49 protein-coding genes and 2 tRNA genes (1 of these 51 running past the window's edge) are annotated in these 57,671 nt (G+C 64.3%); 24 read left to right on the top strand and 27 right to left on the bottom strand.

The annotated features are described in order from the left end of the window. Positions 1–505, bottom strand: partial view of a heavy metal translocating P-type ATPase gene (locus QM672_RS25890; RefSeq protein ID WP_415086053.1) — the 5' end (the start) only. 1,832 nt of this gene lie to the left of the window's left edge; 505 of the gene's 2,337 nt are visible here — the first part of the coding sequence; it begins with the start codon at positions 503–505; its stop codon lies off the left edge, out of view. 80 nt (positions 506–585) lie between these two features. Between QM672_RS25890 and QM672_RS25885 the strand changes: the two genes are divergently transcribed. Beyond that, complete coding sequence (locus QM672_RS25885) at positions 586–1,014, top strand: MerR family transcriptional regulator (protein ID WP_311933495.1); 429 nt, start codon at positions 586–588, stop codon at positions 1,012–1,014. Positions 1,015–1,044: 30 nt separating this feature from the next. Here QM672_RS25885 and QM672_RS25880 read toward each other — a convergent pair whose 3' ends face one another. The 5 genes from QM672_RS25880 to QM672_RS25860 are packed head-to-tail and all read right to left on the bottom strand — an operon-like array spanning position 1,045 to position 7,412. Further along, the gene (locus tag QM672_RS25880; protein ID WP_415086050.1) at positions 1,045–2,121 is read right to left on the bottom strand and encodes a DUF2218 domain-containing protein; all 1,077 of its coding nucleotides are present in this window, start codon (positions 2,119–2,121) and stop codon (positions 1,045–1,047) included. Beyond that, positions 2,118–2,960, bottom strand: a complete 843-nt coding sequence (locus tag QM672_RS25875) for an ABC transporter ATP-binding protein (RefSeq protein ID WP_415086048.1) — start codon at positions 2,958–2,960, stop codon at positions 2,118–2,120. Before QM672_RS25875 ends, QM672_RS25880 begins: the two co-directional genes overlap by 4 nt. Continuing rightward, complete coding sequence (locus QM672_RS25870) at positions 2,957–4,027, bottom strand: FecCD family ABC transporter permease (protein WP_415086046.1); 1,071 nt, start codon at positions 4,025–4,027, stop codon at positions 2,957–2,959. Before QM672_RS25870 ends, QM672_RS25875 begins: the two co-directional genes overlap by 4 nt. Further along, positions 4,024–5,232, bottom strand: a complete 1,209-nt coding sequence (locus QM672_RS25865; protein ID WP_415086044.1) for an ABC transporter substrate-binding protein — start codon at positions 5,230–5,232, stop codon at positions 4,024–4,026. The genes QM672_RS25870 and QM672_RS25865 overlap by 4 nt, the downstream gene beginning before the upstream one ends. Then, entirely contained in the window at positions 5,226–7,412 is a 2,187-nt protein-coding gene (locus tag QM672_RS25860) for a TonB-dependent siderophore receptor (RefSeq protein ID WP_415086042.1), read from the bottom strand. Before QM672_RS25860 ends, QM672_RS25865 begins: the two co-directional genes overlap by 7 nt. 315 nt (positions 7,413–7,727) lie before the next feature. On the opposite strand from QM672_RS25860, the gene QM672_RS25855 reads away from it, so the two are divergent. Beyond that, a complete protein-coding gene (locus QM672_RS25855; RefSeq protein ID WP_415086040.1) occupies positions 7,728–8,750 on the top strand; it encodes a helix-turn-helix transcriptional regulator in 1,023 nt (340 codons plus the stop codon). Between the two features lie 33 nt (positions 8,751–8,783). On the opposite strand, the gene QM672_RS25850 is transcribed toward QM672_RS25855, so the two are convergent. Further along, positions 8,784–9,635 (bottom strand): LysR family transcriptional regulator, encoded by an 852-nt coding sequence (locus QM672_RS25850; protein WP_415086038.1) that lies wholly within the window; start codon positions 9,633–9,635, stop codon positions 8,784–8,786. 98 nt (positions 9,636–9,733) lie between these two features. Between QM672_RS25850 and QM672_RS25845 the strand changes: the two genes are divergently transcribed. Further along, positions 9,734–10,192 carry a RidA family protein gene (locus tag QM672_RS25845; RefSeq protein WP_415086036.1) on the top strand — a complete coding sequence of 153 codons (459 nt, stop codon included), beginning with the start codon at positions 9,734–9,736 and terminating at the stop codon, positions 10,190–10,192. 32 nt (positions 10,193–10,224) lie between these two features. Continuing rightward, a complete protein-coding gene (locus QM672_RS25840) occupies positions 10,225–11,013 on the top strand; it encodes an SDR family oxidoreductase (protein WP_311933491.1) in 789 nt (262 codons plus the stop codon). On the opposite strand, the gene QM672_RS25835 is transcribed toward QM672_RS25840, so the two are convergent. Both QM672_RS25835 and QM672_RS25830 read right to left on the bottom strand, forming a co-directional pair. Further along, complete coding sequence (locus tag QM672_RS25835; protein WP_311933489.1) at positions 11,010–11,552, bottom strand: hypothetical protein; 543 nt, start codon at positions 11,550–11,552, stop codon at positions 11,010–11,012. The two genes, QM672_RS25840 and QM672_RS25835, sit on opposite strands and share 4 nt — an antisense overlap. A 132-nt stretch (positions 11,553–11,684) precedes the next feature. Then, complete coding sequence (locus QM672_RS25830) at positions 11,685–12,899, bottom strand: alanine racemase (RefSeq protein ID WP_311933487.1); 1,215 nt, start codon at positions 12,897–12,899, stop codon at positions 11,685–11,687. A gap of 251 nt (positions 12,900–13,150) precedes the next feature. On the opposite strand from QM672_RS25830, the gene QM672_RS25825 reads away from it, so the two are divergent. From QM672_RS25825 to QM672_RS25805, 5 genes are all read left to right on the top strand, one after another. Beyond that, positions 13,151–13,591 carry a hypothetical protein gene (locus QM672_RS25825; protein WP_149254242.1) on the top strand — a complete coding sequence of 147 codons (441 nt, stop codon included), beginning with the start codon at positions 13,151–13,153 and terminating at the stop codon, positions 13,589–13,591. Then, complete coding sequence (locus QM672_RS25820; protein ID WP_415086033.1) at positions 13,588–14,253, top strand: ribonuclease T2 family protein; 666 nt, start codon at positions 13,588–13,590, stop codon at positions 14,251–14,253. The genes QM672_RS25825 and QM672_RS25820 overlap by 4 nt, the downstream gene beginning before the upstream one ends. A gap of 21 nt (positions 14,254–14,274) precedes the next feature. Beyond that, positions 14,275–14,625 (top strand): cupin domain-containing protein, encoded by a 351-nt coding sequence (locus QM672_RS25815; RefSeq protein ID WP_311933483.1) that lies wholly within the window; start codon positions 14,275–14,277, stop codon positions 14,623–14,625. Between the two features lie 276 nt (positions 14,626–14,901). Continuing rightward, the gene (locus QM672_RS25810) at positions 14,902–16,101 is read left to right on the top strand and encodes a low temperature requirement protein A (RefSeq protein ID WP_415086031.1); all 1,200 of its coding nucleotides are present in this window, start codon (positions 14,902–14,904) and stop codon (positions 16,099–16,101) included. Continuing rightward, positions 16,098–16,952, top strand: coding sequence for a 23S rRNA (adenine(2030)-N(6))-methyltransferase RlmJ (locus tag QM672_RS25805; protein ID WP_415086029.1), 855 nt, complete (start codon positions 16,098–16,100; stop codon positions 16,950–16,952). Before QM672_RS25810 ends, QM672_RS25805 begins: the two co-directional genes overlap by 4 nt. Before the next feature lie 18 nt (positions 16,953–16,970). On the opposite strand, the gene QM672_RS25800 is transcribed toward QM672_RS25805, so the two are convergent. Continuing rightward, entirely contained in the window at positions 16,971–18,224 is a 1,254-nt protein-coding gene (locus QM672_RS25800; RefSeq protein WP_311933475.1) for an ROK family protein, read from the bottom strand. A 296-nt stretch (positions 18,225–18,520) separates the two neighbouring features. Here QM672_RS25800 and QM672_RS25795 point away from each other — a divergent pair, with 296 nt between their 5' ends. Both QM672_RS25795 and QM672_RS25790 read left to right on the top strand, forming a co-directional pair. Continuing rightward, on the top strand, positions 18,521–19,228 hold the full coding sequence (locus QM672_RS25795) for an SDR family oxidoreductase (RefSeq protein ID WP_367624124.1): 708 nt from the start codon (positions 18,521–18,523) through the stop codon (positions 19,226–19,228). 4 nt (positions 19,229–19,232) lie between these two features. Then, a complete protein-coding gene (locus QM672_RS25790; RefSeq protein WP_415086026.1) occupies positions 19,233–19,766 on the top strand; it encodes a 2,4'-dihydroxyacetophenone dioxygenase family protein in 534 nt (177 codons plus the stop codon). 5 nt (positions 19,767–19,771) lie between these two features. On the opposite strand, the gene QM672_RS25785 is transcribed toward QM672_RS25790, so the two are convergent. Both QM672_RS25785 and QM672_RS25780 read right to left on the bottom strand, forming a co-directional pair. After that, entirely contained in the window at positions 19,772–20,251 is a 480-nt protein-coding gene (locus tag QM672_RS25785) for a hypothetical protein (RefSeq protein ID WP_415086024.1), read from the bottom strand. 157 nt (positions 20,252–20,408) lie between these two features. After that, positions 20,409–20,483: transfer RNA gene (locus QM672_RS25780), tRNA-Gln, on the bottom strand. Positions 20,484–20,627: 144 nt separating this feature from the next. Here QM672_RS25780 and QM672_RS25775 point away from each other — a divergent pair. Further along, a tRNA-Pro gene (locus QM672_RS25775) sits at positions 20,628–20,704 on the top strand. Between the two features lie 390 nt (positions 20,705–21,094). After that, complete coding sequence (locus tag QM672_RS25770; protein WP_311933468.1) at positions 21,095–22,336, top strand: polysaccharide biosynthesis/export family protein; 1,242 nt, start codon at positions 21,095–21,097, stop codon at positions 22,334–22,336. A 12-nt stretch (positions 22,337–22,348) separates the two neighbouring features. Here QM672_RS25770 and QM672_RS25765 read toward each other — a convergent pair whose 3' ends face one another. From QM672_RS25765 to tssA, 14 genes are all read right to left on the bottom strand, one after another. Next, entirely contained in the window at positions 22,349–23,272 is a 924-nt protein-coding gene (locus tag QM672_RS25765; protein WP_415086022.1) for a protein kinase domain-containing protein, read from the bottom strand. After that, complete coding sequence (gene tagF, locus QM672_RS25760) at positions 23,269–24,654, bottom strand: type VI secretion system-associated protein TagF (protein WP_415086020.1); 1,386 nt, start codon at positions 24,652–24,654, stop codon at positions 23,269–23,271. Before tagF ends, QM672_RS25765 begins: the two co-directional genes overlap by 4 nt. A 9-nt stretch (positions 24,655–24,663) precedes the next feature. Then, positions 24,664–28,134, bottom strand: a complete 3,471-nt coding sequence (tssM, locus tag QM672_RS25755) for a type VI secretion system membrane subunit TssM (RefSeq protein ID WP_415086018.1) — start codon at positions 28,132–28,134, stop codon at positions 24,664–24,666. Further along, on the bottom strand, positions 28,131–29,633 hold the full coding sequence (gene icmH, locus QM672_RS25750) for a type IVB secretion system protein IcmH/DotU (RefSeq protein WP_415086016.1): 1,503 nt from the start codon (positions 29,631–29,633) through the stop codon (positions 28,131–28,133). The genes tssM and icmH overlap by 4 nt, the downstream gene beginning before the upstream one ends. Positions 29,634–29,646: 13 nt before the next feature. Continuing rightward, positions 29,647–30,987 (bottom strand): type VI secretion system baseplate subunit TssK, encoded by a 1,341-nt coding sequence (tssK, locus tag QM672_RS25745; RefSeq protein WP_311933462.1) that lies wholly within the window; start codon positions 30,985–30,987, stop codon positions 29,647–29,649. Beyond that, positions 30,984–32,246, bottom strand: a complete 1,263-nt coding sequence (locus tag QM672_RS25740) for an FHA domain-containing protein (RefSeq protein WP_415086013.1) — start codon at positions 32,244–32,246, stop codon at positions 30,984–30,986. Before QM672_RS25740 ends, tssK begins: the two co-directional genes overlap by 4 nt. Positions 32,247–32,256: 10 nt before the next feature. Beyond that, the gene (tssG, locus tag QM672_RS25735; RefSeq protein ID WP_415086011.1) at positions 32,257–33,252 is read right to left on the bottom strand and encodes a type VI secretion system baseplate subunit TssG; all 996 of its coding nucleotides are present in this window, start codon (positions 33,250–33,252) and stop codon (positions 32,257–32,259) included. Positions 33,253–33,268: 16 nt separating this feature from the next. Next, positions 33,269–35,047, bottom strand: coding sequence for a type VI secretion system baseplate subunit TssF (gene tssF, locus QM672_RS25730; protein ID WP_367624113.1), 1,779 nt, complete (start codon positions 35,045–35,047; stop codon positions 33,269–33,271). Next, positions 35,040–35,549 (bottom strand): type VI secretion system baseplate subunit TssE, encoded by a 510-nt coding sequence (gene tssE / locus QM672_RS25725; RefSeq protein WP_311933458.1) that lies wholly within the window; start codon positions 35,547–35,549, stop codon positions 35,040–35,042. The genes tssF and tssE overlap by 8 nt, the downstream gene beginning before the upstream one ends. After that, entirely contained in the window at positions 35,542–36,363 is an 822-nt protein-coding gene (locus QM672_RS25720) for a type VI secretion system accessory protein TagJ (protein ID WP_415086007.1), read from the bottom strand. Before QM672_RS25720 ends, tssE begins: the two co-directional genes overlap by 8 nt. Beyond that, complete coding sequence (gene tssC, locus QM672_RS25715) at positions 36,360–37,748, bottom strand: type VI secretion system contractile sheath large subunit (protein ID WP_415086065.1); 1,389 nt, start codon at positions 37,746–37,748, stop codon at positions 36,360–36,362. The genes QM672_RS25720 and tssC (QM672_RS25715) overlap by 4 nt, the downstream gene beginning before the upstream one ends. Positions 37,749–37,828: 80 nt before the next feature. Next, positions 37,829–39,310: a type VI secretion system contractile sheath large subunit gene (gene tssC, locus QM672_RS25710; RefSeq protein WP_311933454.1), complete on the bottom strand. Its 1,482-nt coding sequence runs from the start codon at positions 39,308–39,310 to the stop codon at positions 37,829–37,831. 26 nt (positions 39,311–39,336) lie between these two features. After that, the gene (tssB, locus tag QM672_RS25705; protein WP_068288619.1) at positions 39,337–39,852 is read right to left on the bottom strand and encodes a type VI secretion system contractile sheath small subunit; all 516 of its coding nucleotides are present in this window, start codon (positions 39,850–39,852) and stop codon (positions 39,337–39,339) included. A 148-nt stretch (positions 39,853–40,000) separates the two neighbouring features. Continuing rightward, positions 40,001–41,065, bottom strand: coding sequence for a type VI secretion system protein TssA (gene tssA / locus QM672_RS25700; RefSeq protein WP_311933453.1), 1,065 nt, complete (start codon positions 41,063–41,065; stop codon positions 40,001–40,003). A 371-nt stretch (positions 41,066–41,436) separates the two neighbouring features. Between tssA and tssH the strand changes: the two genes are divergently transcribed. The 10 genes from tssH (at position 41,437) to QM672_RS25650 (ending at position 55,870) form a co-directional block, all read left to right on the top strand. Next, on the top strand, positions 41,437–44,208 hold the full coding sequence (tssH, locus tag QM672_RS25695; protein ID WP_415086004.1) for a type VI secretion system ATPase TssH: 2,772 nt from the start codon (positions 41,437–41,439) through the stop codon (positions 44,206–44,208). A gap of 42 nt (positions 44,209–44,250) precedes the next feature. Further along, positions 44,251–44,727, top strand: coding sequence for an Hcp family type VI secretion system effector (locus tag QM672_RS25690; protein ID WP_068288623.1), 477 nt, complete (start codon positions 44,251–44,253; stop codon positions 44,725–44,727). Between the two features lie 123 nt (positions 44,728–44,850). Then, positions 44,851–45,357 (top strand): hypothetical protein, encoded by a 507-nt coding sequence (locus tag QM672_RS25685; RefSeq protein ID WP_322431029.1) that lies wholly within the window; start codon positions 44,851–44,853, stop codon positions 45,355–45,357. 117 nt (positions 45,358–45,474) lie between these two features. After that, positions 45,475–47,757 (top strand): type VI secretion system Vgr family protein, encoded by a 2,283-nt coding sequence (locus tag QM672_RS25680; RefSeq protein ID WP_415086001.1) that lies wholly within the window; start codon positions 45,475–45,477, stop codon positions 47,755–47,757. A 12-nt stretch (positions 47,758–47,769) separates the two neighbouring features. After that, positions 47,770–48,882 (top strand): DUF2169 family type VI secretion system accessory protein, encoded by a 1,113-nt coding sequence (locus QM672_RS25675; RefSeq protein ID WP_415085999.1) that lies wholly within the window; start codon positions 47,770–47,772, stop codon positions 48,880–48,882. 107 nt (positions 48,883–48,989) lie between these two features. Further along, complete coding sequence (locus QM672_RS25670) at positions 48,990–50,432, top strand: DUF4150 domain-containing protein (protein ID WP_415085997.1); 1,443 nt, start codon at positions 48,990–48,992, stop codon at positions 50,430–50,432. A 14-nt stretch (positions 50,433–50,446) separates the two neighbouring features. Beyond that, the gene (locus QM672_RS25665) at positions 50,447–51,445 is read left to right on the top strand and encodes a type VI immunity family protein (RefSeq protein ID WP_415085995.1); all 999 of its coding nucleotides are present in this window, start codon (positions 50,447–50,449) and stop codon (positions 51,443–51,445) included. 41 nt (positions 51,446–51,486) lie between these two features. Then, positions 51,487–51,858 carry a sulfurtransferase TusA family protein gene (locus QM672_RS25660; RefSeq protein ID WP_415085993.1) on the top strand — a complete coding sequence of 124 codons (372 nt, stop codon included), beginning with the start codon at positions 51,487–51,489 and terminating at the stop codon, positions 51,856–51,858. Positions 51,859–52,097: 239 nt separating this feature from the next. Then, positions 52,098–54,029 carry a caspase family protein gene (locus QM672_RS25655; RefSeq protein WP_415085991.1) on the top strand — a complete coding sequence of 644 codons (1,932 nt, stop codon included), beginning with the start codon at positions 52,098–52,100 and terminating at the stop codon, positions 54,027–54,029. 176 nt (positions 54,030–54,205) lie between these two features. Then, positions 54,206–55,870: a flavin monoamine oxidase family protein gene (locus QM672_RS25650; protein WP_415085989.1), complete on the top strand. Its 1,665-nt coding sequence runs from the start codon at positions 54,206–54,208 to the stop codon at positions 55,868–55,870. 168 nt (positions 55,871–56,038) lie between these two features. Here QM672_RS25650 and QM672_RS25645 read toward each other — a convergent pair whose 3' ends face one another. Next, complete coding sequence (locus QM672_RS25645) at positions 56,039–56,950, bottom strand: LysR substrate-binding domain-containing protein (protein ID WP_415085987.1); 912 nt, start codon at positions 56,948–56,950, stop codon at positions 56,039–56,041. A gap of 83 nt (positions 56,951–57,033) precedes the next feature. Between QM672_RS25645 and QM672_RS25640 the strand changes: the two genes are divergently transcribed. Continuing rightward, the gene (locus QM672_RS25640; RefSeq protein WP_415085985.1) at positions 57,034–57,522 is read left to right on the top strand and encodes a DMT family transporter; all 489 of its coding nucleotides are present in this window, start codon (positions 57,034–57,036) and stop codon (positions 57,520–57,522) included. Positions 57,523–57,671: the final 149 nt, after the last annotated feature.

The following is a 57,671-nucleotide window of genomic DNA, read 5'->3' as shown; positions in this document are numbered from 1 at the left end:
GCCGGCCCTTGCCCGAGCGCCACCACGGACCAGAGGAGGGGCCGTGGTCATGGCCATGCAGACCGGCGAGGGCAGGTGCCTCGCTTTGGGCGCCATGATCATGTTTGCCATGATCGTGTTTGCCGTGATCGTGGCCGGCATGATCGTCATGGTCATCATGATCGTGATCGTGATCGTGGACGTGCCCCGCATGAGCATGGTCGTGACCGGAGCAGGCGCCGTAATCATGGTCGTGCTTATGATCGTGAGCTGGCTTCGCTCCCACGGTCGTCGGCGCTGCGCTGGCCAGGGGAGAAACCTTGTAGCCGAGGCGACGGACCCTATCCTCGACCGCGCCGAGATCCTGGCCGTCGCCATGCTTGACCGTCATCGTGCCTGCCGTCACCGACACCGAGACGTCCTCCACGCCGGTGACGCCGCGCACGGCCTTGTCGATCTTGCTGGCGCAGGAAGCACAGTCCATGCCCTCCACGCGGTAACGGGTCTGGGTCGCAGCGATAGCCATTTCGAGTCTCGCATTTCGAATGGGTTGCATCTTCTGCGAAGGCAACTACATCCTCTAGTGGCTAGAGGAGCAAGCGGAAAATGAAGCTTTCAGGCGTGGCGATCGGCGAGGCAGCCAAGCGCAGCGGCGTCAAGGTGCCGACCATCCGTTACTATGAGCAGGTGGGCCTGCTGCCGGCGCCGCCGCGCACCGACGGCAACCGGCGTCTCTATGAGGCAGCCGATGTGCGCAGGCTCGCCTTCATCCGTCATGCGCGCGAACTCGGCTTCGAGGTCGACGCGATCCGGACCCTGCTCGACCTGCAGGACAATCCCGGCCAGTCCTGCGCGGCGGCCGACGCCATTGCCCAGGCTCGCCTGGTCGAAGTGGAACAGCGCATTGCCAGCCTGCAGGCGCTGAAAATTGAATTGCAGCGCATGGCGGAAGGCTGCCGCCATGGCCGCGTCGACGAATGCCGCGTGATCGAGATCCTGGCCGATCACGACAAATGCCTGCATGGGCATCACTGAGGCGGTGTTTCCCGGCGCCGCCGAGCCCTCTCAGTGAGCGACCTCGTCGTGCCCCCTGCGCCAATAGGCGACGATGAGATGCTTGTGCTGGCGCAGACCGCGCTCGCCCAGGAGTTGGGCGCGTAAAGTGCGGAAGGCTTGGTATTCGCAGCCCACCCAGGCGTAGAGGCGGGAGCCGTCATCGGGGAAGGCCGTGCGGCTGACCGCCTCGACCAGCAGATTCGTGGTGCCGGCCGGCGCGCCGTTGCGGAACAGCCATTCGATCTCGATGGCTGCGGCAAAATCGAGCTGCTGTACCTCACTTTCGTCGGCGACCTCGATCAGGACCTTGCCGCGCGCGCTTGCGGGCAGGCGTTCCAGCATGCGCCCTATTGCCGGCAGCGCGGTCTCGTCGCCCGCGAACAGGTACCAGTCGGCCTCGGCCAAGCCGCCGCCACCCGGGCCGAGGACCCCGACCTCCTCGCCTGGCTTCATGCTCTCCGCCAGGTTTGAGCCCGGTCCGGCGTCGGCATGGCGCACAAAATCAATGTCGAGCATGCCGGCCACAACATCGAGTGAGCGCACGGTATATTTGCGCAGGCTGGGTTTGCGATCGGGATCTGGCCAATGGATCAGTCCGTCCGGACCGACGCTCGGCCATTGCGGTTCGGTCAGGTCGGGGTGCTGCGCGAGGATGTTGAGATGCAGCGCCTCCATGGACTGGTAGCGGGAGATGTCGCTGGCGGAGAACGTGATGCGGCGCATGTGAGGCGTCACATCCTTCACCCCCATCACCCGGAAGATCTGGAAGTTAGGAGGGCGTGAGATCTCCATGCCATCCCCGGTCCAGGCGATGGCGGGCCGGCTGCCCTGGGCAAATTCCACGATATGCGAGGCTACAGCCTGACGGATGAAATAGAGCTCCTCGAGACTCTCCGCCTCGGTGTCGACCAGGGTGGCCGGGCCGGTGTTCGAGAAGCGTGCCTTAGCGCCACGGAAATTGAGAATATGGGCGCCGTCGCGGTGCTCGACCTCGGCACCATGCTCGATGAAATGTTCGCAGAGTGGCACGATCACCGCTTCGGAGTCAGGCAGTTCGATGCGGGCCTGGGCGACAAAACGCTTCATGGATTTGCTTTCTGGTGGTGATGGGCCGAGGCGGAGCCCGAGCGGCCGCTGCGCTCGACCACACCGTCGACCATGATTTGCAGCCGTCCCTGCGAACAGCGTTCCACCCGTGCCTCGACGTCGTAGACATCGGCCAGCATGCGTGGGGTGAGGATGTCGTCTGGCGGCCCGGCGCCATGGAGCCTGCCCTGGCGCATGACAATGAGATCGTCAGCCCATTGCGCCGCCAAGGCGAGATCGTGCAGCACGGCCACCACGATGCGTCCGCCCGCGGCATAGTCCTTGATGCTGCGCATGATGAAATATTGCCGCGACGGGTCGAGCGCGCTCGTCGGCTCGTCGAGCAGCAGCACGGGCGGTGCGCAGGCGATGGCCTGGGCCAGGCTGGCCACCTGCTTCTGTCCACCGGATAACTGGTCGAGCGGCAGGGAGGCGAGATAAGGCACGCCGAGACGGGTCAGGACATCCAGGGCCTGCTCGGCATGCGAGCCCGGGCCTTCGCCGGCCTGGGCGACCCGTAGGGTCGCGATCACGGTTTCGAGCACGCTGAGGGAAACGTCGAGCGGCAGGGCCTGCGGCATGAAGCCGACCAGCCTCGCCCTCGCGGTGGCGCTCATGCGGGTGAGGTCGCGTTCGCCCAGCGCGATCTGGCCGCGCGTGCGAATGAGATGAGCCATGGCGCGCAGCAGGGTCGACTTTCCGGCGCTGTTGGGCCCGACCAGCGCCACCAGCCGCCCTGGCTGCAGGGGCGGCAAGGTGAGATCGGCGATGATTTCATGCCCGCCATAGCCGGCATGAAGCCCGCTCACGACGAGGGCGGGGGTATGATCCGCCTTCATAGGCCTTTCCCCAGCGTCCGTAGCACCAGGGTGAAGAACACCGGCAGGCCGATCAGCGCCGTCACTACGCCGACGGGCAGCAGCAGGCCGGGTATGATCAGCTTGGTGACGATGGAGGCGACCAGCATGACCAGTGCCCCCACAGCCATGCTGGCGGGCAGCAGGAAGCGATGATCCTCGCCGACCAGCAGCCGCGCGATATGCGGGCCGACCAAGCCGACGAAGCCGATGACACCGACGAAGGCCACCGCGGTGGCCGAGAGCAGGCCGACGCGCAGCAGCGATCCCAGGCGCAGCCTGGCAATGTCGACGCCGAGGCTGCGGGCGCGTTCTTCCCCCAGGCGCAGCAGCGTGAAGCGCGAGGAAGCCGCCAGCGAGAAGGGAATGCTGACGGCCAGCACGACCGCCAGGATCAGGGTGGTGTTGGCATCCGCCCGCACCAGGCTGCCCATGCGCCAGAAGACGAGCTGCTGCAGGGCATCGGTCGAGGCTATGAATTGCAGGAGCGACAGCAGGGCCTCGGCCGACAGGCCGATGGCGATGCCGAACAGGATCAGGGTCTGAGGGCTGGCGCCGCGCCAGCGGGCGAGGGCGTGGATCCCTCCCAGGGAGAGGGCGGCGAACAGGAAGGCGTTGGCTGAAACCATCCAGCTTGCCGGCAGCCCAGGCAGGGACAGGCCGAGCACGATCGCCACCGCCGCGCCGAGAGCGGCGCTGTAGGACACGCCGAGCGTGAACGGTTCGGCGAGGGGATTGCCGAGGACCGTCTGCATTTCCGCTCCCGCCAAGGCGAGGGCGGCACCGACCAGCAGCGCCATCACGCTCATCGGCAGGCGGACCTGCCAGACGATTACCTGGACGGGGCGGGCGACCTCGTCCGTGCCGAACAGGGCGGCCAGCGTGTTGCGCAGGCCGACGCCCGAGGGGCCGACGACAAGGTCGATCGAGAAGGCGGCGAGCCCGAGCGCGATCAGCGCGAGGACCAGGAACAGCCGGCGGCGTTGGCTCGCACGATAGTCGGTGAGGGCGGTGCGGCCGGAGTTCTTGGCGGAAGGGATGGGGCTCATGGCGTCGACGGACCCGCCACGGGCCCCGCATCGATCCAGAAGGTTCCTTCGACAGGGGCGGCCAGGAAACGTTGGTTGATCTCGGCCAGGGTCTGCTCCGGGTCGAGATCGGCGAACAGATCCGGATGCGTCCATTTCGCCAGGCATTCGACCGCCAGGATGTTCAAGGCCGAAATGGCAACCTGATGCGACAGGCCATAAGCGCGGCCTTCGCGCACGGCGTCGAGCTCGCCGAGGAGATTGCGCTGGACCACCGCGCGCAGGGAGGCGCGGGCGGCCTCCGGCGCGATGCCGGCGCCCAGAACGAGGCCGCCGCGCTTGGCCAGATGCGAGCCGCCGGTGCCGACATAGACCTGGGGATCGGCGGCCAGGACATATTCGGGGCTGAGCTGGCCGTCATAGCCGGGGACGATGTCGGCGCCGAGCACGCGGCCGCCGGCAAAGGCGAGGTCATGGGTGATGGGGTTGTCCGCGCCGGGGGTGGAGCAGCATTGCAGGCCGGCATGAGCATCGACGAGCACCTGCGGCCAGGTATTCCGGGGTTGCGTCTTCGCGCTTTCGAGCCGCTGGGCGATACGGTCGTAATGGACCTTCAGAAAGGCTGCAAAGGCCTCAGCGCGGGCTTCCTGGCCAATTGCCCTGCCGAGCAGGCGAATCGAGGCCATGGTCGCCTCGCCTGCCGTCCGTCCTTTGTTTCGAGGGGAATCGAGAAAGATCACTGGCACGCCGGCAGCCTCCAGCTTGGCGGCAATGGCGTCCCAATCGGGCTGCCAGATGCTGATGACGAACAGATCGGGCTGCGCGCCGAGGATCGCCTCGATCGAGCTGTTGGCGGGCGAAACCGCGCCGACCACGGCAATGTCGTCGATCTCGGGGAACCAGCGGTGGAAGGCATCATAAAGGCCGCGGTCGAACCGCTGCGGTGCGGCCCAGCCGGCCAGCTTGGAGATCGGCTGCGGATCGACCAGGGCCAACGACAGCAGGACGAGGCTGTCATTGGTGACGATGCGCCTGGCCGGCTGTTGCAGGCGGACTTCGCGCCCGGCGGCGTCCGTCAGCCGGATCTCGGCCCGGGCGGTGGATACCAGGCTCATCGCAGCCAGGATCAACCCGCCGAGCAGGAGGAAGGCCATGGATCTGCAGGTCATCCTGGCGGTGGCCCCGGCCTGCGGTTCGGTGCGGAGGAATTGTGCGATCATCACCATGTATATTTCAGATTCGCGGTGATCGCGCGTGCCGCACCGTAATTGCAGCTGCCGCCGGTGATGTTGAGGCAGTGCGAGACATAGGTCTTGTCGAACAGGTTGGTGACGTTGACCCGGAAGGTGGCGCCCTGCAGGTTCTTGCCCAGCGTGCCGAGATCATATTCGGCACCAAGGTCGACCAGCGCCCGGCCGGGAATGCGCAATTGCGGGAGATATTTGGCGTCGGTCTGGTAGGAGGACGTCGCGCGCACGCCTGCGCTCAAGGATAGACCGGGCACGAAGCCTGGGCGATAGAGGGCCCACAGGCTGGCCTGATGCTCGGGCAGCCGCAGCATTTCCCGGCCAAGCTCCGCCGGCGTGTTGGAACTGAGTACCTTGGAGTCGGAGTAGGCATAGGACGCCATCACCTGAAACTGAGGCGAGAAATCGTATTTGCCTTCCAGTTCAATGCCGCGAACGCGCTGCCGGCCACTCTGGACGGAAAAGCGAGTATCGCGCGAATCCGGTGTCAGGGCGTTATCGGTTGTGAGCTGAAAAGCCGAGATGGTCACCATACCGCCGCCGCCTGGCGGCTCATATTTCAAGCCAACCTCATATTGCTCCGCTGTCAGTGCCTTGAAGGGTACCTTGTCCAGACTGGACCCGAGCAGCGGCAGGAAGGAGGTTGAGTAGCTCACATAGGGCGCCAGGCCATTGTCGAACAGATAGGTGAGCCCGGCTCTGCCGCTCAACTGCCTGTCCTTGGTGGTGACAGGTGCCTTACCCCCGGGCATGCGGTCTTTCGTATCGATCTGCGAGATGTCGTAGCGCAGGCCGAACGTCGCGACCCATCGGTCATAGCGGGCCTGGTCCTGGAGGTAGACGCCGATTTGGTTCTGTGTCTGCAGGCCGGAGCGCTGAAGCGGGGCCAGTGGGAACGGGCCATTGCCGTAGACGGGATCCAGGATGTCGATCGGCCGTGTCGGGCCGCTGTTGCCGAAATTGGTCGACGAGGTGTTGTGGACGTAATCGAGGCCCGCCAGCACGGTGTGGTCGAAGCGGCCAGTGGCAAACTTAGCCTCGATCTGGGTGTCGACGGTGAAGGCCGACAGGGTGTCCTGCGACATGGCGGTGACACGGTTGAGGGTGCGTCCGTCCGGCTGCCAGGCAAAGGCCGGGTTGACAAGCACCAGCTTCATGCTCTGGTCGGAGCGGGCGAAGCGCAGATTCTGGCGCACCGTCCAGGTGTCGTTGAAGCGATGCTCGAACTCATAGCCCAGATGGAAATAGTCGCGGTGGAAGTGGCCCCAATCCGGCTCTCCCAGGAAGAGATCGCGCGGGATCTGTCCCTTGGGATTGCGTAGCAGCGTGCCGACGGCCGGATAGAAGCGCGGATTGAAGACCGGCCGATCGTTCTGATAGTAGCCATAGAGCGTCAGCGTGGTGTTCTCGTCGGGACGCCAGCTCAGGCTCGGCGCGATTAGGAATTGCCGGTCGCGCTCATGGTCGATCTGGGTGTTGAGGTTCTTGGCAAGGCCGATCAGCCGATAGGACCAGGCTCCGTCTTCGCTGAGGGGGCCGGTGAAATCGAAGGCGCCCTGGATGCCGCCGAAGGCGCTCGATTGCAGCGATACTTCCCGCCGGGCAGTGCTCAGCGGACGCTTGCTGACCTGGTTGATGAAGCCGCCCGGAACCGTGCGCCCATAGAGCACCGAGGCCGGCCCCTTGATTACCTCGACGCGATCGAGCGTATAGGGATTGATGGCGGGATTGGCGTAGCCGCTGGGGTCGCCGGGGAGGACAAGCCCATCGAGCCAAGTGGTGGCGTAGGTGTTGAAGCCGCGAATATAGAGCCAGTCATAGCGGATGTCGTTGCCGTTCGGGTCCGACATCACGCCCGGCGTGTAGCGCAGCGCCTCGGCCACCGTATTGGCGCCCTGGGCGTCCATCTGGCCGCGCGTGACGACGCTGACCGCCTGCGGCGTCTCGATCAGGGGCGTGTCGGTCTTGGATGCGCTCTTGTTGCGCTTGGCAACCACGCTCCGCTCACCGCTCGGGCCTCCTGTCGCCTGGACGACGACCGGATCGAGCTCGATCGGCGGCGGCGTCGCCGTGCTGCTTTGCTGCGCCAGGGCTGCGGGCGCAGACATGCCCTGGAAAAGGACGATAGTCAGCGCCAGCCCGGAGACGTTTGCAACCATACACAGCCGCAATGCAAATTCTGTGCAGTCTAGATTCATTCTAGATTTTGAATCTCGTAACGATCCACTGGTAACGCTGCCATTATCTTCTGGTTTTGATCTGTTCAAAAACATGCATTGTCCAGGGAATTGACTTGCTATGTGAGTTTAATTATCGGCTATGGCATTGTTTCGCACTTGGCAATGTTAAGGTCTTTGCGCAACGATCTTAGATCTTTGCGTGCCGATGAAATCTTTGGTGACGGATGATCGCGGCGTCCCAAGCCCTGACTCTGGGGTAGAGGGATGCCGAACGTAGACGGAAAGGCTTTGCCGATGAGCATAGTTTCAAGCCAGCGCGGGCAGGCTGCCGGCGGCGAGCTCAAGGCCATTCGCGTGCGCGATTTCCTCGAAAGGGACAAGGTTACCCTCGACAGCCCCGACAGCCGCCTTTCGATGGACGATATCCTGATGGAAGGTGAGTTCATGCACCGGGAATTGCGCCCGGGCCTATTCCTGCATGGCGGCAACGTCGTTGAGGAACGTGCCTTTACGGTGACCTCGCATCTGCAGCCGGGCCTGTCCTGCATCTTCTTCGTGGACGGCAAGGTGGGGCTGGGGATTGGCGACCGTCATTTCGAGTTCCGAGGCGGCCCGCGCGGGGCGATGGAAGGCGTTGCCATCATGAGCACCACGCCCGAAATCTTCCGCAGGATTTCGCGGGAACGCCAGCATGTGCGTCATCTGGTGGTGTCCGCCTCGCCGGAATGGCTGCAGATCGAGGGCCTCGAGGCCGTGCATGGCGAGGGGCTCGTCGCCGGCCTGCTCAAGGATCATCTCGGCGAGCATCGCTGGACGCTGATGCCGCGCCTGGCCGAACTGGTGCGGCAGGTCATGACGCCGACGGCGTTTGCACCGGAATTGCGCAATCTCTATCTGGAGGGGCGCGCCGTGGAGATCGTGGCCGAGACCATCGCTGCGGCGACACGGACAGATCGCAGCCGGAGCGCAGGCGGCACTTTGGCCCGCCAGGATCTCGTCCGCCTGAGGCGCGCCAAGGACCTGATCGCAACCCATCTGGCCGAGCCGCTCAGCATCGATGCGATCGCCCGGGAAGCCGGGGTCTGTGCCAGCGGGTTGCAGCGGCTGTTCCGGCTGGGCGAGGGTCATAGCGTCTTCGACTATGTCCGGCGTATTCGACTGGAACATGCCCATACCGCCCTGTTGTCGGGCGAGACGAGCGTCCAAGAGGCCAGTGAGCTGGCTGGCTATGCCAGCCCGGCGAATTTCGCCACAGCATTCCGGCGACAATTCGGTCTCACTCCTCGCGAGGTATCGGGCCAGTGCCGGGCCCATTGAGACCATCGGACGATCCTTGGACCCGCTATAGTGTCAGGCAACCAGCCGGTCCCGCAGGAACGCCGCGAGCTGCCGGGCGGGATTGCTCGGTTCTTCCCCCAGGAACAGGCCGAAATGGGCGCTGGGCGGTGCCGGCAGGCGAAAGCGGGGTGCCAAGGTTTCGCAGTCGGCAGGGAGCGTCTCCGGCAACATCAGGCTGATGCCGAGACCGGCACGCAATGCGCCGACCAGCGCCGCGAACGTGGTGACGTGGCAGGCGATGGTCCAGGCGATGCCGGCTTCGGCAAAGGCGACGGCCGTCATGTCCTGCCAGGTGCAGGATTCCTCGAAGGCGACAAAAGGTACGGGCGCAGCGTCGGACAGGTCGATGAGGCGGCTGCCGCCCCAGACCAGCCGCCGGGACCAGTGGAAATGGGGCGCCGAACCGAAACGGGCGGGATCGCCGATGACGATGTCGCAGCGGCCTTCCCGCACGGCGCCGTCGAGTTCGGGACTGTGGGCCGTCATCAGGTCGAGCTGGATCTTGGGATACTGCTGCCGAAACTCGGCGAGTGCGAGTGGTAATGGCGTCATTGCGAGGTCCTCGACCAGGCCCAGCCTGACTCTGCCGGCCAGTTGCCGGCCCTCGATCTGTCGCCGCGCATCGCTGGTCAACGCGAGCAGGCGCCTGGCATAGGCCGCCAATGTTTCGCCGGCCTGCGTCAGCGAGACGCCGCGCGGCGTCCTGTCGAGCAGTCTGGTGCCGAGATCGCCTTCGAGCCGCTGCAACTGCATGCTGACCGCCGCCTGCGTCCGGGACAGCCGCTCGGCTGCCGCGCTGATCCTCCCGGTTTCGGCCGCGGCAAGCAGAGCCCGCAGGAGATAAGGATCCAGATCTCGATCCATAAATTATCCTGATGTCTATATCATCATTATAAGGATACTTTTTAACCTCTCGATCTGGCAAGCCCATTCCGTCACATCGCCGGAAGGGAGCCTTGTCCATGCTCAGCCAGATTTTTCACGAACTCGGCCTGACACCGCCGCGGGTTGTCCGCGCCGACCTGCCATTCGAGCCCTGTGTGCGTATCGGCGACATCGTCTACATCTCCGGCCAGATTCCGGAACGCGGCAAGGAGATCACGGCCATCGGCAAGGTCGGCGACGGCGTGAGCCTCGATGAGGCCCGCAAGGCCGCCGAACTATGCGCTGCCAACGTGCTGTTCTGGCTCGACAGGGAGCTTCAGGGCGATCTCGATCGGATCGTCCGGGTCGCCAAGCTCACCGTCTATGTCAATGCCGCGGCCGGGTTCAGCCAGATCTCGCAGGTAGGCAATGGTGCCTCGGAGCTGTTTCTCAGGATCCTCGGATCCCGAGGCGAGCACGCCCGTTCCGCCTTGGGAATGGCGGGGCTCCCTTTGGGCGTCGCCGTCGAGGTCGATGCCATCGTGCATGTGCGCTGAACGGATGACGCAACAAAATATTGGATAGAAACATGAATCTCGGAATCGAAGGTAAGCGGGCCCTGGTGCTCGGTGGCAATAAGGGCCTCGGGCGCGGCGTGGCCGCCCGCCTGGCGGCGGAGGGGGCGGTCGTCGCCGCGGTTGGACGCGACGCGGCAGCACTCGAGACGACGGCCGCGGAACTCCGCGGCGTCTCGCCGTCCTCCTTCGGTATTCGTGCCGATCTCGAAAATCCCGCCGATGTCGCAGCCATGTTCGAGCGGATCGATCTCGAATGGGGCGGCGTCGATATTCTGCTGCTCAATGGCGGCGGGCCGCCGCCTTTCGGTGCCGGCGAAACGGATAGCGCACGATGGCATCGACAGTTCGATGCTCTCTTCCTGACGGGCCTGGGCATCGCCGCCCATGTCCTGCCGGGTATGAAGGCAAGGCGCTGGGGCCGCATCCTCGTGGTCTCATCCACAAGCGTGCGGGAGCCGATCAGGGGACTGACGGCCTCGAACGCCTTGCGGGCGGCGGTGGCCGGCTGGGCCAAGAGCCTTGCCAACGAGGTGGCGGCGGATGGCGTCACCGTCAACCTCCTGCTGGCCGGCCGGCTCGATACCGAACGGACCAAGGTACTCGACCGCCTCGATGCCGAGGCGCGCGGCGTGGATGCAGAGGCGATTGCGGCGGAGAGCCAGGCCGAGGTTCCGATCGGGCGCTATGGCACCGCCGATGAATTCGGTGCCGTTGCCGCCTTCCTGGCCAGTGACCTCGCCTCCTATGTCACGGGCGCAGCCATTCCGATCGACGGCGGCCTGGCTCGGGCTATCCTCTAATTGGGGAGCAGCCCCAACCGCTGCCGCGCACTGGCCATGGTGGGGCCACCGGCCACCACCACCGACATGTCGGTTCCCCTGACATCGGCGCGGGCCAGTCCGACGATGCGGCCCGTTTGGGGCGTGCTTTTGGCAAAGGAGAACGTCAGCTCGACCGAATTGGCCCGTTTACGTGCGCCGATGAGGTGGCCGTCGATTCCCGCCAGGTTCGGGGAGCCCTCGCTAAGCAGCCGGAGTGCCTGGAGGAGCTTGGCATCGGTAAGAGAACGGTTGGCCATCACGCCCCGGAAACCCAGTGCGCTGCCGTTCGGCAGGGAAGCGGTTCCGGTCATCACGAAGCCTGGCCCACCGCAGCGTGCGCTCCTGCAGATAAGCCCTTTGGTGAGACGCACGCCCGACGGCGCGTAATATGCCAGATTACGCGCTTCCTCCCAGCCTCGCGATGCCAGGCCGGCATCGGTGGCCGGTGAGAGCGATACGCGTCCCGCACAGGAGGCTAAAGCAAGGCAAACAGCAAAAATACCGAGAAGACGGATCAAGAGAACCCCCAAGGCATAGAACAAGTAGTGTATTCTACTACGTCACCAAGCTAGGGGTAGTTTCCGTCACGAGCAAATGATTTCGAAGTTCAGATCAACGCTCGGCGATAAAAGAACAGGGCAAGAAGATTTCTACTCCGCCGCAATCGGAATGCTGACGCCGGGCTCTTCCTCGAACGGGGTCTCCAGCTCGACGAACTTGTCGGGGAAGAACCCATTGAAACGGGTGCGCAGGCCGAGCGAATAGGCGCCGATATGGCCGATCTCGATCCAGTCGCCGGTGTCGATTGTCTCGGGCAGATAGAAGGGGCGGGTCAGGATGTCGACGGAATCGCAGGTCGCACCGCAGATGCGGAACGGCAACAGCTTGTCGGGCGAGCCGTTGCGGCGCTTGCGGGCGGGATCGGGAATGAAGCGGGTCGGCAGCAGGAGCTTGCCCGTCCATGAATCGGAGAGCGAGGCCCAGACACCGTCATTGATGTAGAGGCGCTGGCCCTTCTTGAGCAGCACGCGCACCATCACCGACAGGCAGCGCGCCACGATCACCCGGCCGGGCTCGGCCACCAGCGGCAGGTCGTCCAGCTTCCAGTCGGCGATGTCGGCCCGGATCTGGCGCATCAGCGCCTCGGTCGTCGGCGTGCCCTGGTTCGAGCCCTTCTTCTTGGGGTCGAGGCCATATTGCGCGGGAAAGCCGCCGCCGATGTCGAGGCTGACGATATCCTCCTTGATGCGCGAGCGCACCCAGGCGACGGAGGCCATCGCCCGTTCATAGGTCTCCGGATCCTCGACCTGGGAGCCGACATGGAAGGCGATGCCGGTCTTGAAGCCGATGCCGGCCATGCGATCGAGCAGCTCGACCGCATGGGTCGGCGTGGCGCCGAACTTCTTGGAGAGTTCGTAGGCAGCCGCGCCCTTGGTGGCGAGGCGCAGGAACAGCGTAATCTCCTCGGGCGGAATGTCGAGGGCGCGCACGATGCGCAGGATCTTGGCGACTTCGTCCTCATGGTCGAGCGAGAGTTCGCGAATGCCATAGGTCTCCAGCGCCAGGCGGATATGGGACTGCGCCTTGACCGGATGCATATAAAGGAGTTCGCAGTTCGGCGAAGCGGCCCGGGCTGCTTCGAACTCGGCCGGGCTGGCGACGTCGAAGGAGGTGATGCCGGCCTCGGCCAGCACCTTGAGGATCATCGGCTCGCCATTGGTCTTCACGGCATAGGCGGTCTTGCCGGGAAACTGGGCCATGAACTCGCGCGCATCGGCCGCCAGGACCTGCGGTCGGAAGCCATAGACCGGTTCGTCCGGGCGGAGTGCCAGCGCAGCTTCGCGGGCGGTGGTGAATTTCTGCATGGCCGAATCGACGCCCCGTTTCGTGATCCATGTTTAAGCCTGTTCATGGCTGCTGCAAAACAACCGTGTTTCCTGACAGAAATGTGACAGACGAAGGCGATCATGTCGTCTTGGGGGCAGCAGCAAGCCGAGCGATTGCCAGGCCGCCTTGCGAACGGCAGCAATTGGGGCCCGGCCCCATGGCTTGGTGCTTGACGGCTGGCCTCAGCGCGGACAGATTCGCATGAGTTGCTGATTTAAGGATTCTCATCATGCGTATTGCCGGTCTTGCCGCCGTCCTGCTGGCTGCATCCTGTGCGCCGGCGCTTGCCGCCTCGGCGCTGGAAAAGAATTTCTGGCTGTCCGGGCCTAATTACGACGCCGTCCTGCCCCATTGCGCCGACAAGGCCGTCTCCGACCAGATCGCCGCGCGCTTTGCCCGCAAGGAAGCGAATTACTGGCATTCCAACCTGGCGATCCAGCAGATCGACCGTCATCGCCAGGTCGCCTTCCGGCCCTGGGGCGCGAGCTACATTCCGCGCCGCTTCTGCGTGGCGCGCGTGCTGACCAATGACGGGCATTATCGCCGCGTCTCCTATGCGATCGCCGAGGATACCGGCTGGATCGGCGCAAGCTGGGGCGTGGAATGGTGCGTCGATGGCACCGACCACAACCTAGCCTATGCGCCCGCCTGCAAGATGGCGCGTCCGTGATCCGTCTCCTGCTCGCGGCCATTGTCATGGTGGCCGCGAGCAGCGGTCTCGCCGCGCGTGAGATCCGTGGCGGGGCACCGGGCGATTTTGACCTTTATCTGCTCGCGTTGACCTGGTCGCCGGGCTTCTGCGCCACGGGTGGCGCGGCCAAGCAGCCCGACCAGTGCGATATCGGTTCGCGCCTCGGCTTCCTTGTCCATGGCCTGTGGCCGCAGGGGGAGCGCGATTTTCCCACCGAGTGCAATCCCGGTGCCTTCGTGCAGCGGCGAGACCTCGCCGCAACCCGGGGCGTGATGCCCTCCGAAGGCCTGGCCCGCTATGAGTGGCGCAAGCATGGCACCTGTTCGGGCCTGTCCCCGACCCGCTATTTCGAAGCGATGGCGACGCTCTATCGCCGGATCGTCGTCCCCGAAGCCTATCGGGCCCCGGGGCAGGACAGCCGGGCCGCACCGATCGAGATCGGGCGGGCCTTCTCGCAAGCCAATCCCGGCCTGCGGCCCGACATGATGACCGTGGTCTGCAGCCGGGGCGAGCGTGGCAGCGTGCTCACGGAATTGCGTATCTGCCTGAGCAAGGATCTGCGCACTTTCCGGACCTGCCCGACGCAGCTGCGTTATCAGGGCTGCCGGACGCGCGACATTCTGATACCAGCGCTGAACTGACATCGCTTGGGGGAAATCGACATGGCTCTATGGCTCAAATTTGCAGGCGTGGGGGAAGGGGAGGCCGAGGCAGGCGCACCTAAGCCCGAACGGCTGGAAGCCGGCGATCCGGCCTTCCGCACCTGGAACAGCTATGAGAGCGCCGATGGCAAGACCTTCTGCGGCATCTGGGAGGCAACGCCCGGGCGCTGGCGCATCGTCTACGAGGAATGGGAGAGCTGTACCTTGCTCGAAGGCCGCTCCATCGTCACGCCGGATGGCGGGGCGCCGGTCGAACTGGGCCCTGGCGACACCATGATCCTGGAACCGGGTTTTGCCGGCAGCTGGGAAGTGGTGGAGACGACGCGCAAGAGCTACGTGATCCGGATTTGAACGCCGCTTTTAGGACGGGACATCGGTCTCGTCTTCTCTCCGCTTGCGGGTGGGGAGGATCGCCTCGTCGTGCCCAATTGCCGGGCGTGCCGTCTCGACATGACCCTGCCGGTCCAGTCATGTCGTGGCCTACCTCGATCGTCTCCGCTGCGGATGCCGACGTGCGGGCGACCTAAGCCGTGGACTTCTGCCTGCCATGCCGCCCGGCTGCGATTTCCCCTCTTGCCACTCCAGTGGCTTCCCGGCGATATGGGCTGGGCGGAGGTGACAGGTACAATGGCAGCAGAGCAGGGCGGCACCACCAGTTTTCTACGTGAGCGCGATGGTCATGAGGCTCGCGTTTCCTATGCGGAACTCTTCTTCGATCTCGTCTACGTCTTCACGGTGACGCAGCTTTCCCACTCGCTTCTGGAGCATCTTTCCTGGGGCGGGGCGCTGCAGACCCTGGTCCTGTGGTTCGCCGTCTGGCTGGCCTGGCAATATACCTGCTGGTTCACCAACTGGTTCGATCCGGAGAAGACGCCGGTCCGTATCTGCCTGTTCGCCTTGATGGCGCTCGGGCTCGTGATGGCAGCCGCCTTGCCGGAGGCCTTCGGGGAACGCGGGCTGATCTTTGCGATCTGCTTTGCGGCCATCCAGGTCGGGCGCACGGCCTTCGCCCTGTTCAGCCTGGGTGCAGGTACCCCGATCTCCCGCAATTTCCAGCGCATGATCGGCTGGAACCTGATCGCGGCCTGCATCTGGATCGCCGGCGGCCTCGCCGAGGGCGAAACCCGCATCGTCTTGTGGATCGTCGCGGTGGCCTGCGAATATTTCGCCCCCTGGTTCGGCTTCTGGCTGCCGGGGCTCGGCCGCTCCGATCCCGGCAAGGAATGGACGGTGGAAGGCGGCCATATCGTCGAGCGCTGTGCGCTCTTCGTCATCGTCGCGCTGGGCGAATCTGTCCTGGTCACCGGAGCCACCCTGGCCAAGTCGGCGGCCTGGGATGCCCCCAGCCTGATCGCCTTCTTCGTCGCCTTCCTCGGCTCGATCGCCATGTGGTGGGTTTATTTCGACATCTCCACCAAGGATGCGACCGAGGCGATCGTCGAATCCGACAGGCCCGGACAGATCGCCGCCTATACGCATTATCTGCATGTCGTCCTGATCGCCGGCGTCATCGTCACGGCCGTCGGCAACGATTTGTCGATCGCCCACCCCGCCCATCACGTCGATTTCGGTGGCATGGCGGTGATTTTCGGCGGGCCGGCGATCTATCTGCTCGGCAATGCGCTCTACAAGCGCCTGATCTATGGCGGCGTGCCGATCACCCATGTCGTCGGCCTGCTGGCGCTCGCCATCACCGCGCCTTTCGCCTTCATGACCGATCTTTTGATGATCAGCGGCATCACCACCCTGATCGTGCTCGTCGTGGCGATCTGGGAGGGTTATATCAGCAGGAAAGCGAAATCGAAGGCTCCGCAACACGCATCATGAACTATCGCCATGCCTTCCACGCCGGCAACTTTGCCGACGTCCTCAAGCATATCGTGCTGGCGCGCATCCTGACCCATCTCAAGGCCAAGGAAGCGCCGTTCCGCGTGATCGACACCCATGCCGGCACCGGGCTCTACAGTCTGGAAGCCGAAGAAGCCCGCCGCACCGGCGAATGGCGGGATGGCGTCGGCCTGATGGCGGCAAATCCGCCATCGGTGCGGGTCGCCGAACTGATCGCACCCTGGCACGATCTCTGCCAGGGGCTGATGGCCCAGTCCCCGCCGCTCTATCCCGGCTCGCCCTGGCTCGCCGCCGACCTGACGCGCGACCAGGACCGCCTGGTCTTCTGCGAAAAGCATCCCGAGGATGCCAGCCGCCTGCGTGGCAATTTCGCCCGCGGCAAGCGGACCAAGGTGACGGAGGGCGATGCCTGGGCCTTGCTGCCCGGCCTGCTGCCGCCGCCCGAGCGGCGGGGCCTCGTCTTCATCGACCCGCCTTTCGAGGAGGACAACGAGTTTCGCGCCATCGCCGAGGGTCTGGCGCAGGCGTTGCGACGCTGGGCCACCGGCATCTATGCCATCTGGTATCCGATCAAGGGCATGCGCGAGGTCGAGAGCTTCGCCCGCAAGGTGGCGGCATTGCCCGCCGGTCGCATCCTGCGCTTCGAACTCAGCCGCTACACCGTGCAGCGCATCGACCGCCTGAATGGCTGCGGCATGATCATCCTCAACCCGCCCTGGAAGCTGGACGAGGAACTGCGGGCGGTGGGCGACTATCTGGCTCCGCTCTTTGCCAAGGAAGGCAACGGCCTCATCCGCCTCGATTGGCTGAAGGAAGAAGAAAAGCGCTGATCCGCCTTTGAGGAGGAATCAGGCCAGGCGTGTCTCTCCCAGCGACGCGATGGGGCGGGCGCTGGCCGACAAGGTGGCCCGCGGCGCGAAGTCGATGAACAGCGGCAGGCTGGCGGCACCCAGGGCATGGGCGATCGAGCCGAAGGTGCCCAGCCGCAGCACCGGTGCGCTGCGTGCCTCGGGAATGGCCGCGGCCAGCGCGGTTTCTAGTCGCGAGACGATCTCCTGCATGATCGGCGCCCCGAGGTCGCCGTCAATGACCACATTGGGAACGTCGAGCAGAGCCTGTGCCGACAGGACCGGCCCGACCAGGGCGTCGACGCAATCGGCGATCCATTCTTCCAGGGCCGCCGGATTGGCGGCGATGGCTGCCGGCAGATCGTGCGGGCCGACGATCTTGCGGCCATGCCAGCCGAGATGGCGCATCAGGGCGGCAATGGAGGCCCGCGCCAGCAGAATGTCATAGGGGCCCTTGGGCGGAGGCACCGAGGCCAGGCGGGAGGGCGGCACCGGCAGCATGGCGACGTCGCCGGCATTGCCCTGGGCGCCGCGGCGATAGTCGCCGCCCAGCACCACGCCGCCGCCGATCGCCGGACCGATGAAGAAATAGACGAAATCGTCCGATTCCCGGCCAAAGCCGTAAAAGAGCTCGGCGATGGCGGCGGCGGTGCCGTCATTCTCGGCATGGACGTCGAGGCCGGTCAGGCTCTGCAGCGCGGCGGCGAAGTCATAGCCTTCCCACAGCGACAGCGTGTCGATCTCCAAATTGAGCCGATCGAGCCAGGCTCCGAGATTGTAGGGCTGCGCCAGGCCGATGCCGAGCACGCGTCCGGGGGACAGGCCGTCGGCGATGGCCTTGAGATCGGCGACGTCGGCCGCGACCACGGCCAGGGCCTCCTGCGGAGCCGGCAGGGGATAGTCATGCGAACGCTTGTCGATGAGATGACCGCCGAGATCGACCAGGGCGGTCTCGATGCGGTTGCGGTCGATCCGCACGCCGATGCCATAGGCCCCCGTCGGCTCCAGGCGCAGCAGCGTCGCCGGCTGCCCGCGCTGGCCGTGATAGCGTTTGCCGACAACGGAGATCAGCCCGAAGGCCTGCAGGTCGGAGACGATCTCGCCGATGGCGGTGTTGGTCAGGTTGGCGGCGCGGGCAAGGTCGGCCTTGGAGGCTTCGCGCAGGCGTCGCAGGCGCTGCAGCACGACACGATGGTGGTAGTGACGGATGCGCGCGGAGGTCAATCCGCGTTCCGCCATCGACGCGGGCGCCATGGCTTCCTCCCCCTTACCGCCTGGAGCAAGACACGTTCGGGTGTGAACGCTTGTTTGCTCCCACTTTCTGGGCGAGCGCATAGTCGCCACGCCGCTCTTTATTCATTGCCGTTGAGTAAATTCAAGAAGAGCGAAGGTGTCAAGCATCATGCGGGACCGTGCCGTCCGGCGCGTCAAGGAACCGACGCAGTCCTTGTCCCGTTTCCCATGGTCGCACCCGGATTGACGCCGGGCAGGGGGTATTGTCAGATCATTGACAGGTTCTGCCTGAGCCGGCGCACTATGGTGAATGGATCATGCAATTCGATTTCAAGGGCAGGCTGGTGCTGGTCAGCGGCGGCACCAGCGGCATCGGAGCCGCGATCGCGGCAGGATTTGCCGAAGCCGGCGCTTCCGTCGTGGCCGCAGGCCTGCCCGGAGCGGCCGCGCCTGCCGGCGTCGAGACGGTGGAGCTCGACGTCAGGGATGGTGCGGCCGTCGCCGCGCTGGCCGGGCGTTATCAGCGTCTCGACGTGCTGGTGAATGCCGCCGGCATCATCCGGCGCGGTGCCGAGCATGAGCCGGAGATCTTCGAAGAGGTGATCGACATCAATCTCAACGGCACGATGCGCCTTTGCGCCGCCTGTCGCAGCGCCCTGGCGGCTTCGGGCGCGGGTGCCGTGGTCAATCTCGCCTCCATGCTGTCTTTCTTTGGCGGCGGCCTGGTGCCGGCCTACAGCGCGAGCAAGGGCGGCATCGCCCAGCTCACCAAATCGCTGGCCATCGCCTGGGCGGGCGAACGCATCCGCGTCAACGCGATCGCTCCCGGTTGGATCGAGACGCCGCTCACAAGGGCGCTGGTGGAGGATCCCGCCCGCAGCGGCCCGATCCTGGCGCGTACCCCGCTTGGGCGCTGGGGCGTGCCGGCGGATCTGGTCGGGCCCGTGCTATTCCTGTGTTCCCCCGCTGCCGCTTTCGTCACGGGTACGATCCTGCCCGTCGACGGCGGCTATCTGATTGGATGAAGCCATGACCGTGCCCGACCGCAAGCTCGACCAGAGCCGGATGCCCTATCAACTGCCGATGCCCGCGGAGGCGGCCCCCGAGATCGTGGTGCCGCATGTGCTGCCCCATGACGAGCGTGTCTGGGTGCCGCAGATGGAGAATGTCTGGTTCCGCCCGCTCTGCCTGCATGCCGGGCAGGGCTATTGGGTCAACCTGCTGCGCGTGCGCAAATCCGGCGTGCTCTCGCGCCATCGCCATCCGGCGCCGGTGCACGGCCATGTCCTGAAGGGGCGCTGGCACTATCTCGAGCATGATTGGGTGGCCGAGACCGGCTCCTATGTGTTCGAGCCGCCTGGCGAGACTCATACCCTCGTGGTGCCGGAGGATTGCGAGGAGATGATCACCCTGTTCCACATCACCGGCGCCATGATCTATGTCGATCCCTGGGGCAAGGTGACGGGGTTCGAGGACGTCTTCTCCAAGATCGACATGTGTCGGGCCCACTATGCCGCCAACGGCCTGGGCGCCGACTATGTCGAGCGTTTCATCCGGGGCTGAAACGCTTATTTGGGGGCAGGGTGCTGCGGCGGCGTGGCGGGCTTGCTGTCGCCATGCGGGCGAGGCACCATGGCGAGCACGGCAGTCTCGAGCGACTTGTCGCGGTGCTTCAGGCAATAGCCGCGCAGATGGGTGCGCAGGGCGACCGGATCCGTAAGGTCGGCAAGGGAGCGTTCGCTGCCGAAGTGCCCGGGATTGGCCTTGGCATAGCCTTCGATATAACCGCCGGCCCAGGCGATGATCTGGCTGTCGAGGATATCGCGGCGGCGCACGGCGAAACCGCAGCGCATGTCGCCATAGTCGACTGCCTGGCTGACGGGCACATGCGGCTTGGCGGGTGCCGGGGGCTTGACCGCCGCAGGCGCGGCGTCCTCCGGCTTGGCCGGCGCCGTCTTGTCGGCGGGGGGCTTCTCGGTCGCCAGCGCCCGTGGAATCGGGAGGCTGCCTAGACAAAGGGCGCCTGCCAGGAATGCTGCCATCGTCACGCGCACATTTGCCTCCATCGCATTGATTTGCTGCATCATGCTGCGCAAACAAAAGGGCGGCCGCAAGGCGTTGTGCCCAGCGTAGGAGCGCAAATCTTCGACAGGGCGGGCACTGGTCCCGCGGGAGGCATGGAAGTCCGGTCGGGCATCGAGAATCTGGCTGGGGCGGGAGGGTTCGAACCTCCGAATGGCGGAATCAAAATCCGCTGCCTTACCACTTGGCTACGCCCCAATCGGTGCGGCTCATAACCGGTTCGCCGGAACGCTGCAAGGCGGGAGCGTAAAAATCACCTCCCTAAATTCATTCCGCAAAAACGTCATATCCTGCTTGCGGCTCGCCTATGATCCCGCTATAGACCCGCCCACGACTGGAATACGGAGTGTGGCTCAGCCTGGTAGAGCACTACGTTCGGGACGTAGGGGTCGCAGGTTCAAATCCTGCCACTCCGACCAGTCGATTTTCCCGAGATCCAATCCTTGATTACTAAGCCATAGACGCCGCTCATCGTGGCGTTGGCGCATGTGCAACCGCCTGTCCAAGCCGTCGTACTGGTACGCGAAGCAGCATCGCGATGTCTTTCTTGTTGAAAGTCATGATGATACCGTCTTCGACAAGCGCATAGCTATTGTCTCGTGAAGTATGGCGGAGCGGGTGCCTCAACGCTCCACGGCTGTTACATGGGTAACTGAATACAGTGTAACAACTTTATGACAATGGCTCGGTGCCGAATAGATTGCCGCTTGTTTAAGCTTTGTCGTTATTCCGTCTCCGGCGTAGAGATATTGTCTTTAATGTGGCATTTGGATATCTGTGCGATTAACGATTCGTTATGAGGATTGGGAATGCGGAAGCTGCTGGGCGTAGGCCTGCTTGTCCTGCTGGGTGGCTGCTCCAGCCCTTCCGACGGCCCGAGTGCCGGAAGTTTCCTGAATGCGCGCCAGCCTTATACGAATGAGCGCGTTCCGGTCATCGACATCACCTATGCCGCGCAGACGGCCCTGGCTCCGGGCGCCGGTGCCTCATCCTTTGCGGCAACGCCCGGTCTGTCGACGTTGCGTTCGGCCGGATTTACCGGCACGCAGATCAGTCGCGGCGACGTCCTGCAGATCACCGTGCTCGATACCGGCGAGGACGGTCTGTTCTCGCCGACGAATAGCAAGACGCTGGATCTCGGCCGCTTTACCGTCGACGACAACGGCTCGATCGACATTCCTTTCGTCGGCAAGCAGCGTGTGGCGGGCTCCTCGCCGGAATCGGTGCAGAAGCGCATCGTCGGCAGCCTCAAGGGCTCTTCCGTCAATCCCCAGGCGGTGGTGACCATCGTCGATCGTCCGAACAGTGCCGTGGCCATTTCCGGTGCGGTGCGGGCCGCCGGCCGCATGCCGATGGCTTCAGGCAAGGAACGCATCCTCGATGTGGTGGCGAGGGCCGGCGGGGCGACCGGGCCCGCCAACGCGACGACGGTGACGGTGATTCGCGGCAATCAGCGCGCCGACCAGAGCCTCGACCAGGTAATGGCCGATCCCAAGCAGAACATCTACCTGCAGCCGGGCGACCAGGTCATCCTGGGTGGCAATACGCCGAGCTTCACCGCGATGGGAGCGTTCAAAAGCGCCGGCGAGTTCAATTTCGAACCGGGCCAGTTGACCTTGGCGCAGGCCATCGCACGCAGCGGCGGTCTGCTCGATGACCGGGCCGATTCGCGCTACGTCTATCTGTTCCGCAAGCGTGCCTATTACTGGACGACCAAGGATTGCGTGCTGGTTCGGCCCTCGCCCTATGGCAGCGGCACCATGCCGCCGCGCAGCAATTGCCCGGAAGCCATGGCCTCGCCGCCACCGCCGCGTGCCGTGATCTTCCGCATCAATATGAGGGACGCTTCCAGCCTCCTGATGATGCAGCAGGTCCAGATGGAGAGCGGCGACATGCTGTTCGCCAGCAATGCCGGCATGGTCGATTTCGCCAAGCTCTTCACCGTGTTCCAGAAGAGCGTGCCGACGGCGGCGGCCCCGCAGCCGACCGGAGGAATCCCGTCCAGCCCGCCTCCCGCGCCGGGTGTGTCCCTGAACCTGCCGTCCCGCTGACGCAGGCAGGCCTCAGGAGGCTTTTTGGATTGCGTGCAGCATCGCCAGGGCGATGCCTGCCGATGACGGCCTTTCGTCCCGATCGGGACAGGCGAGTTGCCCGGCAAGTTTTCGCAAGGGCTCTTCGGCCTGGGGTGGATCGGCACGGTCTTCCAGCAGCACCCGCAGGATCCGCCCGCAGGCATAGAGGTCTGCCCGGCCGTCGAGGGGCTCGCCCGCCTGCTGTTCGGGGGCGCTGAAGCCGTCGCGGCCGGCCTTCGCCAGGTCGACATCGCCATGGCGCCGCCCCGCTTCCAGCGCGATGCCGAAATCGGCGATACGCAGCGTGGCGAGATCCTCGCCGTCATAGAGCAGGTTGTCCGGCGCAAGATCGGCATGCACCAGGCCGGCTGCATGCACTGCCTCCAACCCCGACAACAGGGCTGCGGCGATCCCGGCCACCTCGTCACGGCGGAACGAGGCTTTTCGCATCCGCTCCGAGAGGCTGGAGGGCAGCCAGTCCATCAGCAGCGCCGGCCGGCCGTCGGCGAGCCGCAAAGCGGCAGTGGCGGCGGCGACGTGGCGGTGGCGCAGTCTGGCGCCGAAGCCGGCCTCGCGCAGCAGGAGGTCGCGGGCGACGACATTGTCGGCCTGGTCGGGCCGCAGCGTCTTGAGGGCGTGGCGGGTGCCGAGATCGCGATGGCGCAGGCGATGGATCTGCGTGAGAGCGCCCTCATGGACCATTGCTTCCAGGGCGAAGCTGTTGGCGATGAAACCTGGCTCCACCGCATCCAGCCTGTCGAGGCGCCGATCAAGCGCATCGCGCACGCGATCGGCCAGCAGACGGGTTTCAGCGGGCGTGCGTGGTTCAGCGCCGCTCCGGCTGAGGGCCTGCCACAACGCGGCAAAGCGGGTGGCGATCGCCTCCAGGTCATCCGGCGGCAGTTCGCTGCTCATGTCGCCTGGACAGCCACGACGATGGCGCTGACATTCTCCCGCACATTGGCGATCAGGGCCTCCTGAACCAGGGCGGCGGCGGCCTCCTTCGCCGGCTGCTCGGCGATGTTGGCGGCGATGCTGCGCTCGTCGAGGACACGCGCGAGCGCCGCACTGCAGAGCAGAAAGCGATCGCCCGGCTGGGCCCTGTCGTGCACGATCTCGGGCACCAGTTGGCGGGGCGCGCCGATGCTGCGCGCGAGCGCGAAACGCAGACCGATCTCGACATGGTCGCGCGTCAGGCAGCGCATCATGCCCTCGCGCATCAGATAGCAGCGGGCATTGCCGGCCCAGATCACGGCGAAGTCGCCGTTCTCGAGGGCGAGGGTGACGACGCTGGCGCTTGGAGGCTCCAACGCGCCCGGGAAGCGAATCGACTGCACCAGGCTATGCGCACGCCCGAGCTTGCCCTTCACATCCTGCACAAGGGTTTCGAGCGTATCGGCCGGCGAGACATAAGCCAGCGTGTTGGTGACGATCTTGGCAGCCTCCGCTGCGCCATTGCCATCGCCGACGCCATCGGCAACCGCGAAAAGGCGCGGATTATCGGAGACCAGCAAGGCGTCGGCATTGATCGACAGGCGCGTGCCGGCATGCGTGGCATAGCCGCGCTCCATCACCAGTGCCGGCAACGGAGTTGCAGCCATGGGCGGGGCCGTCGTTTCGGTTCTCTCGGCCGGCGGAGGCGGTGAGGGCGGACGAGAGGGCGGCTTGACGGTGGGGGTGCCGCCTTTCAGCAGGCGTACGAAATCGCCGGCGCGTGGTGCCCCTTGAGTCTTGAAGCCGCTGGCCCGTCCGGTGCCGCTTTCAACGGTCCACCACAGCGAGACGCGGCTATCGGCAGAGCCGGGTGGTGGTGGCGGCACCGGCCGGGCCTGGGGGAGGCGCAGGCGCTTCAGCCCGCCCAGAAAGGCCGTGATGTTGAAATCGCGCAGTGTCGAGGTCTCGGCAATCGCTTCGGCGGCGGTGAACCAGCTCTCGTCGAAGCAGAAAAGGCGTGCCGGACCGTCATAATTGCCAAGCCGGGCTGCGATCACCAGCGGGAAACTGCGGCCGACCCTGTCCTTGCTCGGCAGCAGGATGCCCACCATGGTGGCGTGCCCCCACAAGGATCGCTCGATCACGAAACGCCAGGGCGGGGAGGCATGAAACAGGTTTTCCCATTGGGCGCCGAGCGTCTGCTCGCTTTCCTGCAGGCCCGATTGCAGCCAGTTGACGAGTTCGGTCTCGGCCTGGCGACCGAGACCGGTCGAGACGAAATCGCCATGGCTCGGCACCTTGCCGAAAAAGCCGATGCCGTCATTCTCGGACGAGGGAGGGTGAGAAGCGCCGCGCTGACTCATCACCCGCCCTCAGAATTGCGAAGGGCAGCGGAAATCCGCCAGCGCCTTTAGGCGGTAGGGATTGAGCGTACCGCCGAACTGCACCCTGAACTCGGCGCTCCTGCCGTCCTGACTGAAGCGGGCCTTGAACAGGTCGGTTCCTTCAGCGGTGATCACGGCCTTGTCGAGCAGCCGGAAGGTCGCCCATTCGCCGGTTACCTGGATCTTCCGGTTGAAGTCACCGGGAGGCATGTACACCCAGGATTCGGCCTTGGTGTCCTTCGACGGCCATTCGAATGTCTTGGCCTGGGCGTTGCTCTTGAACAGACGGACGCCCTCGCCGGCCGTCGTGAGGACGGCCATGTCGGTCGCATCGTTGAGAGACAGGCCGGTCATGGTAATGCGGATCGAGGGCATCTCGCCGTCATTCGGGAAGAAGGCCTTGCGGATCTCGTCGGCATTTTCGAACTGGGCCAGTGCCTCGCTTGCCATCCCCTCCGCCCCGGGAGCACCCTTCCAGCGCCAGGGACTGGCCGAGGTGTCGACGAAGGCCTGCAGTTCGTTCTGGAAGAAGCTCGGGAAAAGCCCCTTGGGACCGAACAGTCGGGCAAAATCCGTCAGTGCCATGTCTTCCCTGGCAGACCGATCGAAGGGATAGCGTCCAGCCATGATGGTGGAGCAAAGCCTGGCGCCATCACCAGCCCATTTGTCGGCTGCCTCGTTGCGGGCGGTCTTGGACGCCAATGCGCCGACATCCCCGACAAGGCCTGCCACCAGATCGTCGATCGGGGGCGGCAAGCGTCGGCTCTCTTCCGCCAGGGATTGCACGGCGGCGGCAAGCTGGCTGTCGGTGTTGAAGATCTTGTTCACCGGCTGTGTCGATCCTGCAGCCCGCGAGAGCTGGGTATACATGGCTCCGAGCAGGGGTTTCAGGGCCTGGATCTGCGAACGTGGCTTCTCCGAGCTGCTGGTTTCGCTCTGCTTGGGGGTTTCCAGTGCTTCGCGCAGGCGGCCATAGGGATCGGGGACGCTGATCGTGCTGCTGTTCAAGGCAGTGCTCTGGCTACCCTGCTGGGCCAGCGCCACGGAGGCGCTCGCCTGGGGCCTGAGGTCGGCGGCATTGGCGATGGAACGGGCCAGGGATTCGATCGGGCCTGGCTCGCTGGAGAGGACGCGAAGCGTATCGGCGGCATCGGCCAGTGACTGGAACGGTTTGATGTTCAGATCGGCCAGGAGGCTCGCCCAGCGTTTCTCATACTGGTCGAAATAGAGCTGCAGCGCAGCCAGGGACAGGCTGTCCACCGTCATGCCGCCGCTGGGCGGCTCGCCGCGAACCCAGTGTTCGTCCAGCGCCTGGCGCGCGGCTTCGGCGACCTCCGGCAAAACGACGGAGCGATAGCCTTCGCCGGTGAACAGGCCGGGAATGCCTTCGCGCAGCGCAGCCTTGGATTGGCGCTGGAACACCCGTTCGCCGAGCGGGCCGAGCGCATCGGCGGGCACCCAGGGTGCCAATGCGCGCACCTGCCGATTCTCCTCCAGGATGTCATAGGCCCGTGCCGCCAGGCTCTGCCCGCTGATTGCCTGCCGGGCCTTGGCGACCAGGGTCTGGTCGATGTCGATCGGCGGCAGTCTCCTCGCCACCAACTGCTCGACATGCTGGAGAAGTTCGCGGCGGGCGGCCACCCTTCCCTCGCCGGGATAGAGGGAGTCGAAGATCTGCTCGGCCTCCTGCGAGGCGAATTTGGCATCGATCTGGCCCAACCCGCCGAGCATGCCGTAGAGCTTGAGGGCATCGAAGGTCTGGCGGACATTGGAGGTGTCGCCCAATTGCTTCTGCAACTGCACCATCAGGCGCGGCAGCAGCAGCGAATTGAGGGCGCGCTGATAGGCCTCGCGCTGCCGGCCGGCGATCTTGTCGCTCTGGTCCAGCCCGAAGCCGACCTGCCACGTATCTGACCCCGAGAAGCCATCGGTCACGCCTCTGATATCGTTCAGCGCCGGGAGAATGCGCAGGAAATCGGTGTCGTTGACGTCGCGTACCGGGATGCCCTGCACCAGCTTCTCATAGGAGCTGATACGTTCGTCGGCCTGCGCCAGGGCGCGGGAATTCTGGAAATAGGTTGCGATCCAGCTCGAGAAGACCACGCCGAGCACCACGGCCGAGACACCATAGGCGATACGGCGCAGCATCAGCTGGCGGCGGGTCAGCCGCTTGTCGCGCGCCACGAGCGCCGCCTCTCCGAAGATGACTTCCTTGAACAGGCGCGGCAGGAAATAGCTGCGGCGCATGCGTGGAGCACCGGCCGCGCCGGGCACCTCCGCCTGCGTTCCAGAGGCGAAATAGATGCCGCGCAGCAGCGGGGATTCGACCAGCTTCGATCCTGCGCAAAGTTCCACCAGCACCTCGTGCAGGCGCTCCTTGAGGGCAGCGAGCTCGGCGGGGAAACGGAAAATGCGTCCACGTATCTCGCTGTCGGGTTCCTGCTGCAGGCGCTCGATCAGCATGGCGTCGACACGTTGCTGGAGCAGGCTGAATTCCTCCAGGAAACGCTCGGGCAGATCGTCGGCCTTGTAGCTCTCGTCCAGACCGAAGGTGGTGCCCCACACCTGTTCGCGGTCGCTGGCATTGAACCCGTCGAAGAACTCCACGAAGCCGGTGAGCAGGTCCGATTTCGTCAGCACGAGATAGACGGGGACGCGGGCCTGCAGGTATTCGTCGAGCTCCGACAGGCGCTGGCGGATGGCGCGCACCTCTTCCAGCCGTGCCGTGGGCTCGCGGGTCAGGATGTCGGCGATCGACAAGGTGACCAGGGCGCCATTCACCGGCTGCGAGCGGCGGTGCTTCTTCAGAAGGGTCAGGAAGCCTTCCCAGCCGGCCTTGGAACTGCCGTTGAGATCGTCCTGGGTGGTGTAGCGGCCGGCCGTATCGATCAGGATGGCCTCGTCGGTGAACCACCAGTTGCAGCTACGCGTGCCGCCGATGCCCTGCACGGAATTGGCGCCGAGCGCATCGCCCAGCGGGAACTTCAGGCCCGAATGGGTGAGGGCGGTGGTCTTGCCCGAGCCGGGCGCCCCGAAGATCACATACCAGGGCAGTTCATAGACATAGCCGAAGCGTTTCTTGGTGACGCGGCGCAGCAGTGCCAAGGCCTGTTTCAGGCGGTCGCGGATTTCGCTGACCTCGGCCTGCTGGCTGGCGGCGGCTTCCGCCTCCGCACTCTTTTCGAGGTCGGCGACCAGCGCCTTGTCGCGCTTGCGGGCCCGGTAGATGCTGATGCCGATATAGGCGAGGCCGGCAACCAGCACGATGCCGATGGCGATCAGCCGATTGGTCGCGCTGGCAAGCGGATAGAATTCGCCATAGCCGATGAGGTGGCCGTAGAACCAGATGATCAGGCAGAGCGCCGCGATCCAGACGATGGGCAGGAAGCGCTGGCCGAGCAGCGTGCCATAGGCTTCGACATAGGAGCGGATCGTATAATAATAGCTGAGCGGGTTCATGGCGTGGCGCCTCCCGGCCGTATGACGCTGCGATCGACAACCGGCAGGCTCATCACGAGAGGCGAACCGGTATAGCCATCCTCGGGTTTGCCGATCACCAGGATCTCCGTGCGGCGGTTCTGCGCGCGTCCCGAGTCTGTATCGTTGGAGGCGATCGGTTCGGCTTCACCCCGGCCTTCGGTGGTGATGCGGTCGCGAGCGTAGGTCTTCAATATGTTGCCGACGGCGTCGGCCCGCTCTTCTGACAATTGTTGATTGTCGCGGATGCGTCGATTGCCGTTGAATGGCCGGTTGTCGGTGTAGCCAATCACCCTTGCGCTGAATTGAGAAGCGGCCAGGGCGACGCCGATCTTGTCGATCAGATCCTGAAAACCGGGTTTGACGTCAGCCTTGCCCGTATCGAACAGGCCGGCATTGTTGATGCGGACCAGCACCTGGCCATTGTCGTTCCACAAGGTCACGAGCTTCTTGTCGACCTCCGGCTGCAGGAAGTTCATGAATTGCCGGATGCGCGTTACACCCACAGGTTCCGGGGGAATCTCCGCTTTGGCCTGGACCTGGACTGGGGCAGGATCCTTCGCCTTGGGAGGCGGCGGGATGAAGATGCTGGGCGCCTCGTTGGGCGGCAGGTTGGCCAGGCGCGTGAAAGTGCCGTCCGAAGCCCGGTCGAGCGACAGCGAGAAGAAGAGGTAGCCGAGGCCGAAAAGCAGCGCGAGGATGCTGAGCAGCGTCCAGAGCGCCGCCGCGGTGCGCAACGGCTTGTGCCTGGCGATGACGCCGCGCCAGTGCGGCGACAATTCCCGCTCGAAGGCGCCATATTGGCCGAGCAGCGTCTTGTAGAGGCTGTCGCGGATGCGGCTGAGTTCGAGCGCTCCGCGCGGCGAGACGCGGGTGCGGCCTTCGAAGGCGAGCGAGAGGCTGAGATAGATCAGCAGCAGCAGATCCTTGTTGGCGCCCGGGCTCTGGTGGAAATGGTCGAGCAGGTCGAAGACCTTGTCACCGCCGGTGACGTCCATGTGATAGGTCGAGACCAGGCCCGAGCGGGCCCAGCCGGCGCGCACGCCCCAGGGCTTGCTGAGCACCACGTCGTCGACGGTGGCGCAGACGACATAGTGAGCAGCGCGCGCCCGCTCCGGGCTGATGCGGGCGCCGGCGAGATCGCGCTCATAGCGGTTGATCGCTTCGGTGGTGGTGCGGCGCAACTGTTCTATGTCGGGCTGGTCCGCGGTGTGGCGCAAGGCATGGGCGAGATTGAGCAGGGGTGCGGCCGAGGCCACGATGGTGGGGACTTCCTCGCCGCCGAAGCGGAAATTGCGCACCAGCGTGTCGGCCGACCAGCCGCCCGAGCGCAATGGTTCGGCCGGACCCGCGGCATCCTGCGGCGCATCGTCCAGCATCTCGGCCATCTTGCGGGCGACCTGCTGCTTCCTGGCGCCGTCCTCGGTGAGCTCGACCACCGTCGGCAGGGACTGCCAGGGGGCTGTCGTTGCCTTGTTCATCGGCTGGCCTCCTTCACTCCCTCAGGGCCCAGAGCTCCATCTCAAGACCCGGAAAGTCGCCGGCGAGATGGAGGGCGATGGCGCCCGACGTATCGAGCTGTTTCCACAGCGGGTTCTTGGTATCGAGCTCGAAATAAATGGTGCCCGAACGATAGGGCAGCTGGCGCGGCAGCACCGGCAGCGGCCGGACGGGAATGCCGGGCAGGGCGACGTTGACCAGTTCGGCGATGCGCTCCACCGGGCCGACCTTGATCTGGGCCGGCAGGCGGCGGCGCACCTCCTCGGCCGGCATCTCGGCCCTGACGGCCAGCACGAAGCCGGCATCCTTGAGCAGGGTCCGGTCGTTGATCGTGCCCACACGCACGCCATGCCGGCGTTCGGCGAGCTCGATAGCGACGGCCGCCTGTTCGAGCACGGCCGAGAGCGAGGTCCTGAGATCGTCGAACACGGCGGCGAAGGTCGCCTTGAGGTCGTCGTGCCGATAGGGCGGAAACTCGCTGGCGCGCTTGGAATCCATGGTGAAGGTGGCGAGTTCCCCGGCGAGCTGGATGCAATGCTCGTAGAAGGTCATCGGATGGATCCGCGTCGCATTGGCAGCGATGTGGCTGAGCAGCGGATCGGCCCGGTTCAGGATATGCAGCAGGAAATAATCGCCGACTTCGGCCGTGCCTCGGATGGTAGGATCGCCGATACGTTCGGCGATGGCCGCCGCGCGGTGGCGCACGATACCGAGGAGTTCGGCCATGAGTTCGCTGAGCCGCGCTTCGGCTGCGCAATTCAGGCACGGGGCGATGTAGTCGGGATCGAGCAGCACGGCCTTGTCCGAGCGCACCTCGATGATGCGGGCAAGGCCGATCAGTTCGTAGCCGGCGAGGTCGTCGCCGCTCTTGAGATAACGCAGGCTCAGCCGGCCGACATCGATGGGCGCCATGAAGTCGGTCTCGACATTGGCGTCGGGCGCTTCGTAGTGCGAGGCGACGAAACGCACCCCCGACGAGGAAGCCCCGCCATTGACGGCGATGTCGGCGCGCCCAGGCCGGCGGGCCGGCAGCGCCAGATAGATGATGGCGTTCTTGGTGGCCTCGTCGAGCTCGAGCGGCGGTGGCAGGTCGGTATCGAAGGGCGCTTCGAACGGCGTGCCGTCGGGCAGGGTGCCGCGCAGATTCGCCAAGGCGAACTGCCCGATTGCCAGGGCACCGCGATCGATGCCGATCTCGGCAATGCCCCAGGGGTAGGCGGCAAGCTCACGCGTGGTCGCTCGAACGAGCCGCTCCGTCCAGCGGTCGGCCTGCTGGAAATGCTGCACGCGAAGGAACATTCCCTCGCTCCATGCCACCCTGTTTTCGTTTCTCATGCGACTTCGTCGTCCTTGCTTGTCGTGCTGTGTGCGGTGCTGTGCCCGGTCCTGGCCGGCTCGCTGCCGCCTGGTTCGTTCCTAGCCGGGTCGAGGGAGCGCAGCATTGCCCTGCGGAACAGGTCGCGGACGGAGAGATCCCGGCCGTCGGCCTCGAATTGCTGGCGATAGGCTTGCCAATAGGCGCCGTTGCGGCGCCAGGGCAGGCCCATGGCACGGGCATCGATGCTCGCCTCGACGATGCGTGGCTCCAATTGGGGGCCGACTTCGCGGACCAAGGTGCCGAGCGCCTCCGCGAGTGCCTGTTGGCGCGCCAGCAGGGTTTCGAGCCGTGCCAGCAGGGCTTCCTCTCGAGTGAGGCCGAAGACGTCCGGTGCTGGTGCCAAGGCCTCGGCGCCGATCTCGAAGGTGACGAAGGCCTTCTCGAGCGCTTCTTCGCATTGGGCGAGCAGGCCGTCGCAGCGCGGCAGCCAGGAAGAGGGAGCGGCCATGGCGGCCAGGAAATCGGCGGGCTCCTCGTCCGGCTCAGTGGGCACGACCACCTGCCTTCCGTCGTTACTTGCCGGTGCTGCCCCGCTGCCATCCTTGCTGCGGTCGCGGGCCATGGGTACGGACACGAAAGTGGCCCGGCCATGTTCGAGGCGGTTGCCGTAGTCGAAATCCTCGTTCCAGTCATCCGGCAGGACCGCCTTGATCGCCCTGGGATCCGGTGGCCCACTCCAGCCGATCTCGACATGACGCGAGGAGGGAGCGGCCTCGCGCTTGCGTCCCGCGGGCTGGGAGGCTTTCGGCTGCTCCAAAGGCCAGTCGTCGGAAAGACGCCCGCCCATCACGCCGGTCGCCGTCTGCCCGCCCGGCGCGATATCGGCAAGGATGGCGGTGATCGTCAGGTTCTCCGAACTGACGGCGAGTCCGGCATCGGGGTCGACGATGTCGCGGTCGGCCTCGCCGGTGACCGATACCGCGAAGGCATGGCCCCCCAGTTCGAGGCGCGTTTGATGCCGGAGGCGAGCAGTTTCGCCCTCCAGGACCAGCACGCCGTCCACGCGGGTACCATTGGCGCTTTCGTCGCGCAGCAAATAGCCGTCGCGATCGCGCAGGATGGTGCAATGGAGCTTGGAGACGGTGCGGCCGGCGTCAGGCACTTGCCAGTCGCAATCGACCGATCGTCCCAGCGTCCGGCGCCCGCGTTCCAGCACCCAGGGTGGCGTGCCCGCCCCGGCTCCGTTTGCTTCGACCTGCTTGAGTTCCAACCGCATGGCCATCTCCTCACGAGACCGGTTGAAGCACCGCCTGGCGCTCGGTAATGACGGCATCGTCGCTGTCCCGTGCCGCCGGTGCGATGCGTGCCCAGCTGTTCCAGCCCAGGCGTGGTGGATCGCCCGCCTGGCCGAGCTGACAGAAAGGAACGTGCTCCTTCTTGAGAACGACCTGGATGTCGAAATCGAGCCCGCAACCGACGAACAGGCGGGTAAGCGCGAAGAGTTCCTGGATATTGCGGCTCCCTGGCGCCAGAGACAGATAGTCTCGATAGTCGAGAGGACCGATCACCACGCGGAAGGTGCTGGAGAGGTCCCGGATGGCCGAGCCTGCCATGGCATCGACGCCAAGGCGCACCGTGGCCGCCCGGGTCATCCGGCTCTGCTCGTGTTCGGGTACGCTCAGCCAACGGCCCTGGAAGAGCTCGATTTCGACCGGCAGGCCGCTCACTTCGCACAGCATGGCTCTCAGATTGCTGGCATTGCGGGTTCGCGCTGCAAAGAAGCCGCTGAAGCGCAGCAGCACGTCGTCGTCGGTGCCGCTGCGCTCCCGCAGCCTCGCAGTGCCGAAACCGGTGAGGGACAGCAATGTCTTGATGAAGCCGTTGCGCCCTTCACGGGTTCCCCAGCGCAGCAGCCGGGCGAGCCGGTATTTCTCGCAGGCATCGACGAACAGTTCGTCCATGCGGGCGCCGAACAATTGCAGGAAGGCCGCGAGCGAGGAGGATTTGTTGCGTTCCTCGCGCATGACGAGTTCGTTATAGGCTGGCGGCAGCGAACCCAACGGTCCGGCGAGCCCGGCGAGGGCGCTGCGCAGCGTCGCCTCACCTTCTTTCCGGCGAAAGCCCGATACCGGCAGGGCGGCCGGCGAGACACCGCCATGCGCCGTGATGGCAAGCTGCTCTCCGGAGGCCTGGGCGACCCGGAAGGCCGTGGTCGGCTCGAAACGGCCGGGGTCGCGTTCGAGCAGGTCGGCAAGGCTGTCTGTGTTGGGATCAGGAAGCATGGCGTGCAAGGGCCTCCTACAGCAGCGGCCGCTCGGCCGCGCGGGCGGGCCAGGTGGCGATCGGCTTGGATTGGCCCTTGATGGAGACGGTCAGCCGGGTGAAGCTGTTCACCGAGGTGTAGAGGCCGCAGAAGCGATCGAGCACGCTGCCGAACAGAAAGGCGGAAGGGCGATCGATTGCGGCCGGGTCGAATTCCACGGTGATCTCGGTGCCGGGCACCATGCCGCCCCGGATGCGAGCGGTGGCAGCTCGCGCCTCCACCCGGATGATGGCGTCGACGAGCTGGCGGGTCTCCGGCAGGTCACGGAAGGCGTAGAGCGAGAGGATGTCCTTGAGCGCCGCCCCGCCATTGTCGAACAGCGAGACATGGTTGAGCAGGAGATGCGACATCAGTCGCCAGTTGCGGCCATCCTCGTCGTTCATGCGCACGGCGGGTGTCGGGGCGATCAACGCCTCGATGCGCCCGACCGCCTCGTTGCCGAGCGCCAGCTTGAGATGGGGGTGGCCGCCTCCGAAGGGCAGGCGCTCGGGAAGAGCGCGATTGAGGCACCAGGCGTCGACACTGGCCACGGCATCGATATTGCCGGTAACCCGGCGGTTGTGGTCGACGAAGGCGATGTCGAGATCGCAGGTGCCGTCGTCGGGGTCGAAGCGCCGATAGCTTTGCCAATAGGCGGCGGCAGCGCCTGACCGCTGGGTGCGGCCGAAGAAGGGCTGGCAGGATTGCTGCTCGCCCTTCGATCCCGTCAGCGTCACTTTCTCGATGGAATAGATCTCGCGTGTCCGCTGCCGACGCGAGTCGGAGAGCAGCCGATATTCGGTGCGCGTGCCGTCGAGCGCGAGCGGCTCGCAGGTCTGGCGGAACAAATTGACCACGGGCGTCGCGTGCAGCACCAGATCCCGGCTGGTAACCGAGCGCTCGAGCTTGCCGTCCGTCTGGCCGAGATAGACGAAGATCTCCAGCCCGTCGCCATGCCAGCGCTGCAGCCCGTCGATCTCGAAGAACAGGAATTTCTGCGGCAGCGCGAAGAATTCCGTCAGCAGGCGGTAACCGGTAAAACTCGTGCTGGGATAGGGCAGCATGGTCTCGTCGGCCGAAAAGCCGACAGGCTTGAGGTGATCGGCCGGCAGGAAGATCGCCTTGTCGTCGTCGGCATGGCGCGCCAGTGCAATGCCCTGCGTGTGGTTGACGAGCAATTCGTACAAGGCGCTCGCCTGCCGCCAGGGCGAGGCAATGTAGAAACGCAGGCGCTTGACCCCGAGCTCCGACAAGGGACGCCGCCCTGCCAGGGAACGGATCGACAGCCGCAGACAGCCGGCCGCACCGGCATGGCGGGAAAGGGGGGCCTGGATCGGCTGTCCCGACAGCGTGACCGCGGTGACTTCCACCGGCGCGATTTCGACATCCTGCGTGGTCAGGAAGCGGCAGGTCTCGCCGCCGACCGGTTCGGCCTGCACCTCGGTGTGGCGCGGCAGGGTCTGCATGGCGGCCAGCGACTCGCCCGGTGCGAAGCGCACGATGCTCATGGAGGGCAGGGGGGCGAGATAATGCGGATAGAGCGTTTCGAGCAGGCCGTCGGTGAGTTCGGGAAATTCGTCGTCGAGCTTCTGGCGCACCCTGGCTGCCGAATAGGCGAAGCTCTGGATGAGACGCTCGACATGGGGATCGTCGGCAACCTCCCCGGTCAAGCGCAGGCGTCCCGCGATCTTGGGGAAGGCATCGGCAAACCGCGATGCACGCCGGCGCAAGGCCGACAATTCCTCATTGTAGCGCCGCAGGAACCCCTCAGCCATGTGCCGCCTCCACCTGGAAGCGCTGGCTGGTGGGATCGATGGTCGATTCGAAATTGATCGGCGGCATGCCGTCATAGAGGCGGAAGGTCGCCTCGATGCGCATGCGCAGCGCTCTTTCGCCCTGGGTGCGATTCTTGAGGATGGTCACGCGGATGTTCGACAGTCTCGTTTCGAACAGGGCGATGCGCCGCTCGATGGCGCGTGCCAGCTGCAGCTTGGCTTCGTCGGTGACCAGATTGGCGGAGACGATCCCTTCCACGCCGTAGCTGACCAGCGCGTCCCCGAGCTCCGCCAGCCTGTCCGGCGGGCTGGCCGGACAGCGCCTGGTATTGAGCAGCGCCTCGAGGTCGCGGCGGATGGCCTCGCGCATCTCCCGCGCCTGGTCCGCAAGGCTGAGGGCGGGGTCCTGGACGAGATCGGGTGTCGCGTCGAGCAATCGATCGAGGATCGAGCGCGACAGGACCTGTTCGCGGGCCCGGAACCGTTCGAGCGGATCAACCATGGGCAGCCTGCTTGTGACGGGCGACTTCCGGCATGCCCAGGGCCTGCATGTCGTGGAAGGAGACCAAGTCGTCGCCGGCCAGGAAGCAACGCTGGCCGCGGCCGGTGGTGATGCCCGAAGGTTCGGCGACCCACTCGGTCTCGCGTCCCAGCAAGAGCGTCTCGTTGCCTTCGGTACCCTGATAGATCGCCGGCAGCAGCACGGGTGCGGACGCGCCGTCGATCAGCGACAGCTCCGCCCGCCGGAAGGCGAGGTCGCGCGGCCGGGCGATCGGTTCCACCACCACCGAGGCGATCTTGGCGAAGTCGATCCACAGATAGGCGCCGCCCGTCATGATGACTTCGAGCGCATGCGGCACCCGATCGTCGAGGTCCCGGAAGTCGCCGATCGGCTTGCCGTTCCACAGCATCGGCTGTTCGCCGCGCAGCCGGTCCAGTGCCTCCAGCGCAGGTCTCGCCGCGCCACCCTCGCGATGGACGATGGCAAGCTCGATGGCGGCCTTGTCGAGCGCGCTCGGCCCCTGGGGAAATTCCGGCACGGCGCCGGCCTCGAACCAGGCCTTGCGGGCCGCCATGGCCCGCAGCTGGTTGCGCAACAGGGCAAAGCCCATGGTGTCCTGCGGCGCCAGGGTCACGGCCAGGCTGCATTGCGTATCGGCCCGCTCATAGTCCCCGGCGAGGACGAGCAGGTCGATATAGAGATGGCGGGCGTCCTTGTCCGAGGGACGGGCCCTCACATGGTCCTTGGCATCGTCGAGCGCCTGGCTCAGGGCGCCTTCGGACAGGGAACTGGCGATGCTGGCGGCGAGCGTCATGCGGTCATCCTTCTGGGCGGGGAGGCCGTATCGACGCCACTCGTCGGCGGCGCCATTTCGGCAATGAGGTGGAAGCTGGTCGACACGTCGTCGAGCTGGAAATGCGGCTGCAGCCGCACGGTGCAGATGAAGGTGCCTGGCTTGCCGGCGAGTTCCTCGACCGCAATGCCCGCCGAGCGCAGCGGATAGCGCGTGCGCAGGGGCAGGTCGGCATCGTCATTGCCGAGCGTATAGCCCGACAGCCAGTCCTCGAGCTTGCGTTGCAGCGCGGTGGCGTCGGCCAGCCGGCCGACCTGGTCGCGCATGATCACCTTGAGATAGTGGGAAAAACGTGAGGCGCAGAGCACATATTGCAGCATGGCGGCAAGGCGCGCGTTCTGGCGCGCATTTTCATTGGCGTAATGCTGGGGCGCATGGAGCGACTGGTTGGCGTTGAAGATCGCCGATGCGGACATGTAGGTGGTGCCGATCGGCACCAGCCCGTGATCGCAGAATTGCTGCTCCTGTCCGCTGGTCAGGCGCACTTCGACCGGCGGCTGGGCGGACAGGCCCTCGCTTTCGGTCGCAAAATCATAGGCGGCGAGTTCGGCCGTGCTCAACATGCCGCCGTCCACCGCGTCCTGGGTGACGCCGCGAATGTCGGCGAACCAGCCGGACTGGATGAAATTGCGGATGACGATGGTGGCGAAGGCGAAGGCGCCATTGCCCCACAGCAGACTTGCGCCATCCGCCGATACGGCTTCGCGGAAGGGGAAGCCGTCATCACGCCGGCGCGAATAGGGCTCGTAGGGCTGGCGCATCAGGACACGCGGCGCGACCAGGCCGAGGAAGCGCGTATCCTCATGGGTCCGCAGGCGGTTCCAGCGTATGCGATCGGGGCTGCTGTCGAGCCAATGAAGATCCTGCACGCGGTTGAGTTCGGAAAAGCTCTCCAGCCCGATCGCGCGCGGCGAGGCGCCGGCCACGAAGGGGCAGAATGCGGCCGCCGCCACCGGGGCCAACTGGGTCAGCGTGCCGACCACATCGCCGCCCCCCTGGGGATCGGTGGGCGAGAGGTGATAATCGCCGATGATGAGGCCATAGGGCTCGCCGCCCGGCATGCCGAATTCGCGATTATAGACCAGCTCGAACAGATGGCTCTGGTCGAAGTCCGATGCGCGTTCCATGCCGCGCGCCAGCTCCTTCCAGCTCAGCTCGAGCAGCTTGATCTTGACCTCGCTCGAGCGCGAGGCGACGCGCACCAGCATCGCCAGTCCGCGCCAGCGTGCCTCCATCGCCTGGAATTCGGGATGGTGCAGGATCGCGTTGACCTGGCGATTCAGCGCCTCGTCGATCAGGGCGATGAGCCGATCTGCTCTGCCTCGCAGCAAGTTCTCGAAACCTATCGTCGGAGATGGCTTTCGGAAGGAAAGCCGAAGGTGCCGCCGGGCGGGCCGGCGGCACGGCTCACTGTCTGTTCGCCGGCTCAGTTCTTGGCGGGAATGCGAGCGACCATGCGCAGCGAGGTCGTCAGTTCCTCCATCTGCAGCCAGGGGCGCATCCAGGCCACGGCATTGTAGGAGCCCGGCTTGCCCGGAACTTCCTGGACCGTCACCTTGGCGTCGCGCAGCGGGTAGCGCGCCCTCGTTTCCTCGCCGGCCTCGTCATTGGCGTTGACATAGTTGGAGATCCAGCGGTTGAGCCAGGCTTCGCAATCCTTGGCTTCCATGAAGGAGCCGATCTTGTCGCGGCCCATCACCTTGAGATAGTGGGCAAAGCGCGACGTCGCCATCATATAGGGCAGGCGGGCCGACACGGCGGCGTTGGCATTCGCCTCTGGCCGGTCGTAGAGCTTGGGCTTGTGGGCGGTCTGGGCGCCGAAGAACACGGCGTAATCGGTGTTCTTGTAGTGGCACAGCGGCAGGAAGCCGAGCTTGCCGAGTTCGGCGTCGCGCCGATCGGTGATGCCGACCTCGGTGGGGCATTTGAGATCGAGATCGCCATCGTCGCTGGAGAAGATGTGCATCGGCAGGTTCTCGACCTTGCCGCCATTCTCGGCGCCGCGGATGGCGGTGCACCAGCCGAATTTGGCAAAGGCCTCGGTCAGACGCGTTCCCATCACATAGGCGGCGTTCATCCAGCAATAATTGTCGTGCGGGAGTTCGCCGGTCTTGGAATCGCCGGTCTCGTCATAGCCGAATTCGTCGATGGGATGCGTCTTCGGTCCATAGGGCATGCGGGCGAGCACGCGGGGCAGGGCCAGGGTGACGAAGCGCGAATCGTCGCTTTCGCGCAGCGAACGCCACTTGGCATATTCCACCGTCTCGAAGATCTTCTCCAGATCGCGCGGGCGCGCCAGGTCGCGATAGTCCTCGAAGCCGAACATGCGCGGGCTCGCAGCCGAGATGAAGGGCGCGAAGGCGGCCGCTGCGATCGAGGACAGGCCCTGCAGCAGCTGGACGTCGTCGAAGGAATTGTCGAACTCGTAGTCGCCGATGATCGCGCCCATCGGTTCACCGCCGGGGGTGCCGAACTCGTCTTCGTAGATCGACTTGAACAGGCGCGACTGATCGAACTCGACGGCCTTGGACAGGTCCCTGGCGAGATCACGCTTGGAGGCGTTGAGCACCCGGATCTTCAGATTGACGCTGGTCTCCGAGTTCTTCACCAGATAGTTCAGGCCGCGCCAGGCGCCCTCGAGCTTGGTGAATTCGGGCGACTGCATGATCGTCGCGAGCTGGCGCGAGATCGTCTTGTCGATGGCGGCGATGGCGTTGTTGAGCGTCACAGTCAGGTTGCGGTCATAGACCACCGTGCCCTTGAGGGCCTGGTCGGTCAGGGTGCGCAGCAGGTCCTGGGCGCGATCCGGCTCGGTCTGGCGGGTGGCCGACACGACCTTGGAGAGCAGGTTCTCTTCCGCTGTCGTTTCGACGACGACGTCACGCTTGGCTTGGGTCTTGGCATTCATGGCTCGATCCTCGTGTCGCTGCGGCGTCAGTTCGCCGAGCCGTCCTTCTTGTTGCCGCCGAGTTCACCGACCAGCTGCTTGATGTCGGACTGGTTCTGCAGGATGTTTTCGAGCAGCCGTTCCAGGTCCTCGGAGCGGTCGGCCTTGCTCATCAGGTCGCGCAGCTGGTTGCGGGCGTCGAGCAGGGCCTTGAGCGCCGGCACCTGATTGACGATCGCGCCGGGTTCGAAATCTTCCATGCTCTCGAATTTGAGATTGACCGCGAGGTCGGTGCCGTCATCGGCCAGGGTGTTCTCGACCGCGATGTTGAGGCCGGGCGTCATGCGGCGCATGACGTCGTCGAAATTGTCGCGATCGATCTGCACGAACTTGCGTTCGCCGAACGGCTTGAGCGGCTGGGTGGGGTTGCCGGAGAAGTCGCCGAGCACGCCGACGACGAAAGGCAGTTCCTTGACCACCATCGCCCCTTCGGTTTCGACCTCGTACTTGATGTGGACCCGGGGCTTGCGCACCCTTTCGAGCTTGGCGTGAACGCTTTCCATCTTGGTCTTCCTGTCTGTGCCAAGGGCACGTTGGTAAAATTGGGCACGTTGATAAAATTAGGCCGCAGATAAATTTCTTGCGTCGTTCGGAACGGGAAACGGCCAGGGCGACGAGGGTTTCAATTCCCGCACGGCGCCGAAGGGTCTCTCAATTGTCCCGTTTTTCGGTCTTGGCCTGGATCCCGGCCGCGGTCAGGACGGCGTTGCGCGTCTGCGCCTCGGGAAGGAGCTCGGCCAGCAGTTCGGAAAAGTCCATGCGCCCTCTGCGCACCAATGTTTCGATGGCTAAGGAAATCGGTGAGTGCGGTTCCGTCCGCCGGAAATGGCGGGCAACGGCGAGCAGGATCTCGAAAGCCTCCTCACGCGAGGCGATGCTGCCGGGAACGAGGGAACGCGGCGCCGACGGTGCCGGAGCGGTCTCGGCAGCCGTGCCCGCCTGCGTTTCCGCCGCAGTCGCCGGCATGGCATCACTCTCTTCCGTGCCGAGGCCGGTGAGATCCCGGATGGCGGCCGCGACCTCCTGCAGGACGTTGCGGGTGTTCGAGCTTGGCGGCGCCCGGTCCCCGCAGCGTTCGGTCAGCACCGTCGCCAGCTTGGCAAAGGAGGCGATGCAGTCGTTGACCACGGCCAGATGGGAGGCCATGGCAGCCATTCCCGCTTCCGTGGCCGCCTCGTGCAGGAGGTCGCGACGCTCGGCTTCTCCAGCCCGCTGGGCGAGCTGATAGTCCCACAGGGAATGCTGGGCGAAACTGCCATTGGGGACCAGCGAGGTCAGGCGAATCGCCTGGATCAGGGACCCTTCGCTATTGACGCCATTGAGGCCGGCAAGAGGAGCCAGTCGTTCCTCGATATCGTCGTCGCCGATGGAGTGCAGCTCCTCCCAATAATTGTCCAAAAGCGACATCATGGCGGTGAAGCTGTCCCGTAGGCCCTCGAAACCACGCAGCCTGAGTTGCGCCTCGGCGAGCCAGGCAAGGATTTCGATATCCTTGCTGTTGGACGACAAGATCTGAAGACCTAGTTCATTGACCTCATGCCAGGCGGGCGTAAGACGAATATTATCGTTCGGAGACGCGCTCCGCTCGACGCTTCGAGCAGCATTGCGAGCGTCCTTAATCCGATAATACTTTTCCTGATATTTGGGAGCTACCCTAATATTCTCGCCGCAAGGGCTATCCTGCCCAAGTGGAGAGATAATCTCCCTTAAATCCATCAGCACAGCGGCCCCAAGCTTTAAACTCCTGACACATCCCGATGGCAGTCTGCTTCCAAAGGCTCAAGCATTCTGTTTCCAAAGGTACAGTAATGTCAATGCCACAGCCCGTATGATGAATGAATGACGGTATATGGTATTACCTTACAGTTTTCCAATTGATGAAGAATCATATGAATCATGTCGCGCGAATGTCATCAAAATGTCATGTACTATCGTACCGCACTAACGGTGGTAGACTCGCAGTGGTGTACCGGTATCTTGGCTTTTGTAATAATAGCTCTATAGACGGAAAATAGGAATCCTGCTTAACTCAATTGACGTTACGGCGCACTTGCGCATAAGCAGCAAAACCTACGTGGAATTCGTGGATGCCGAATATCGATCTCAACCAACTTGTCAGGATGTTGGGACCGGAGCTGCGTGTCGCTCTTGAGACAGCTGCGTCCATCGCCGCACGCAACGCAAACCCCACTGTGGAAGTGGCGCATTGGCTGAGCGGGCTCGTTCAGGCCCCCGGTCTGGTGGCGCGATTTGAACAGGCGGGGATCGGCGTCGACGCGCTCAGGCGAGAGCTCGACCTCGCCATCGCCGACCTGTCGCGGGACAGCCAGGCACAATTGACCCTGTCGCAGAATGTCCTGGCGCTCGCCCGCGAGGCATGGCTGGTGGCTTCGCTGCAGTTCGGGCGCAGCCGCGTGGAGTTCGGCGATCTCCTGGTGGCCCTCGCTACCGAGCAGAGCCTTCGCATCGTGGCGAGGGCGACGGCCCCGAGCCTGCGCGACATCGACCTCAAGGCGGTCGAAGCGGCGCTCGCCGAGCTCAAGACGGCGGAGGTGGACCCGGCACCGGCAGGCGCGACGCCGGCCGCGGGGGCAGCCGGCGAGAGCGATTTCCTGCGGCTTTATACCCAGGACATGACGGCGGATGCGCGCTCCGGCCGTATCGACCCGGTGATCGGGCGTGACCGTGAGCTGTGCCAGGTCATCGACGTCTTGATGCGGCGCCGGCAAAACAACCCGATCCTGGTCGGCGAGGCCGGAGTCGGCAAGACGGCGATCGCCGAGGCCCTGGCCCTGGAGATCGCGGCCGGCAATGTACCGGCCATGCTGAAGGACGTCCGCCTGCTGTCGCTCGATCTCAGCCTCCTGCAGGCGGGGGCCGGTGTGAAGGGCGAGTTCGAGCGCCGGCTGCATGGCGTGGTCGATGCGGTCAAGGCCTCGTCCGTGCCGATCATCCTGTTCATCGACGAGGCGCACAGCCTGATCGGGGCCGGCGGCCAGGCCGGGCAGGGCGATGCCGCCAACATACTCAAGCCTTCGCTGGCGCGTGGCGAGCTGCGTACCATCGCTGCCACGACCTGGGGCGAATATAAGCGTTTCATCGAGCGCGATGCGGCCCTGACACGGCGGTTCCAGACGGTGAAGGTCGACGAACCCGACGAAGAAACCGCGATCCGCATGCTCCGCGGCGTCGCCAGCGCTTTCCGGTCCCACCACAAGGTGCGCATTCGCGACGAGGCCCTGGCTGCGGCGGTACGGCTGTCGGCGCGCTACATTCCGGCCCGGCAGCTGCCCGACAAGGCAATCAGCCTGATCGACACGGCGGCAGCGGCGGTATCATTGGGCCGCCAGGCGGTGCCCGAGGCGATTCGCACCCTGCGGGGCGAGCGTGAATTGCTCGAGGTCGAAACGGCTTGGCTCGCCAAGGAGCCCGAGAGCGCCGAGGGCCTGGAACGGCAAGGCTGGATAGCCACGAGGCTGGTGGCCATCGCCGACGAGATCGAGGCGCTCGAAGCTCGTTTCGAGGCCGAGGCCCGACTAGTGGAGGAGGCCGATCGGCTGGAGGCGATCCTGTCGGGCGAGGACGAGGCGGGCGAGCCGTCATCGTCAGGGGGCGAGGAGGGCAATGTCGCGCCTTTCCCCGAGCAGCCCGGCACCCGCGAAAGCGCCCGCGCCGCGCTGGCCGAGGCCGAAGGGAGCCTGGCCGCCCTCACCGGCGAGACGCCTCTGTTGCCGCGCGCCGTCGATCGCGAGGTGATCGCGGCCCTGGTGGCACGCTGGACCGGCATTCCCGTCGGCAAGCTGCTGACAGACCAGGTCGAGACGGTCAAGACGCTGGAAGCGCGCCTGAAGGAACGCGTCATCGGCCAGGACGGCGCCGTCGGCCGGGTCGCTTCGGCGATGCGCACGGCCAGGGCCGGGCTCAACGATCCGCGCCGCCCGCCCGCCGTGTTCCTGTTCGTCGGCATGTCCGGCACCGGCAAGACCGAGACGGCGCTGGCACTCGCCGATCTGCTCTATGGCGGCAGCCAGTATCTGACCACCATCAACATGTCGGAATTCAAGGAGGAGCATAAGATCTCCATGCTCCTCGGCTCGCCCCCCGGCTATGTCGGCTATGGCGAGGGCGGGGTGCTGACAGAGGCTATCAGGCGCCGGCCCTATGGCGTGCTGCTGCTCGACGAGATCGACAAGGCCCATCCCGGCGTCCAGGAGATCTTCTACCAGGTCTTCGACAAGGGCACGCTGCGCGACGGCGAGGGCCGCGACATCGATTTCAAGAACACCACCATCGTGATGACGGCCAATACCGGCTCGGACCTGCTGGCGACGCTTTCGGCCGATCCCGATACCATGCCGGAAGGCGAGGCGCTGGAGGGGCTGCTGCTCGGCGAGTTGCAGAAGCAGTTCAAGCCCGCCTTCCTCGGCCGCACCACCATCCTGCCCTTCATGCCGCTTGGCCGGGAGGCGTTGTCGGGCATCGTCGACATCCAGATCGGGCGCATCCAGGACCGCGTCGCGGCGAGCTATGGCAGCGAGGTGGTGCTGCTGGCCCCGGCGCGCGAGGCCCTGGTCGCCCGCGCCGGCACCAGCGAGATGGGCGCGCGTGCCATCGAGGCGATGATCGCGCGCGAACTCCTGCCGGATCTGTCCACCTTCTTCCTCGATCAGGTCACCGCCGGAACCAAGGCAGGGCGGATCGAGATCGGATTTGACGGCCACCGTTTCAGCATTGCCGCTGAGCCGGCGGCCGCCACGGAATTCGCCAGGCCGAGGAAACGGCCGGCGGATAAAGCAGCCTCGAATGGCAAGAAGGCTCATTCGGATGCGGTACGACCCAGAAAGGCGCGAGCGCCTTGACCTGTCTTAAGCCGATTCAACTTCGAACAGGAGAGAAGTAGTATGCCGATTTATCTGCAGCTCGATGGTATCCAGGGCGACGCCACCCAGGAACAGCACAAGAAGTGGATGGATATCGAAGCCATTCACTGGAACGTTTCGCGCAACATGAACACTTCGGCGGGTTCGGCCGCCAACCGCGAAGCCTCCGAGCCGACGATTTCGGAAGTGATCCTGACCAAGGTCAGCGATTCCTCTTCCACCCGGCTGTTCCAGGAAGCCTGCTCGGGCCGCACGGGCAAGACGGCGGTGATCCATCTGGTGTCCACCGGCAGCCCCGGCAACACCTATATCGAATACACGCTGACCAACACGCTGCTCGCCAACTATTCGGTCGATTCGAATGGCGATCGCCCGGTCGAGACGATCCGGCTCAACTTCACCAAGATGCAGGTGAAGTACACCCCCTACAACGAGGACAACACCTCCGGTTCGCCGACGATCGCCACCTACGATCTGGCCACGACGAAGGCTGCCTAAGCACCTCCGGCATGATGACGGGGCGCCTCCGATCCGGCGGCGCCCCGGACCTTTCGACGGCTTTCCGGTCCGGTTCCGGAGAAGCCTTCCAGCCATATCGAACGACAATCGCAAGGGAGTGGCATGGTCGATTTCAGCGTTTCCTCTGCAAGGCTCAGCGTAAGGCCGCTGGTTCCGGCCGACGTGCCGCCCATTGCCCGCATGGGCCGGGCCCCCAACCTCGACTACTTCGCCTATGCCCCGGGGCCGCGCGAAGCCGGCGGCAGGGCTGCCACGGTCGGGGCGGCCGCGGCCTTGTTCCGCCAGGGCTCCGAATTGCTCAACGAATATTCGCTGACCTATGCGCTGCGGACCTGGCTGAAGAACAATGATCAGCCGATCTCCCAGGCGATGGACGCCAAGGGCCATACGGTCTTCGTGATGCAGGTGACCTATTCGCTGGCGCAGGGGGCCGATACCCGCGCCTTCATGTGGCGCAGCGCCTATTTTCTCGAATCGGCCCGCAGCCGCGCCGAGCTGGAGCCGACCCTGGCCAGGCTGGTGCAGGGGCCATGGATCGGCCCGACGCCGCCGAACCGCTCGATCAGCTATGTGACGGTCTATCTCCTGGGAGAGCGGATCAGCCACTGAGCATCGACTTCGCATGCGGCGCCGGCGCCAGGCCGGGGCCGCGATCGAAACGGGCAGGCCCGCGGTGAGGCGAACTCGCCACCGCCGCCGGCCAGATGATACGGGGACAGGCATTCGATGGACGGCGACGCCAGCTCAGCATCCTATATCCAGGCCGAACGCATTCTGCGCATCGAGACACCGCTGGGCGCCGACGTGCTGCTGCCCGAGCACGTGGAGATGCGCGAGGCGGTGAACGACCTGTTCACGCTTCATGTCGCGGTACGCTCCAAGAAGACCGACATCAAGCCGAACGAGATCGTCGGCAAGCTGGTCGACGTCTCGCTCGAACTCGGCCAAGGCGAGCGGCGCACCTGGAACGGGCTGGTGGTGCGCCTGGTGGAAGGGCCGCCGGTGACGCGGGGCATGCGTTCCTACCAGCTCGAGATCCGGCCCCAGCACTGGCTGATGAGCCAGCGTTCGGACTGCCGGATCTGGCAGGACAAGACCTCGCTCGACGTTGCCCGCACGCTGCTTTCCGAGCACAAATTGCAGGCGCCGGTGACCTCGGGCGTCATCCCCGAACCCAAGCCCCAGCATTATTCGGTGCAGTATAACGAGACGGATATCGCCTATCTCCTGCGCCGCCTGGAGGAAGACGGCCTGTTCTTCTGGTTCGAGCATGAGGGCGGCTCGGCAGGCTCGGTCGCCGCCAAGCATGTCATGCACATCGCCTCGCATGTCTCGGGCTATACCAGCGGGCCCGAGACCGATGTGCGCCTCGCCATGGGCTCGAGCGACCGCAACCACCTCACCAAGTTCGAGCGCAGCTTCACCTATGTGCCCGGCAAGCGCTCGGCGGGGGACTGGAACTTCCTCACCCCCGGCTCCGTGCCCTCGGGCGAGACGCCGAGCCTGGTGTCGCTGCCGGGCAACGAGGCCTATGAGCTCTATGAATACCCGATGGTCGGCGGCTACGGTTCCGACAGTGCTTCCGAAGGCATCGCCAATGACCGGGTGGAGCGACAGTCCAAGCTGAGGATGCAGGCGGCCGAGGCCGATTACGAGCGCATTGAGGGCGCTTCCTCCATCCGCACGCTTTCGCCCGGCCGGCGCTTCAAGCCCTATGACGTCGCCAATCCCGGCAACAGCTACGAGGAGCACGTCACCTTCCAGATCGTGCATGTGGCGCGCGACCGCTCCTACGAGACCAATGAGGGCGAGCCAGACTATTCCAACCGTTTCATCGCCTTGCCGAGCCGGGTGCCGGCGACGCCCCACCGCTCGACCCAGCGCCCGCGCATCGACGGCACCGACATCGCCATCATCGCCGGTCCGCCGGGCGAGGAGATTCATCCCGACAAATATGGACGGGTAAAGGTGTGGTTCCCCTGGGACCGTCGCGCCAAGAAGGACGGCACCGACACCTGCTGGATCCGGGTGGCACAGAACTGGGGCGGCGGCAATTGGGGCGGCCAGATCATCCCCCGCGTGGGTATGGAAGCGATCGTTTCCTATCTCGGCGGCGACCCCGACCGGCCGATCATCACCGCGCTGGTGCCGAACGAGCGCAATCAGGTGCCTTATGAGCTGCCGGCCAACAAGACGCGCTCGACCTTCCGCTCAAACTCCCACAAGAGCACAGGCTTCAACGAGTTTTCAATGGAGGACAAGACGGGCGGGGAGAACATGTTCTTCCATGCTCAGAAGGATCATACTACCCGCGTCCTCAACGATCGCACGGCCCGCGTCGACAGCCATGACGTGCATTCGGTCGGCGGCAACCGCTCGGTCGAAGTCGCCAGCAATCAGAAGCATGAGATCGGCGGGTCCTATCACCTTACGGTTGGCGGTACCGGCGCAGGGGCACTTGGGGCTTTGGCCGGAGTAGCTGGGCTCGCGGGACATACGGCAGGGCTTCTCCAACAGGCGGGCGCCATTGCCGGCGATAGTGGCCCGGCGCTTGGCAGTTTTGCAATGTCGGTTGCTTCGTCGGCACTCGGTTTCCTGTCAGGGGGAGGGCTCAGCGCTCGGGACGGCGTGGTGTCCGGCTCCAATCCCCGCGCCGATGCGGGTACGGCCCTCGCCGGTGCCGGCACGGGGGTGGGCCAGGATGTCGGCGGCCTCTTCTCCCTACCGGGCATGATGTACACTGTCGCCGGTACCTTCAAGCATGACAGCATCGGCATTGCCCGTGCCGAGCAGATCGGCATGAGCAAGGTTACAAATGTCGGCATCGCGGCTCTCGAGAGCGTCGGCAAGTTCAAGAAGATTGCCGTTGGCGAAGAATTTGTCATCGAAGTCGGCAATTCAAAATTGGTCATGAAATCGAATGGCGAGGTGATCATTCTCGGCAAGAAATTCAACTTCGTCGCCACGGAGCATTTCCAGATGCGTGGCAAGCCTATCGACCATAACTAGTAGCGGCCATCCATGGAACTGATCAACAGGACGCCGCTACAGGCTTTCGCCTTCCGGCAGTTCGACCGTAATGGAAAGCTTGATTGTGTCGTCGCCGTTCGCGGCACCTTCCTCCATCGGCAGGGCGAGGTGGTTGCGTTGTCAGCCGAGCAGGAGGGGTTCCAATGGACCGACGCCTACGTGGGCGATCCCCATGAGGGGATCATGCTGCGTCAGACCGATCTGACGCCGGAAAAACCTGGTACGGATATTACATTCCTCGGCAATACCTATCCTCCGAACGGTCAAGCCTCGAAAAGTTGGACTTGCTCACTGCGAGTGGGAGCAAAGGAGAAATCTCTAAGAGTATATGGCGAGAGGCATTGGAGGCCGATCTTAAAAGATGTACGGGCTGGATTCTCGAACGGTCACCCTGAGGGCATCCTTCAGGACTGGAGTCTTGATGGCCCTCTTCCGGCGGCGCGCGTTCCGCTGGACTGGCATCATGCCTATGGCGGCACCGTGCCCGGTACGGGTGATATAGAGCGGGAAATACGTCCGGACGTCGAAACAGCCAACCCACTTGGCTGCGGCATCGTGAACAGCCATTTTGAAGCTGATATCGCAGGTATACGGGCGCCGTCCATCATGGCCGTAGATGAGACCAATCTTGATTGGCGAACGCGTTACCGGCCCGAGGGTTTTGGCCCGATTTCTCCATGGTGGCGACCTCGTCAACAATATGCGGGTACCTATGACGATGCGTGGTTGGCGCATCGGCACCCTCTCTTGCCCTTGGACTTCGATCCGCATTTCTGGCAATGCGCTCACCCCGATCTGATCGCTGAGCCGTGGCTGAAAGGCGACGAGGATTATGCGCTCAGCAACCTCCATCCCGATCTACCACTGGCGCATGGACGATTGCCGGGAGTCACCCTCGGCGTTCGATGCGAGCAGGAGGGGAGCGACAAATGGTTTCTATCCAGTCTAGACGGTGTGCAATTCGATTGGCGAGAGGGCGAGACAGTGCTCTTGACCTGGCGGGCTCGCTTTCCCTTACCGGAGGCTGACGATGTGCGGCTGACGCTCAACCGGGTGGTGTTCTCCCAAGAGGAAAGACGACAAGTGGAGGCCCAGGAAGCATGAGTCTGCCCCCTCCCACGGATAATTATGCGGGAGAGCCGCAATACCCCTCGTCCTGGACTACTAAACGGCCGCGTGAGGGATTACGGGACAATGATGCTGCACGTATCGTGTCCCTGTCACCAGACGTCTGTAAGACCCCGATAGGCTCCTCGACGCCGCCGATCCCCTATCCCGTCGTTGATTTCTGTGGGCACGACGAAAACTACACCGAGTCCGTGCGCTTTACCGGCCAGAAAGTGATGGTGCTGCGATCGAACACCTGCCATGTCCATGGTGACAAACCGGGTAAGGCCAAAGGTGTGAAATCGGGCACGGTAGAGGGCATATGCGAGCCTATTGAAGGGGCCGACTTGGTGCGGGCCGAAGGTTCACCTATCATCACCCATCTCCATCGCTGCCATATGAACAACAAGAATACGGTGGGAGAAGCCTATTTCGTCTGTGATACCGCGACATATCCTGCGCCTAAAGATACCGATCCGATACCAGGATCGCTGCGCTTTGCGGGCTATCAGGACCTTGACAAGATATTTGGCCGCGGAACATCCCTTCCTCCTGGTTCCTATCAAGTGGCCGAAGCTGCAACAGGCACGATGAATGACGCTGGAGGTGGCTATCGGGGGGGAGGTTCAAGCAGCACGACCACCGCCCCCCAATCTGGTGGCGCAACAACCACCGTGCCTGAAACATCATGGGCATCGAAGCTGTTACGCTGGAGCATCTTTGGGCGTGCCGAGTCTGCCGCCAATATGATCAATGACGTAAGCGGGGGAGCTCTCAATCGACGGCGCATTGAGAATCTTGTCGGGGAGTTCGATTTTTACGCAACTACTCCCAATCAAGGGTACACCCCGGAACAGATGGCTATCTGGGCAAAGGGGGCTGCTGAAGTTCGAGCAACAGCCCTACCAGCCGGCGACATGGAATCTTTTGAAGCAATTAAACAAAAAACAATCGACGCCGTTATGTCGTCTGCATCGCAGACTCAAGCAAAAGTCTCCGCAACCGCGGTCGGTAATGTTCGAGTATCTTCGCAGCGCGACGCCTGCGATGACATCTGCAAATTGGCCTGTGATTGTTTGAAGGACAGAGGAGGAGCGAGAACCTACACCCAATGTGTAGGTAAAAAGCTGCGCGACGCTAACTATGACAAGAACGGACCTAGCCGGCCTGACGGTTCACCGCGATATCCCGCAAGCCCAGATGCTGATGGCGCGCGTCCTGAAGTAAGTTATGATCCAAAAAACGATTATAAGCCAGTGCCTGCGGGCAGTGATCCGGAGATGCCTACCTCACGGGATGTTGTGGCTGGTGCACCAAGACCTGACGTTTCCATGTGGAAAGACGGCAAATTGTGGAAAATATTCGAACTCAAATTCCCGACAAGCGCCGGTGGAGTGGATGGAGAGACCACAATGCAAGCTCGCGGCGAATACAGAAAAATTGCTGAAAAAAATGGACTTGACCCTGAAAAAGATCTGATCCAGCTCGATGTCAAGGAACATTGCGACTGCGAATCTGGTAAAGCAAAGTCCAATGCTCCCTGTTAATTGAGGAGGAATTTGTGGAATATCCTTTCGATTTAAAGTTAAATCCGAGAGATATTGAAGAGCGTGGCGTTCTTCGCGCGGGGAGTGGTCATGCGATACGCTCTCGTGTTGGCATATTGTTGTCGATCTATTTTCTGGAGGGCTGGAGAAGAGAGAAACGCCAGGCGCTCTTCGAAAATCTGAAGGACTATCTCAGCTTGTTCGGTGACAAGATTACACATTTTCACCCCGCTGGTGATGGCAATAACAAACGCATGCGTCGGTACAAGGGCATAATCCCCGAAGAATTTATAAAAATTACTACCTTAAGCAAAACAGACACCGCTTATCTGTTTGTAAAACATGTCGATATGGCGGAAACGGACGACCCTTCACTCTACATGTTCATGGCTTTCGGTCATGAAGAGGGGACACGAAATCCTCTTTCAGGGATGAAAGTGCACTTTCCACCCAGCTTTGTGTTCGAGAATCCTGATCGTTACGTTGAGTTGGTAGCGCGTTGGTGTGACCGTCTCAGTGCGATTCATGGTTCGTCCGGCCTGGGGGTCCTATCCAGGCCTGGCGCCGAGATGATGGAAGATGCCTACCACTATCCCTGGCTGATGCACTATTCTGGTCTCGAATATGATGCGATGGGCGACTATTGGGCGGAATGCAGTGAAGGGGGCTATGAACAGCCGCGTTCATCGAACTGGCTGACCATTCTTGGCTCCGCCAACATCGACGCTCTGGGCGGTGACGAGGTGATGATCCGTAAGAAATTGACACCCGATATCGAAGTAAGGCGGTATTCAGGCGGCGTCGTTCTGCGAGCCGGCAAGCTTCCGGTGCTTGGGACAGCCGAGACGGGTGGCATTCCTAAAACATATCAGACCGTGGCCCGCTTCATAAAGCCGATCCGATTTGAAGGCTATCGGTACAATATCATGAAACTCCCACGACCAATGTTGGACCTCGATCGGGAGGTCAGGCTTCAAGTTACGTTGAATTGGCTTAGACGTTTTGATCAATAAGAAAATATTCAAACAGTTACGATCAAGAAGCAGGCATCAACATGAGCGCTACTGATCACGGAATCTCGATTGTCCCTGTGGAGTTCGGTTGGTCCGCCTCGTGCATAAGCGAATTGGAACTCCATGCCATTCTTGACGCATATTTCAGCTCAAATACAGCGTGCCAAAGAACTTTATCCGCCGATGCTAACATCGGCTGCATCGTCGATACTCGCGGGCTTCGGTGTCCCTTTCCTGTTCGCGAGATGCGCAGCGCCTTCATGTCCTTGTCAAAGGGGGCTCGCATCGTTCTCCTGACAGACGATCCTGTAGCCGCGATCGACATTCCACATGCCGTTATGCAGGACAGCAATCATTTGCGGTTAAGAACGCGCACGGGGAACGTCGATGTCTTTCTTGTCGAAAGATCATGACATCATCTCCTCTATGGAGAAGATTTGCATGTGCTGCCTCCGAATGATCCCCAACGATCAAGCGACGTGTGATGGTAGCGTCCCGGACTTCAGGAAATATTATGAAAATCACTTATCGGGTTGCGGCGACATTACTTGCGACCTTTGTTGCCCTTGTCGTTTTGCATCCGGGTAGCTCCGCCCAAGCCGCCACCACCTGCGAGCACCGAGCCGCGCCGGTTGGGGCGAGCGGCAAGCGGGTGGCTGTGATCGTCGGCAATGGCGGTTATAGCAACGGCATTCCGGCCTTGCCCAATCCGGCTCGGGATGCGCAGGCCGTGGCCAAGGCGATGGGGGCGCTTGGCTTCGAGATCTTCCTCGCCGGCGATGCTGACAGCGCGAGCCTGCAGAACTGCCTCGCCACCGCCTATGCCGGTGCGGTCGGGGCCGATGTGGCGATGTTCTATTATTCCGGCCACGGTATCCAGATCAGGGATGAGAACTATCTGGTGGCCACCGATGCCACCTCGAAGGATCTCCAGCATGGCTTCGTGCCGGTGCAGCCGATCGTCGATACCCTGCAGAAGGGCGCCAAGGCGACTTTGGTTTTCCTCGATGCCTGCCGCAACAATCCGATGGCCGAGGGCGGCCAGGCCGGGCTTTCGGTCTCGACCGGGCGCGGCCTGGCCCGGGTCGAGGGGGCGGGGGCTGCGGCAGCGCCCGGCACGGTGCAGGCGCGCGGGCTGATGGTGGCCTATGCCACCTCGCCCAATGCAGTGGCGCTCGACGGCAAGGGCGAGCTCAGTCCCTTCACCGGCGCCTTCGTCAAGACGGTCGGCACCTCCGGCTATTCGATCCAGCGCATCATGAGCGACGTCACCAAGGCGGTTGGCGAGGAGACCGACTGGGCCCAGACGCCGTGGATGAAATCCTCGCTGACCGACGAGCTCAAGCTCGGCGGCGGCCAGACCCTGGCCGAGGCCCAGTCGATCTCCGACAATCATGCCGCCCGGGCCCAAACGCTACTCAACACCAATGGCAGGCGGGAGGAGGCGATCGTCGAGGCCCTGAAAGGCCTGCCCGCGGCGCCCGACGAGACGGCGCTCCTGCGCTTTTCCAAAGCCTATGTGGCGCTTTATGCCGCCGTGCAGAGCCGCGAGGCCTTGCTGCCGGTGAAGCCCGGCTTCTCCCAGGTGGCGGTATCGACGCAGGGGCGGGTCGCCGTCTACCAGATGAGCGCCGACTACCAGTCCGGCGACCTTACTCTGTGGTCGGTCGCCGAGAAGAAGGCGCTGGCGAGCCTGCCGACCAAGGGCAGGGTCTCGAAATTCCTGTTCAGCCCGCACGGCAATCTGCTGGTCACCGAGATGGACAATGTGGTCACCGTGTGGAACGGGCTCGATGGCGCCAGGCTCTTCGACCTGAAGGCCGGCGGCTATGTCACCTCGATGGAATTCAGCCCGGACGAGAGCCGGCTGCTGCTGGGCGGCGACGGCTCCAGCGCGCTGACCGTCATCGATGTCGCCAGCCGCAAGCCGGTATTCACCGTGAAGTCGGGCCAGCTCACGCAGCCCGGGGGCAAGGCGCGGGGCGGCCGTCTGGTGCAGGCCAATTTCGGCAGCAACGATACGATCTGCTTTTCGCTCGACAGCAGCGGCGACAAGCGCCTGCTCGGCGTCTATGACTTGGCGCAGAAGAAGACCATGCGGCTGCGCGAGGCGAGCAATGCCGTCACCGTCTCCGTCTGCGATCCCGCCGGCAAATATATGGTGCGCACCTATGCCGTAGGATCGAGCGAGCAGGGCATGGAGATCTGGGACCTGGCCACCGATGCCGTCAACCTGGTCAAGGCGCCGATCGCCAACATCATGGGCATCGACCCCGACGGCAAATATGTCGGCGTGATCGCCTTGGACGCAGAGGTCCAGGGCATTTACGACCTTGCTACCGGCAAGAAGGGGCAGCCCGCCACGGTGCCGCCGGGCTATGTCATCTACGGCAGCCGGGTGCGCAATGCCGAGGGCGGCCTGGTCAGCCAGGACATCAATCCCAATGCCTGGCGCGACTGGCCGGATGAGAGCCTGCATGGGCCGGGTCTGGTGGAGAAGGCGCTGGCGGGATTGACCCCGGCGCAGCGCGAAGAGGTTGCGCGGGACAGGATCACCTTCGCCGAGGTCGCGGCCAATCCGTGACCCCGTGCAGTGATCGGCCTGGGCATGCTCGGGCGTTTCTGTGAAGGCCGTTCGTTTGCGGCGGAGGGGGCTCATAATCACCCCCTCCCCAAATCACCCCACTTCCCCTATTCCCCTGCCTCGCGCATGATGGCGTGCGCCTTTCCGGCGCCCATCATGCCAGCAGGGAAACAACCATGCCGAACCACCCCTCCGATGCCATCAGCGCCTTCGGGCCGGATTTCCCGTTTGCCTATGACGAATGGCTGGCCCATCCGGCCGGGCTCGGCGCGGTGCCGGCCGACAAGCATGGCAAGCGGGTCGCCATCATCGGGGCGGGGGCAGCCGGGCTGGTAGCCGGCTATGAGCTGATGCGCCTGGGTCTCAGGCCTGTGCTCTATGAATCGGCCCGTCTCGGCGGGCGGCTGCGCTCGCAGCGTTTCGAGGGCACGGACGGCATCATCGCCGAACTCGGCGGCATGCGCTTTCCGATCTCCTCGCGCGGCTTTTACCATTATGTCGACCTGCTCGGCCTGGAGACGCGGGATTTTCCCAATCCGCTCACGCCGGCGGCCGGCTCCACCGTGATCGATCTGGAGGGCGAGACCCTCTATGCCCGCACGCTGGACGATCTGCCGCCGCTCTACCGGGAGGTCGCCGACGCCTATCACCAGGCGCTGGAGGAGGGGGCCCAGTTCTCCGCCTTGCAGGCGGCGATGCGGGCGCGCGACGCCAGGCGCATCAAGGAGATCTGGGATCCGATCGTGCGCGATTGGGACGAGCGCACCTTCTATGATTTCGTGGTGTCGTCGCAGGCCTTCCGCAAGCTGTCCTTCCGCCATCGCGAAGTGTTCGGGCAGGTGGGTTTCGGCACCGGCGGCTGGGATTCGGATTTCCCCAATTCCATGCTGGAGATCCTGCGCGTCAATCTCGGCGCCTTCGACGACGAGCAGCGCTATGTCGTCGGCGGGGTCGAGCAGGTGGCGCAGGGCATCTGGTCCAAGGCGCCGGAGAAGCTGGCGCATTGGCCGGCCGGCACCACGCTGGCCGGGCTCAATGCCGGCGCCACCAGGGGCCGCGCGCAGGCGATCGCCCACAATGGCCAGGGTGGCTTTGCCGTGACGGACCAATGGGGCAATCGCGACGATTACGAGGCGGTGGTGGTCACCTGCCAGAGCCATCTGCTCACCACCTCGATCGCCGCCGAGGAGAGCCTGTTCGACCAGAAGCTGTGGATGGCGCTCGATCGTACCCGCTACATGCAGGCGGCCAAGACTTTCATCATGGTGGATCGTCCGTTCTGGAAGGACAAGGATCCGGCCACCGGCCGTGACGTGATGTCGATGACGCTGACCGACCGCATCACCCGCGGCACCTATCTGTTCGACAATGGCGACGACAGGCCGGGCGTGATCTGCCTGTCCTATTCCTGGATGACGGATGCCTTGAAGGTGCTGCCGCTGCCGGCCGAGCGGCGGGTGGAGCTCGCCCTTTCGGCGCTGGGCAAGATCTATCCCGGGCTCGACATCGCCAGCCACATCATCGGTTCGCCGATCTGCGTGAGCTGGGAGGCGGACGAGAACTTCCTCGGCGCCTTCAAGGGGGCGCTACCCGGGCATTACCGCTACAATCACCGCATGTACGGCCATTTCATGCAGGCCGACCTGCCGGAGAGCCAGCGCGGCATCTTCATGGCGGGCGACGGCGTGAGCTGGACGCCGGCCTGGGTCGAGGGCGCGGTGCAGACGGCGCTCAACGCGGTCTGGGGCGTGATGACCCATCTCGGCGGCCGCTCGCCCGCCGAAAATCCCGGCCCCGGCGACCTCTATCCCACCCTCAAGCCGGTCGATCTCGGGGATTGAGGAGGAAGAGGGCACGGTTTTCGCTTGTCATCCTGCACGCACTGCAACGCATGGCGTTGCGGTGCAGATGCGGGACCGCAATCCGAGTGCGGCGCAGAATTGTCCTGCGGTCCCGGATCTGCGAAGCAGCACTGCATGCTGCATCGCGTCCGGGATGACAGGGCGCGATCACCCTCGCCCTTTCCCATAAAACCTCGCGATACGCTCGCGCAGCCATTGATGGGCGGGATCGCCCCGACGGCGCGGGTGCCAGATCTGGGTGAAGGGCACGGCCGGCAGCGTGAAAGGCGGCTCGAACAGGCGAAGACCGCCAGCCTCGATCGAGGCTGGCAGGATGCCGCGCGCCACGGTCAGGATGATGTCCGTGCCGGCGATCAGGCGCGGTGCCACGCCCCAATGCGGCAGGGTGAGGCAGATCCGCCGCTTGTGGCCGAGCGCGGCGAGGGTGCGGTCGATCTCGTTCTCGACATCGGCGCGCAGCGCCACCAGCGCGTGCGGGCGGGCAAGATAGGAGGGAAGGTCGAGCCGGCCGAAGGGCGGCAGGCCGGACCCATCCGCGAGACAGACATAGTGATCCTCGAACAGAAGCGCTTGAGCGAGTTGCTCGCCGAGATCGGGAAACACGCCGAAGGCGAGATCGATTTCACCATCGAGGATCTGGGCCGCCATCGCCTCCCGGCCCGCCTGGGTGACGAGCAGGTCGCTGTGCGGCGCCTCTGCACGCAGCAGCGGCACCAGTCTCGGCAGCAGCACGGCGGCGCCATAGTCCGACATCGCCAGCCGGAAGGTGCGCCGCTCGCGCGCGGGATCGAAGCCGGCCGGGGTCAGCAGATGGCGCATTCGGTCGAGCGCCTCGGTGAGATGAGGCTGGATCTCGAGCGCCCGCGCCGTCGGCCTGAGGCTGCCGCCCTGGCGTGTCAGCAGGGGATCGTCCAGCAACGTGCGCAGCCGCGCCAGGGCGTGGCTGACGGCCGGCTGGCTCTTGTTCAGGCGCAGGGCCGCGCGCGAGACATGGCGCTCCGCCAGCAGGGCCTCGAGGACGGTGAGCAGGTTGAGGTCGATGCCGGCAAGATTATTCATATGGTGCATAGTATGGATAGGAAATCGGAATTTCCATCTGAATTAGGCATGGCATAGACCTTCGGTGATCGAAGGAGACCGCCATGACCAACCCCGCTTCCCTGTTTCTGCTGCTGCCGGCCCTGATCGCAGGCGCGGTCGTGCCGTTCCAGGCTGGGGCCAATGCCACGCTTGGCCGGCTGCTCGGTCATCCGCTCTGGGCCACCCTGGTTTCACTGGCGGTCAGCATCGCGGTGATCCTGCCGGTGATGGCGGCCTTCCGTGTCCCGATCCCCACCATCGATGCGGCGTCGAAAGGGCCGTGGTGGATCTGGACGGGCGGACTTGCGGGTGTGATCTACATCACCGCCGCGCTTTTGCTGGCACCCCGGCTCGGCGCCGCCAATTTCATGGTGGCGGTGATCGCCGGCCAGATGATCGCCTCGCTGGCGATCGATCATTTCAGCCTGATGGGCTTTGCGCCGAGGCCGGTCAACCCGGCGCGCCTCGCCGGCGTCCTGCTCATCGTCGGCGGCATGGTGGTGACGCAATGGGCCAACGCCGCGCAGGCGGTCACCGCGCCGGCGCGCTGAGAGGCAGGGCGCATCCGAGCAGGCGGTCGCGGAGAATTCTTCTCCCCTTGTGGGAGAAGGTGCCCCGAAGGGGTGGATGAGGGGAGAAACGCAACCTAGAGCATGTCCTGCGATCGATGAATCGATTGTGATGTGACAGGTGGCTTGTG

The organism is Labrys sp. (in: a-proteobacteria) (assembly GCF_047605565.1).
GTDB lineage: Bacteria > Pseudomonadota > Alphaproteobacteria > Rhizobiales > Labraceae > Labrys > Labrys neptuniae.
This window is presented reverse-complemented; position numbering and strand designations above follow the sequence as displayed.

Coding starts and splice junctions, on each gene's coding strand:
- QM672_RS25885 (WP_311933495.1), top strand. CDS start 586: ATGAAGCTTTCAGGCGTGGCGATCGGCGAGGCAGCCAAGCGCAGCGGC.
- QM672_RS25880 (WP_415086050.1), bottom strand. CDS start 2,121: ATGAAGCGTTTTGTCGCCCAGGCCCGCATCGAACTGCCTGACTCCGAA.
- QM672_RS25875 (WP_415086048.1), bottom strand. CDS start 2,960: ATGAAGGCGGATCATACCCCCGCCCTCGTCGTGAGCGGGCTTCATGCC.
- QM672_RS25870 (WP_415086046.1), bottom strand. CDS start 4,027: ATGAGCCCCATCCCTTCCGCCAAGAACTCCGGCCGCACCGCCCTCACC.
- QM672_RS25865 (WP_415086044.1), bottom strand. CDS start 5,232: ATGGTGATGATCGCACAATTCCTCCGCACCGAACCGCAGGCCGGGGCC.
- QM672_RS25860 (WP_415086042.1), bottom strand. CDS start 7,412: ATGGTTGCAAACGTCTCCGGGCTGGCGCTGACTATCGTCCTTTTCCAG.
- QM672_RS25855 (WP_415086040.1), top strand. CDS start 7,728: ATGAGCATAGTTTCAAGCCAGCGCGGGCAGGCTGCCGGCGGCGAGCTC.
- QM672_RS25850 (WP_415086038.1), bottom strand. CDS start 9,635: ATGGATCGAGATCTGGATCCTTATCTCCTGCGGGCTCTGCTTGCCGCG.
- QM672_RS25845 (WP_415086036.1), top strand. CDS start 9,734: ATGCTCAGCCAGATTTTTCACGAACTCGGCCTGACACCGCCGCGGGTT.
- QM672_RS25840 (WP_311933491.1), top strand. CDS start 10,225: ATGAATCTCGGAATCGAAGGTAAGCGGGCCCTGGTGCTCGGTGGCAAT.
- QM672_RS25830 (WP_311933487.1), bottom strand. CDS start 12,899: ATGCAGAAATTCACCACCGCCCGCGAAGCTGCGCTGGCACTCCGCCCG.
- QM672_RS25825 (WP_149254242.1), top strand. CDS start 13,151: ATGCGTATTGCCGGTCTTGCCGCCGTCCTGCTGGCTGCATCCTGTGCG.
- QM672_RS25815 (WP_311933483.1), top strand. CDS start 14,275: ATGGCTCTATGGCTCAAATTTGCAGGCGTGGGGGAAGGGGAGGCCGAG.
- QM672_RS25810 (WP_415086031.1), top strand. CDS start 14,902: ATGGCAGCAGAGCAGGGCGGCACCACCAGTTTTCTACGTGAGCGCGAT.
- QM672_RS25805 (WP_415086029.1), top strand. CDS start 16,098: ATGAACTATCGCCATGCCTTCCACGCCGGCAACTTTGCCGACGTCCTC.
- QM672_RS25800 (WP_311933475.1), bottom strand. CDS start 18,224: ATGGCGCCCGCGTCGATGGCGGAACGCGGATTGACCTCCGCGCGCATC.
- QM672_RS25795 (WP_367624124.1), top strand. CDS start 18,521: ATGCAATTCGATTTCAAGGGCAGGCTGGTGCTGGTCAGCGGCGGCACC.
- QM672_RS25790 (WP_415086026.1), top strand. CDS start 19,233: ATGACCGTGCCCGACCGCAAGCTCGACCAGAGCCGGATGCCCTATCAA.
- QM672_RS25770 (WP_311933468.1), top strand. CDS start 21,095: ATGCGGAAGCTGCTGGGCGTAGGCCTGCTTGTCCTGCTGGGTGGCTGC.
- QM672_RS25765 (WP_415086022.1), bottom strand. CDS start 23,272: ATGAGCAGCGAACTGCCGCCGGATGACCTGGAGGCGATCGCCACCCGC.
- tagF (WP_415086020.1), bottom strand. CDS start 24,654: ATGAGTCAGCGCGGCGCTTCTCACCCTCCCTCGTCCGAGAATGACGGC.
- tssM (WP_415086018.1), bottom strand. CDS start 28,134: ATGAACCCGCTCAGCTATTATTATACGATCCGCTCCTATGTCGAAGCC.
- icmH (WP_415086016.1), bottom strand. CDS start 29,633: ATGAACAAGGCAACGACAGCCCCCTGGCAGTCCCTGCCGACGGTGGTC.
- tssK (WP_311933462.1), bottom strand. CDS start 30,987: ATGAGAAACGAAAACAGGGTGGCATGGAGCGAGGGAATGTTCCTTCGC.
- QM672_RS25740 (WP_415086013.1), bottom strand. CDS start 32,246: ATGCGGTTGGAACTCAAGCAGGTCGAAGCAAACGGAGCCGGGGCGGGC.
- tssG (WP_415086011.1), bottom strand. CDS start 33,252: ATGCTTCCTGATCCCAACACAGACAGCCTTGCCGACCTGCTCGAACGC.
- tssF (WP_367624113.1), bottom strand. CDS start 35,047: ATGGCTGAGGGGTTCCTGCGGCGCTACAATGAGGAATTGTCGGCCTTG.
- tssE (WP_311933458.1), bottom strand. CDS start 35,549: ATGGTTGATCCGCTCGAACGGTTCCGGGCCCGCGAACAGGTCCTGTCG.
- QM672_RS25720 (WP_415086007.1), bottom strand. CDS start 36,363: ATGACGCTCGCCGCCAGCATCGCCAGTTCCCTGTCCGAAGGCGCCCTG.
- tssC (WP_311933454.1), bottom strand. CDS start 39,310: ATGAATGCCAAGACCCAAGCCAAGCGTGACGTCGTCGTCGAAACGACA.
- tssB (WP_068288619.1), bottom strand. CDS start 39,852: ATGGAAAGCGTTCACGCCAAGCTCGAAAGGGTGCGCAAGCCCCGGGTC.
- tssA (WP_311933453.1), bottom strand. CDS start 41,065: ATGGATTTAAGGGAGATTATCTCTCCACTTGGGCAGGATAGCCCTTGC.
- tssH (WP_415086004.1), top strand. CDS start 41,437: ATGCCGAATATCGATCTCAACCAACTTGTCAGGATGTTGGGACCGGAG.
- QM672_RS25690 (WP_068288623.1), top strand. CDS start 44,251: ATGCCGATTTATCTGCAGCTCGATGGTATCCAGGGCGACGCCACCCAG.
- QM672_RS25685 (WP_322431029.1), top strand. CDS start 44,851: ATGGTCGATTTCAGCGTTTCCTCTGCAAGGCTCAGCGTAAGGCCGCTG.
- QM672_RS25680 (WP_415086001.1), top strand. CDS start 45,475: ATGGACGGCGACGCCAGCTCAGCATCCTATATCCAGGCCGAACGCATT.
- QM672_RS25675 (WP_415085999.1), top strand. CDS start 47,770: ATGGAACTGATCAACAGGACGCCGCTACAGGCTTTCGCCTTCCGGCAG.
- QM672_RS25660 (WP_415085993.1), top strand. CDS start 51,487: ATGAGCGCTACTGATCACGGAATCTCGATTGTCCCTGTGGAGTTCGGT.
- QM672_RS25650 (WP_415085989.1), top strand. CDS start 54,206: ATGCCGAACCACCCCTCCGATGCCATCAGCGCCTTCGGGCCGGATTTC.
- QM672_RS25645 (WP_415085987.1), bottom strand. CDS start 56,950: ATGAATAATCTTGCCGGCATCGACCTCAACCTGCTCACCGTCCTCGAG.
- QM672_RS25640 (WP_415085985.1), top strand. CDS start 57,034: ATGACCAACCCCGCTTCCCTGTTTCTGCTGCTGCCGGCCCTGATCGCA.